The following is a 57,671-nucleotide window of genomic DNA, read 5'->3' on the forward strand; positions in this document are numbered from 1 at the left end:
CACCAATCCCAGCTTCAAGGAAGCCCTGATTATCGGCCTGTTCCAGTGTCTGGCCGTGGTGCCGGGCACCAGTCGCTCGGCAGCCACCATCATCGGCGGCCTCACCCAGAAGCTCACGCGCAAGGCGGCCGCCGAGTTTGCCTTTTTCCTAGCCATGCCCACCATGGCGGCGGCAGCGGTAAAAGACATTTACGATTATTACAAGGATGCCAAAGCGCAGGGCGTGGACGTGGCACAACTGTTTTCGGGTACCGAACTAAAGATGCTGGCGCTGGGCAACGTGGTGGCATTTGTGGTGGCGCTGCTGGCCATCCGGCTGTTCGTGGGCTTTGTGGCCCGGTATGGCTTTCGGGCCTTTGGTGTCTACCGCATCATTGCGGGCGGTATTTTGTTGATTATGTTGGCGTTGAAGCTGCCCTTAAATCTGGTATAATGACGAAAAATCTGGCCGATTTCGACTTTGAAACCGGGGAAGTCCTGCTCCTCGACAAACCCCTGACGTGGACTTCCTTCGATGTGGTGCGCAAGGTGAAGAACACGCTGCGCATCAAGAAAATCGGTCACGCCGGCACCCTCGACCCCTTGGCTACCGGCCTGCTCATCCTCTGCACCGGCAAGAAAACCAAGGAAATCGACCAGATTCAGGCCCAGGAAAAGGAATATACCGGCACCTTCCGCCTCGGCGAAACCACGCCCAGCTTCGACCTGGAAACGGCCGTGGACATGGCCCGCCCCTACGCTCACCTCACCAACGAGCAGATAACGGCCGCCACCGCCCAGTTCACTGGCGTTATCCAGCAGACGCCGCCCATTTTCTCGGCTGTGAAAATCGACGGCAAGCGCGCCTACGAACTGGCCCGCACCGGCCAGGAGGCTGAGATAAAGGCCAAAACGGTTGAAATCAAGACCTTCGAAATCACGCGCATTGCGCTGCCCGAAGTTGATTTCCGGGTGGTGTGCTCCAAAGGCACCTACATCCGCAGCCTGGCCCGCGACCTGGGCGTGGCCCTGGGCTGCGGCGCCCACCTCACGCGCCTGGTGCGTACCCGCATCGGCGAGTTTCGGGTGGAAGATGCTTTTACGCTTGATGCCATTCAGGCGCTTCGCCCGCCCCGGCCCGAGGGCGAAGCCCCCGCCCGCCCGCGCCACGAACGGCCCAATACGGCCCCCAACCGCGCTGGCCTGCAGTATTTTGCCGCGCTCCAGGCCGATGCGCTGGCGGCCAAGCAACACCAAGCCCACGAGGGAGCTTCCGAAGCCAGCCCGGAGTAGCCCCGCTGGCTTATTGCGTAGCTGCCGCGCCTCAGGCCCGTGCCCGCTACCTTCGTAGCGGTTTTTATCCCTTCAAATACGCTTCTCCGGCGCCTTATGCACGTCATCCGCGACCCGGCCCAGTTTCCGTTTCTTGGCAATGCCGTTGTGACCAGCGGCACCTTTGATGGGGTGCACGTGGGGCACCAGCGCATTCTGGCGCGGCTGCGCGAAGTGGCGCAGGCCAGCAGTGCGCCATCGGTGGTGATTACCTACTGGCCGCACCCGCGCCTGGTGCTGGGGCCGCCTCCCTCCCACCCTGAACTGCTGGATTTGCAGCTGCTAAACACGCTGGATGAGCGCATTGCCAAGCTGGCCGAGCGGGGCGTGGACTACCTGCTCATCGTGCCCTTCACCAAGGAATTTGCGCAGTGGACTTCGGAAGAATATATTCAGAACCTGTTGCTGAAAACTGTGGGAGCCAAGCAATTGGTTATTGGCTACGACCATCGTTTTGGCAAAAACCGCGAAGGCGGCTTCGACTATCTTAGCCAGAATGCCGACCGCTACGGCCTGACCGTGGAGGAAATTCCCCGCGAGGACGTAGACGCCGTGGGCGTGAGCAGTACCCGCATCCGGCAGGCATTGCGCCAGGGCGATATCGCCACGGCTAACCGCTACCTGGGCTACCACTACCCGCTCACGGGCCTGGTGGAGCACGGCCAGAAGCTCGGCCGCACCATTGGGTATCCGACGGCTAATCTGGCCGTTCAGGAGCCGTTGAAGTTAGTGCCGGCCCGGGGCATTTACGCGGTGTGGGCCACCACAGCGGCGGGTACGTGGCACCAGGCCATGCTCAGCATTGGGGTGCGGCCCACCATTGGCACTGATTTGGCCCAGACGATTGAGGTGAACCTGCTTGATTTCAACGGCGACTTATACGACCAGCTGCTGACGCTGGAGTTTGTGGCCTGGCTACGGGCCGAAGAAAAATACGACGGCTTGGATGCGCTAACGACCCAACTGGCGTTGGATGAGCAGAACACGCGGGCAGCACTGGCTTAGCCGGCCGTTATTATTTTACCTTATTGCTTCATAATGAGATATTTGCGATTATTGCTGATTTGCTGTTTGCTGGGCATGGGAAGTGCGGCGCAGGCCCAGGGCAAGCTGACCGGCGTAGTACTGGATTCGGTGACGCACGAGCCGCTGGCGTTTTCCAGCGTGTTTCTGGCCAATACCACGCTGGGCGTGACGACGACCGAGCAAGGCAAGTTTGAGTTTCCGAAGGTGCCGGCCGGCACTTACGACGTGGTGGGCTCCTACGTAGGCTACCGCCTAGCCAAGCAGTCGGTGACTATGACTGCGGCTACGCAGCAGATTACGCTGCAGCTGGCCCCTACCGGCAACCAGTTGGGCGAAGTAGTAGTAAAACCGGAGCCCAATAAACCCGAGGAGTATCAGAAATTCGCGCAGCTGTTCCTGGGCGGCAGCACGTTTTCGGCGCAGTGCCACATCAGCAACCCCGATGATGTGCGCGTGTTCTTCGACGACTCGACTAAGACGCTGACCGCGCAGGCCAAGGAATTTGTGCAGATTGACAACGAGGCGCTGGGCTACCGCCTGAAATATTACGGGCTGTATTTCGCGGCCAACGACGAAGACGGCTCGATTTCCTACTACGGCCAGCCGGTGTTTGAGGAGCTGAAGCCGCGCGATGAGCGCCAGCGCAAGCAGTGGATGGCCAACCGCCTCACGGCCTACACGGGCTCTTTCATGCACTTCCTGCGCAGCGTGTACAACAACCGCGTGCAGGCCGAGGGCTTCCTGACCCAGCAAATCATCGTGGGTCCGAACCCACGCTTCGAGCGCGCCGACGAGAAGCGCCGCGCCCTGCTGGCCAGCCGGCCCGACAACAAATTCACGGCCGCCGAGCAGGATTCGCTTGATAAATGGGAGGACATGGCTCCGGTTATCGCCACGCTCAACCAAGCGCCGCTGCCGATTGACAGCATCCGCCGGGTAGGACCGAATGGCAAGCGCACGTTCCTGCGCTTCACGGGCGAGCTGCAGGTGGCGCACTTCGGCGAGGCCCCCGACCCGCTGTACAAGCGGCCGATGTCGCCGCTGGGCTACCCCAAAATTCCGTATCCGGCCAAGCGGCAGGTGTCGCGCCTAAAGCTGCAGGGCCGTGAGGCTGCCATTCAGGCCAACGGCTCGCTGCTGAACCCGCTCGACGTGTATAACGGCGAATACTGGGGTTTTGAGAAAATCGGGGAGTTTCTGCCGTTTGATTACATGCCACCCACGGCATCTACGGCCGCGCCTCGGCAGTAATCAATTGCCTGTTGTAGAGACGCATACTTGCGTCTCGTCGTCCGCGCCGCTTTGCTGGCCGTTCAACGACGAGCCGCAAGTATGCGTCTCTACAGCGTGCCAACTGTTTTTAAATTCTGTCTTTTGTCTGCCCGAATGCGCTTCCCGCTGATGCTTGTGCTACTGCTGGCGCTGCTGGTGCGGCCCGGCGGAGTGCAGGCGCAGGGCCGGCTGAGCGGTGTGGTGCTGGATTCGGTGACGCGCCAGCCGCTGGCATTTGCCAGTGTTTTCTTAGCCAATACCACGCTGGGCGTGACGACGACCGAGCAGGGCCAATTCAATTTCCCCAGCGTGCCTGCTGGGAATTATGACTTGGTGGGCTCTTACGTGGGCTACCGTTTGGCCAAGCAGTCCATTACCGTTGGGCCGGCGGCGCAGCAGCTCACGCTGCAACTGGCTCCCACGGCCAACCGCCTCGCCGAAGTAGTGGTGCGCCCCAATCCTAACCGCGCCAGCGACTACCAGAAATTCACGGAGCTGTTTCTGGGCCGCACCACGTTTTCGCGCCAGTGCCGCATCCGCAACCCCGATGATGTACTAGTCGATTTCGACCCCAACGCCAATGAACTAACCGCCACGGCCATTAACTTCGTGCAGGTTGATAATCAGGCCCTCGGCTACCGCATCAAATATTACGGGCTGCGCTTCAACACCAACTTTACGCAGCACGTCGTCAGCTTCTACGGCCAGCCGGTATTTGAGGAAATGACGGCCCGCAATACCCGCCAGCAGCGCCGCTGGGAGGCGAATCGGGCGGCGGCCTACCACGGCTCGCTCACCCATTTTCTGCGGAGCGTGCGGAACGGACGGGTGGCCGAGGAAGGATTTACGGCCCAGCGCCTGCGCATCGTAGTCAATCCGCGCTTTGCTCAGGCCGACAGCCTACGCCGCCAATTATTGCGGGAGCATCTGAATTCAGTTTTTACGCGCGCCGAGCAGGATTCGATTGGGCACTGGGCAAAAGTACCCCGGGCGTTTTCGCTACTCTACACAAAGCTTTTGCCCGTGGATAGCCTACGCCGCGTGGCAGCCGGGGGCAAGCCGATTTTCCTGCGCTTCCGCGACAACCTGCAGGTGAGCTACTTGCGCGAAGCACCCGACCCGCTTTACCAAATACGCACGGCGCGGCCCGCCAATGCGCCCTTGCCGCCCGCCGACCGGCAGGTGTCGCAGCTGGTGCTGATGATGCGCGAAATCGAGATTCAACCCAACGGCCAATTGACGAACCCGCTGGCCGTATTTACTGACGAATACTGGGGGTTCGAAAAAATGGGTGAATTTTTACCCGTGAATTACCTGCCGCCGGCTCCGGCCGCCTCCCCCAAAACCCACCCATGATAAACAAAACCGTTCCCAACGTGCAAGCTGCCCTGCAGGGCCTCACCGATGGCATGACCCTGATGCTCGGCGGCTTCGGCCTGTGCGGCATCCCCGAAAACTCGATTCAGGAAATTCTGCGCCTCGGCGTAAAAAACCTCACCTGCATCTCGAACAACGCGGGCGTCGATGACTTCGGCATCGGCCTGTTGCTGCAAACCAAGCAGGTGCGCAAGATGATTTCGAGCTACGTGGGCGAAAATGCCGAATTCGAACGCCAGCTGCTGAGCGGCGAGCTGGAAGTGGAGCTGATTCCGCAGGGCACGCTGGCCGAGCGCTGCCGGGCGGGCGGGGCGGGCATCCCGGCCTTTTTTACCCCCGCCGGCTACGGCACCGAGGTGGGCGAAGGCAAGGAAAGCCGCGAGTTCAACGGCAAAATGTACTTGCTGGAAACGGCTTTGCACGCCGATTTTGCCTTCGTGAAAGCCTGGAAGGGCGACACGGCTGGCAACCTCATCTACAAAGGCACTGCCCGCAACTTCAACCCGATGATGGCCACGGCCGGCAAAATCACGGTGGCCGAAGTGGAAGAGCTGGTGCCCGCCGGCGAGCTCGACCCCAACCAGATTCACACGCCGGGCATTTTTGTGCAGCGCATCTACCAGGGCGCGCAGTACGAGAAACGCATTGAGCAGCGCACGGTGCGGGCCTAACCCCTCCCCGGCCGCGCAAAACCTGTTCTTGAGATTAGCCCATGAAAAAGTCCGCCGTTGTCCTGCTGTTGTTGCTGAGCGGCCCCGGCGCGTTTGCCCAGGTAGCCGCGCCGGCTCGCCAAGCACGGCGCTCCACCCCGGCCAATCCGGCGGCGGCTCTTGCTACTGTCGACCCGGCCGGCGCCCGGCGCATCGACCAGCTGCTGACTGAGTACACGGCCGCCGTCCGCGTGCCCGGCGCCATTGCGCTGGTCCTGCGCGATGGCAAGGTGGTGTACCGCAACGCTTTCGGCGTGGCCGACCTTGCCAACCAAACGCCGCTCCGCACCGATGCCATTTTTCGCATCGCCTCCCAGACCAAGGCCCTGACCAGCGTGGGGCTGATGATGCTGTACGACGAAGGCAAATTCCAGCTCGACGCCCCCATTGCGAAGTACCTGCCGGCCTTTGCCAACGCGCAGGTGCTGGCCACTTTTAACCCGAAGGACTCTACCTACACCACGGTATCGGCTAATAGTCCGGTCACCATCCGGCAGCTGTTCACTCACACTTCGGGCATCAGCTACCCGGTGATTGGGACGCGGGAAGCCACGGCCATTTATGCCAAAGCGGGTATTCCGAGCGGCATTGGCACGCCTTCGGGCACGCTGGCTACCTGGATGGACGCGCTGGGCAAGCTGCCGCTGATGCATCAGCCGGGCGAACGGTTCACCTACGGGCTGAGCGTGGACGTGCTGGGCCGCCTGATTGAGGTGCTCTCGGGTCAGTCGCTGGACCAGTACCTGCACAAGCGGCTTTTTGAGCCGCTGGGCATGCAGGACACTTACTTCTACCTGCCCGCCGATAAGCAGGCCCGCCTCGTGGAGCTTTACTCCGAAAACGCCGCGAAACAAACCGTACCCATGCAGCCGCTGGGCCGCATGCGTCCCGATTATCCGAAGGCCAAAGGCACATACTTTTCGGGTGGCGCGGGCCTGTCTTCTACTATCGACGATTACGCCCGGTTTCTGCAAATGATGCTGAACGGCGGCACGTATCAGGGCCGCCAATTGCTCAAGCCCGCCACCATAGCCCTCATCACCCAGAACCAGATGGGTGCTGTGAGCCAGGGCGGCAACAAGTTTGGCCTGGGTTTCAGCATCACCACGCCCGAAAATGCGCGGGTACCGGGCTTGTCGGCCGGCTCCTACGAGTGGGGCGGCATTTTCGGCACCACGTACTGGGTCGACCCGCAGCAGAAGCTGGTGGGCTTGATTTACACCCAGAAATACCCCAACAGCACCGGCCGGGATTTGGCCGGCAAATTCAAAGAAGCGGTGTACGAGTCGTTTGTTCCTAATCAGCAAGCGCCGGCCAGCACGGCTGCGCCAGCCGCCTCGGGCACCCGATAATTTCAGCTTTTTCTCCTAACTCCCACCCACAAAATCCGCGAAATCCGACTAATCCGTCGAATCCGTGGTCCCGAAAACAATGTTAGACAAACACGGCATCGCCCGGCGTATCGCCCAGGAAGTGAAAGACGGCTCCTACGTCAACCTCGGCATCGGCATTCCCACGCTGGTGGCCAACTACATCCCGGCCGGCATCAACGTCGAGCTGCAATCCGAAAACGGCCTGCTCGGCATGGGCCCCTTCCCCACCGAAGACCAGGTCGACCCCGACCTCATCAACGCCGGCAAGCAGACCGTGACCACGCTGCCCGGCTCCAGCATCTTCTCCTCAGCCGATTCGTTCGGCATGATTCGCGGCGAGCACGTCGACCTCACCATCCTCGGTGCCATGGAAGTATCGGAGCGCGGCGACATTGCCAACTGGAAAATCCCCGGCAAAATGGTGAAGGGCATGGGCGGCGCGATGGATTTGGTGGCGTCGGCCAAGAATATCATCGTAGCCATGCAGCACGTAGCCCGCGACGGCTCTTCCAAATTGCTGTCTAACTGCACCTTACCCATCACCGGCCTGCGCTGCGTGAAGAAAATCGTGACCGAGTTGGCCGTCATCGACGTGACGCCCGACGGCTTCGTGCTGCGCGAGCGCGCCCCCGGCGTGACCGTGGAGCAGATTGTGGCCGCCACCGCCGGCAAGCTGGTGGTGCCCGCCGGCGAGGTGCCCGAGATGACCGGTGTGTAGACGTGCTGCGCATCCAACAAAAAGGCCCGGGACTGGATAGTCCCGGGCCTTTTTGTTGGATTGCGTATTACTCGACCACTACGCGACGGGTAAACAGCGGGCGGCCGTCAACTCCCCAAAATCGCAACAGATAAAAACCGGGCGCACAGCCGGTAGTGGAGAGCCGGACAGTGCCATCGGCTTCGGGCGCAATGGCCCGGGCGCTGCGGCCCGGCACCGGCTGGCCCAACACCGTCAGCCATTGTGCCAGTATGGCGGTGGCCGGGGCCGTAGTAGGTAGCTGCACGCTGAGCACCTGGCCCGTCGGCACTGGGTTGGGCCAAAGCACGGACGCTGAAGCGCTTGCGAGCACTGGCCTGGTAAGCAGCGCCAATGCTTCCTGGGCGCAGAGGGTGAACTCGGCCGTGGGGACCAAGTTGTAGGTGCGGGTTGATACGGCCAGGTAGTAGGGTTGTCCCGGCACCAGATTATCAAACAGCACGGTACCCAGGGGCAAGGTGGGCGAGCCCGCCTTGACCTGGCTGCCCTGGCAGCTCACCAGCTGGAGTGCACCGGAACAGCCCGCCGCCGACACCGGTCGGTAGAGCCGGGCCAGGTCCAGGGTCGAATCATCGCAGCGGAGCGTGAACGCCGCGCCAGTGGGCACCACCCGGTACCACACATCCAGCGGGCGAGTATCGCCGCTATTGCAGTTGCTTATCGGCAGCAACAGGCCGGTATTGGTGGTGCTGGTGCTGGCCCAATACGTAGTGCCGCGCACCGAGCCTTGGCACTGCCCGCTCAGGGGTGAAAGCGGTAGAGGCAAAGCCCCACAAGGCTCGTCGTTGCTAATGCGCGGGGAAAGGCACAGGCTAAACTGGCTGCTGGGCTCGGGCGTGACGAGGGTAGTAGTGCACCGCACATAATACGTTTGCCCCGGAACTAGTGTCGCCGAGGCCACACCATAATAGCCGGTCGAGCGGATTCCGGCACTCGTGCCCACACTGTTCAGGACGGTAGCCGTGGAGGCCGTGCCATCCCGCAACTCAATGCTGCCATCCAGTAACGGCTGGGAGAAATTGAACCGTACTACAGCGCTTGCATACGGGCTGGGCGCAATGGCCGGCGGCGCTACAAACGAGAACCACACGTCACGGGTAGCGGGGAAGCCCGACGCGGCCGGCAGGCTCGGCGTAGCTCCATCCAAGGTGTAAACGGTTCCGGTAGTGCAAGGCTCGGCAGTGGGCGACATCACCAATGGCTGGGCCTGCGCGGGGTTATCGTTGGCGGGCGCAGTCCAAGTATGCAGGCTGAGGTCGAAATCGGGCTGGCCGGTGGGCAAGGCCGGCGTACTGCCATAGGCACCGTACACCCGGACCCAGTATTGCAGGCCCACCACCAGATTGCTCAGCAACACCCGGCCGGGCAGGCGCTGCGTGGGGTTGGCCCAATCGGCGCCATTGGCAAAGGTGCAGCCCAGCCGGACTGGCGCGCCCGCGCCCGCAGCACAGGGCGCGAGGCCACCGCTACCACCGGCCAGCACTTCGAGTAGGGCATCGGTGCCCGCGCTTAGCGTGAGCACATGCTGGGCAGCAGTGGCCGTGAACCGGTACCATACATCCTGCGCGGTGGTGGGCGCGGCCGGCGCGGGCGGGTTGGTGCCATTCAGCCAGGTGCAGCCCGTGCCGGGGGCAATGCCCGAGCTGGTGGCTCCGGCCAAGGTGCCGCTAACGCCCACCTGGCCCACCGGCGTAACGGGCAATACCGTTGCCTGGGTGCAGTCGTCGTTGGGCGGAGCTACTTCGGGAGTGGTTATGGTGAGGCGAAAGCGGAGGTCGTCATACAGCACGTACTCGCTGTAGCGGTACACCCGCAGGACGTAGGTGCTGCCCGCCGTGAGGCCAGTCAGAGCCAGGCGGCCTGTGCGGCCCGCCTGCACCTGCACACACTGGGCAGGGTAAGGAGGCTGACTGCCGCAGGTGCTGAGCCATTCCACGCCGCCTTCAAAACCTGGCTCGAAGCGCACCACCACCGCCGGGCCGGGGCTCACAAAGCGGTACCAGACATCGCGCGACGCCAAGGGGCTGCCCGTACAACTGCCGGTGGCGTTGAGGGCATTGACAAGGCTGGCGGTAGCGGCCGCCAGCGTGCCCGCCGTAGCGGTGCCTGGCGCGGCACTTACGGGAAGTGTAATGGCCTGGGCGCAGTTGTCGTTGCCGGGCCGGGCGGGCAGTGCCCCGGTTACGCCCACCCGAAAATCCTCGTAAGCAATGTTGGAGAAAGCCGTGGTGGGGTACACGCGGATAAAGTACGCCTGCCCAACCGTGAGGTTAGTCAGGCGAATGGTGTCATTATCACCGGAGGGCGCTGGCCGCCAGCAGCTCAGCACGCTGGAGGCCGGCCCCACGCCATTGCGCACTTCCACCACGCAGGGCGCAGTGGCCTGGTAAAACCCAATGGCATGGCTGCTCAACGTGGCCCGAAACGCATACCAGACATCGCGCAGACCGCCCACGGGCGATGTCGGCGCAGTGCCGCAAGCTGCCAGCGGGGTTCTCGATGAGGCCGTGGCGTATTGGGTAGAGCCGTAGGCCAGGTTCAACACGTTCAGGTTGGTGAGTACCGGCAGCCAGCGGGCGCTGCTGCCTTCGTCGTTGCTGGGCACCGGCACGGAGCGAAACAGCAGCCGGCCCGAGCGCGACGGGCCGGCCCCCGGCCCACACTCAAGCTCGGTAAGCACTTCGTATTCAATGCCCGGAATCAGGTTGGACAAGTGAGCAGTATCGACGGCGGCCACCGGGGCCACCTGGTCATCGGCGCTGCCAAGCACGAAGCCACGGGGCCCGTAATGCACCCGGTAGATGCCCCCCGAGCTGCTGCTGGTGTTTATGCGGGCATTGTCGCGCCGCAGAATGCCGAGCCGGGGCGTAACCGGCACCGGGCATAGCGGCAGCGTATTGGGTGTGGGCGTAAAGCTATACAGCTGCCCGGTAGCCGGCCGGGCCAGAATTGGGGCTTGCGTGGGGGCATTGAGCGTGGGGGCCGAACCGGCATCACTGAGCAGAATTCGGGTTCCGGCCGTATTGGCCATTCCCAGTAGCCCAATAACGGCCCGGGCATCATTGGAAGCCTGGCTGATGGTGCCTGGGCCAGCATCGTAAGCAAACTCTATCCGGTTGCTGCCCTCGTACAGGCGCACCTGAAACGAAACCACGGCCTGCGACGCCAACCGGTCCCAACGCCAGTCGCGCCACTCAAACACGAACACACGGTTGGGCGCTACGCCCGTGGTTTGGTAGCTGGCCGTGCCACCCTGGCCACTCAAATTGGCCCACAGCGGTGCGACCGTCCACAATCCGGTAGCGTGCAGATAGGGAAAGCTAACCGGGTCTGCGTTGTAGTTAGTATAAACGCCAAAGGCCAACCAGCCATTCGACGACAAATCAACGCTTGTGAAATAGTAGCCGCTGGACGCAAAAATGAACCCCAGCGGAATGCTTCGCACCAGCGCCTCATCGGTTTCGAGCGCCGTAACGCGTTGCGCTCCTGCCCCCAGCGGCACGTAGGCACCAGCCTGCGCCTGAAACTGATAACCATTGAGCAGCTGCGCCCGGCCAGCAAAGCCGTTCAGCAACATTCCCAGCAATAGTAGAAGTATGTAGCGTTTCTGCATAAGCAATAAGTAATACCGCTCGGTCACGGTTTTCAGGAAAGTGGGTTAAAGATATAGCATCAGGTATAGCCCAAAGCGCTACCATTGCATCTGGGCCAAAAACCTTTGTATCAAGCCCTGTTTTTTCGACGAAGAGGCGGTGGAGTGTATCTTCGTGGCCATCCCTTATCTAGCTCTATGCGTCGACTCCTACCCCTTTTGCTACTCACTGCCGCACCAGCGCTAGCCCAGGTTTCGCCGATAATTGACCGGACCGATATGCCGGCCACCACGACTACCGTGGACAGCCTGCGGCTGAGCGTGGCCAGCCCGGCATTACCCAGCACCGTGCCGCCCCTGAGCCGGCGCGGGGCCAACCAAACCTGGAACTACAGCACCCTCACCCCCGCCTCGCAGCGGGTCGAATCATTCGTATCGGTGAGCAGCGTGGCGGCTACCTCGCTCACGTATTCCTTCATTTTCGGGCCTTTGGGGGGGGCCAACCGGGCCACCGTGGCTTCGCCGCAGGCATTGCCGCTGCCCGTGGCCCTGCCCATTCCCATCACCGATTCTTACCAGTTCTACGCCACTTCGCTGGCGGGAGCGGCGCAGCAGGACTTCCGTTCGGTGGGCTTTGGCGCATCGCTCAGCGGCACGGCCATTCCCGTTACGTATGCCAGCGCGGCCCAGCAGGACGTGATTTACCGCTTTCCGCTGAGCTTTGCCAGCCTGCCCGATTCCAGCAATTCCTTCTTTTCAACGCCGGCGGCCGTGGCCACGGTGGGCTACCTGAGCCAGAAGCGCAAGCGCGTGAACACACCCGATGCCTGGGGCACGCTCGTCACGCCTTTCGGCTCGTTCCAGACGGTGCGCGTGGTTACTAAGCTTATTGACCACGACAGCGTGGCTTTCGGTGGCACGGCCGGTCAGGGTTTCGATATTCCGCTGACCCGCGAGTATAAGTGGCTGGCCAAAACCCAGCACGTGCCGCTGCTCACCATCACCACGCGCACCATTGGCGGCACGGAAACCGTGACCGGCGTGGAATACCGCGACATCTACCGCCGCATCATCCGCACGGCCACCCGCGACGCGGCTACCGATGCCGTGCTGACTGCCTCCCCCAACCCTTCCACCATCGGCACGCCGCTCACCCTGACGGTGCCCGCCGGTAGCGGCCCGCTCACGGTATCGGCCACCGATGTGGTGGGCCGGCAGCTGTTTCGGCGCAGCTTCAGCAGCCATTCCGGTACCATTCGCCTTGAGGCCGATGCATTTGGCACCTTCCGGGGGGTGCTGCTCCTGACGGTGCAAACCGCCCAGGGCACCGCCACCCGCCGGCTGGTGCGCGAGTAGCATCGGCGGAACATTGCACCGTTTTGACCGTTTTTCCGTTGAAGTACCCGTTGGCGAACGCCGCCAACGGGTTTTTTTTACGGGTAATTTTGTCGGGCTGAGTCCATGACCGGCCACCGGGCCGGCTCGCGGCCCACTCTCTTTACACAGCGCTTTTCGATTTTATGGCAACTTCTTCCAACGGCAAATCTGCCGCGCCCACGGCCTCCAACGGCAAGGCCACGCCCGGCGGCGCGCACGCCAAAAAAGTGGGCAAGCCCGCCCCGGCCCTAGCGGCCGAGCGCCTCACGCCCACCGCCGTGCCGGCTCACAAGCTGGTGCTGCGCACACTGCGCCGCTCCGATTTCAAGGCCATCAAGGACATCATGGACCAGGTATATTCCAACATGGAAGGCGCGTGGTCGGCCGACGAGTTCAGCGCCCTCATCCGCAAGTTTCCGGAGGGCCAGATTGGTATTGAGGACAACGGCCGGCTGGTGGCCGCCGCCCTGGCCATCATTGTGGACTACGACAAGTACGGCGATAAGCACACCTACGCCAAGATTACGGGCAACGGCAAATTTGACACCCACGATTCGGACGGCGATACGCTCTACGGCGTCGACGTTTTCGTGGACCCCGAATACCGCAGCCTGCGCCTGGGCCGCCGCCTCTACGATGCCCGCAAAGAGCTGTGCGAAAACCTGAACCTGCGCGCCATGGTGGCCGGCGGCCGCATTCCCGGCTACGCCCAGTATGCCAACGAGATGACGCCAGCCAAATACGTGGAAAAGGTGCGCAACAAGGAGCTCACCGACCCCATCCTCACGTTCCAGCTCTCGAACGATTTCTACGTGCGTAAAATCATTCGCGGTTACCTGCCTTACGACTCGGAATCAAAGGCTTACGCCACGCTGCTGGAATGGATTAACGTGTACTACGAGGAGACGGAAAAGCTCATCGGCAACACGAAGTCCAACGTTCGCATCGGCATTGTGCAGTGGCAAATGCGCGCCACCCGCTCGCTGGAAGATTTACTGCAGCAAATCGAATTCTTCGTGGACACCGTGAGCGGCTACAAGGCTGACTGTGTGATGTTTCCGGAGTTTTTCAACGCCCCGCTCATGGCTCTCACCAACGAGGACTCTCCTGCCGTGGCCATCCGGGCCATGGCGGCCTTTACCGAGCCCATCAAGGCCAAGATGATGGAGTTGGCCGTGAGCTACAACATCAACATCGTAGCCGGCTCGATGCCGGTTTATCTGGATGAGAAGCTGCACAACGTGGCCTTCCTATGCCGCCGCGATGGCACTGTGGATGAGCAATATAAGCTACACGTGACGCCCGACGAAGCCAGCTACTGGGGCATGCGCGGCGGCGATAAGCTGAAGTGTTTCGACACGGATTTTGGCAAAATCGGCATTTTGGTGTGCTACGACGTGGAATTCCCGGAACTTTCGCGCATGCTGAGCGACGAGGGCATGAAAATTCTGTTCGTGCCTTTCTGGACCGACACCAAAAACGCCTACCAGCGCGTGCGCCTCTGCGCCCAGGCCCGCGCCATTGAGAATGAGTGCTACGTGGCCATCACCGGCTCGGTGGGCAACCTGCCGCGCGTTGAGAACATGGACATTCAGTATTCGCAGTCAGCCGTGTTCAGCCCGTCGGACTTTGCCTTCCCGCACGATGCCATCGTGGCCGAAGCCACCCCGAACACGGAGATGACGCTCATTGCCGACCTCGACCTGGACCTGCTCAAGGACCTGAATACCAGCGGGGCGGTGCGCAACCTGCGCGACCGTCGCAAGGACCTGTACTCGGTGAGCTGGGTGAAGAAAACCGAGCGCGACGACGAACTGCTGGCCCAGGGCGAGGAGCGCCTGCCTAAAACCAGCTCGCGCCGCAAGGCCATTGCGGCGGGGTAGTGCCACCGTTTCGGCAACTCGCTTCTGATGAAGGAGACAGCAGCCCCTACTGCTGTCTCCTTTTTTATTATACTCCCTGTGATGAAGGCAATTTACTTATTCATTACCCTATTAGTCATCAACTTGCATGCGCGAGGCCAGGCGAGCAAAGCCTACGCGGACAGCGTGCGGCAGGCGTATCACATCCCCGAGCTGGCCTATGCCGTGGTGTCCGCCGATTCGGTTTTGGAGATGCAGACTTTGGGGGTGCAGCGGGTGAATACGGACTTTCAGGCGCGTCCCACTGACCGGTTCCACATTGGCTCGAATACCAAGGCCATTACCGCCTTTCTGGCGGCGGTACTCGTCGAGCAGGGGAAAATAACCTGGGATACGCCCTTTCTGGACCTGTTTCCGGAGTTGAAACCGACCAGCCGAGCTTGCTACCGGCGCATCACGTTGCAGAATCTGCTCACCTTCCGGGGCAAGTTACCAGCTTACACCTACACGTTTGAGCAGCCCACCCAGGCGCAAATCACCGGCGACAATGCCAGCCAGCGGCTATTACTGGCCAAATACTTTCTTGCCCAACCGCCAATGAAGGCCCAAAACGGGCTCACCCCGTCCAATGCCGACTACATTCTGGCGGGCCTGATGCTGGAAAAAGCCTCAGGAAAATCGTACAAAGAGTTGGTAACGAGCTGTGGAAAAGCCTATGGCATCGACTTTGGCTTTGATTATCCTAACCTGGTTAACCCGTTGCAACCGTGGGGACACAACCCCGATGGCCTGCCCCTGCCGCCCGCTGACAATTACAAGCTGAACTGGCTGCTAAGCGCCGGCAATATCAACGTAGCGCTGATTGATTACTTGAAATTCATCAAGTTGCAGTTGAAAGGCCTGAAGGGCGAAGCAGCCATTTTGCCGCCGGCTACCTTTGAAAAACTGTTGTTCGGAATGCCGGTTTTTTCCTTCGGCTGGTTCAATAAAACTGATGCCGACACCCACCACCATGTGGCTTATAATGAGGGTAATGCAGGAGCATTCACCACCCAGGTGCAGCTCATCAAAGAAGCCGACCGGGCGTTCATCCTCTTCACCAATTCTGCCACCAGCGAAACGGCAGCGGGAATGGCCATTTTGCAAACCTATTTACAGGCAAAATACGGCCGCTAGCCAAAGTCCGGCCCTATATCTATCTCAATCATCATTGTTGGTCAGCAACTTATAATACACCGCCGTGGCGTGCGGCTGCCCATCAAAATTGATAAAATAAGCCGGGATAGCGCCCACAAAATGGTAGCCCATCGATTGGTAGAGCTGCTCGGCAATGTCACCCTGGCGGGTATCAAGCACTAGCGTGGTGCGGCCAAGGGTGCGGGCGTGGTCCTCTACAGCCGCCAGCAGTTGCCGGGCCAGACCCTGGCGGCGCGCCCGCCGGTGCACCAGTAGCTTCGATACTTCGGCGCGCAGCAGGGAGTTGGGGCGGGTGGCCAGGTCGAGCTGCACGGTGGCGAGGAGGCCATCGGAACCGGGCTGGCGGGCTACCAGCAGCACGCGGTGCCCGTCCTCAACGGCTTTGATAACACTCTGCCAGTAGTCCTGACTTTCGACGGCAGGCAGTGGCGGCAGGAAGCCGACGGAAGCGCCGGAGTCGACGGCATCGTGCAGCAGCTCGTGGAGTTGGGGTAGCAGCGCCCGGGCGTCGACCGGGCTGAGGGAGGTGATAAGCGGGGTCATAAGGGGCGCAAGAAAACAATTCGGACAGAAACAGGCGGCTAAACGGGCTACTCCTGTGGCGGGATGGGCTTTTGTACGTAAACTGCGCATTCGTTTGCCTTACTGCTCTTCTCACTTACTTCTGTAGAACATCATATGCGCGCTTTCATCACCGGAGCCAACCGGGGCCTGGGCCTCGAACTTACCCGCCAGTACCTGGAGCGCGGCGACCAGGTATTCGCCGCCAGCCGGCAGCCCGCCCAGGCCGCCGAGCTGCAATCGCTGAAGCAACAGTACGCCGACCGCCTCGTGCTGCTGCCCCTCGATGTGACCGATGCGGCTTCCATCGCGGCGGCCGTGCAAACCGTGCAGGCCGCCACCGACGGCCTCGATGTGCTCATCAACAACGCCGGGGTGTACCCGCACGCGGGCTCCGGCGACGCCCACCAGCGCCTGGGCCAGCTCACCCACGACGACGCCATGGAAACCATGCAGGTGAATGCCATTGGGCCGCTGCTGGTGTCGCAGGCGCTGCTGCCGCTGCTGCGCGCCGGGCGCAAGGGGCGCATTCTCAGCATCTCGTCGGGCCAGGGCTCGCTGACGTGGAAAGCCACCGGCGACCCCTACCACTACAGCGCCAGCAAGGCCGCCCTGAACATGTACATGCGCAGCCTGGCGGCCGAAATCGGCCACATGGGCCTGATTTCGGTGCTGGTAGACCCGGGCTGGATGCGCACCGACATGGGCGGCGACCACGCCACCCAGGAGCCCGCCGACTCGGCTCGTGGCATCATTCGCATGGCCGAGCAGCTGCATGCCGAGGAAAACGGCAGCTTCGTGACCTGGCAGGGCAAGCCCGTGCCGTGGTAGCCGCTAAAGGCGCAGCACTGATTCAGAGCCACAACTACGCGGCTTTGGCCTGAAGCAGAGGCCCCGTTGGTAAGACGCGGCTAATTACACCGTTGCATTTCGCCCCCTACTGCCCGCCTGCGGGTGGTGGGGGCTTTTCGTTTTGGGTGATTTGGGGAGTGCGACAGAGTGGACTTTTACGCGGTAACTACCTGAATTAAAATGCCATTAAAATCAATCTGCATTGAGTTGGCCTTCGTAACTCAATGCAGTTCATCAAATCTTCACAAAACACCTATTGTCATGCAACACCGTTCTACTTCGCAATGGCTGGCAGCAGCTACAGCCGGGCTTTTATTGCTGAATGCTGCACCAAGCCACGCCCAAACGGTTTTCGGCCTGCAAACTTCGGCCACCGCTACCAGCCTGGTTACCTTTCAGGCCACGGCCCCGGGTACGTACACGGCCACTACTGCCATCACCGGGCTGGGCACCGGCCAAACCCTGGTGGGCTTGGATAGCCGCCCCAATACCGGCCAGCTGTTTGCACTGGGCTATGCTGCGGCCACCACGCAGGTGCAGCTCTACACCGTGAACGTGACCACCGGCGCGCTCACGGCCGTGGGCTCGCTCCTCACCCTCAACCTGGGCACTAATACTGCCCGCATCGGCTTTGATTTTAACCCGACTGTGGACCGTATTCGGGTGACGGGCTCCAACAACACCAACTTCCGCCTGAACCCCACCAACGGAGCCCTGGCCGCCACCGATACCAACCTGGCCTACGCCACCACCGACCCCAACGCCGCCCAAACGCCCGGCATCGGGGCTGTGGCCTACACCAACAGCTACATCGGGACTTCGGCCACCACGCTCTACAACGTGGACGAAGCCAACTCCCGCCTGACCACCCAAAACCCGCCCAACAACGGCACCCTGAACACGGTGGGCGCACTGGGCTTCGCAAACTTTGGCAGTTCCGACCTGGATATCTACTTCAATACCAGCACAGGCACTAACGTAGCCTACCTCACGGCACTACCCAATGTGACGCCAGGCACCACCAACAGTAGCCTCTACACCGTCAATCTCGCCACGGGTGCCACTACGCTGGTGGGGGCCATAGGCGGCAACCTCACGCCGCCGGTCACAGACATTGCCCTGCAAATCACGCGCACGGTGCCGGCCACCGTGACCGGCAACCTGGCCTACGCTCTGTCGGGCACCAACCTGCTAACCTTTGATACGGCGCTACCGGGCACCATTCGCACCTCGCTGGGCATCACGGGCGTGGCCGCTACCCAAACCCTGGTGGGCCTGGACGTGCGGCCCTTCACCAATACGCTTTTCGCGCTGGGCTACGATGCGGCGCTGGCCACGCCCGGGCTGAATGCGCAGGTGTATTCGATAAGCGCGGTAACGGGTGTGGCCACACCCATTGGCTCGGCTATTCGGCTAGAGCTGGGCACGGGCAAAGTTGGTTTCGACTTCAACCCGACGGTGGACCGCATTCGCGTCACGTCGTCTAACCGCGCCAACTACCGCCTCAACCCCAACGATGGCACCATTGCCGCCACCGATACCCAGCTGGCCTACGCCACCACCGATGTCAATTCCGCTGCCACGCCCAACATCGGGGCTGTGGCCTACACCAACAGCGTGGCCGGCCCCCTTGCCACCGCCACCACCCTCTACAACTACGACCTGAGCCTGAACATCCTCACCACCCAAAACCCACCCAACAACGGCACCCTGAACACGGTGGGCACCTCGGGCATCACGGCCAACGCCACGGCTTCCAGTCTGGATATGGATATTTACTCGCCGGTGGCCGGCACCAACACAGCCTACCTGGTAGCGAACCCCGGCACCACCGCCAACACCAACCTTTACACCGTGAACCTAACCACGGGCGCCACCACGCTGGTGGGAGCCATTGGAAATGGCCTGGCAGCCCGCGACATAGCCGTGGCAGGCCCGGCTGGGGTGAATACGGCCGTGCGCGACCGCACCGACCTGGCCGCGGGGCTGAGCCTCTACCCCAACCCCACCAATGGCCGCACTGCGCTGGGCTTCAATCTGGCCCGCCCCGGCCGGGTCGAATTAAGCGTGGTTGATGCCCTGGGCCGTCGTGTGGCTACTGTGCCTGCGGTGATGCTGCCGGCCGGTCCGCAGGAGCTGCGCTGGGAAGCCGGCACTGCCAAGCCCGGCCTGTATCTGATGCGCCTCATAGTGGATGGCCAGCCCGCCGCCACCCGCCAGCTGGTTGTAGAATAGACCTGCTCAACAGCTTAGCTACTCTCACAGACTTACCTAAGAAAGCCTCGCCGGAATTATTTGGCGGGGCTTTCCTTATTTCCGGGTATCAAATCCTTCTCAAAAAGAACAAGTTTTAGACATTTAAGGACAATGGTTTGCCTGCCATCATCGGGGAACCCCTTGAATGTTGTACTTTTAGTTTTCCGAGCTTCATAACGTTTCATCACTACCTATTTCTTGCCCGTGAGTAAACCTTTTACCTTTCAAAAGCTAAGCTTGGCCCTGCTCGGCCTGCTGCCGCTGTCTGCGCTGCACGCGCAGTCCCTTGCCCCCCAACAGGCCATGGAAAAGGCCCTGGCCGTGCGCAGCCAGTGGGCTGGCCCCGGCTTCGCGCCCGCCGACCTACGCATGAGCAGCGCCTACGCCGATGCCAACGGTCTGGAGCACATGTACGTGCAGCAGCTGTACCAGGGAATTCCGGTGTTTAACAAGATTCAGTCGCTGGCCTTCGTGGGCAGCCGCTTGGCCTCGCATACCGGGGCATTTGTGTCGGCCAAGCAGTTTGCCGGTGTGTCCGCCACGCCAGCCATCACGGCTGCAGTGGCCGTGAGCCGCGCGCTGCAACACCTGGAGCGGCCATTCGCCGCTACCCCGCTCCGCCTCACGGAAGAGAATGGCCCCGAAGCCCGCCAGACCTTCGCCGCCAGCGGCGTGGCCCGGCACGACATTGTGGCCAGCCTGACCTGGGCATTTGATGAGGCCGGCAAGGCCCACCTGACCTGGAACGTGAACATCGACCTGCTCGGCTCGCCCGACTGGTGGAACGTGCGGATAGATGCTGCCTCCGGGGCCTTCGTGAGCAAGGATAACTGGACCGTGAGCGAGGCCGCCGCCCCCCACGCCCGGCCCGCTACTACGGCCGCAAAAGGCGCAGTAGCCGCAGTTGCAAAGACTGCACAGCTTCTGCCCCCGCCGCCTACTACCACCTCGTCATCCTTCCTGGTAATTCCTTTCCCTCGGGAGCGGCCTACCGCCACCAATGGCCTGCAGACCGATACCGACCCGTGGCTGAAAGCCGGGGCCACCAACAACGCCACCACCTACGGCTGGAATTTCGACGGCACTACTAACTATGCCTTCACGCGGGGCAACAACGTGGCGGCCTACGACGACGCCGCTAATACCAACGCGCCGGGCAACTACGCCAACTCGCAAACGACCGCGCCAGCTCTCAGCTTCAACTACACGCCCGACTTCACCCTCGCTCCCGGCGGCACCACCAACCGCAACGCGGCCGTGGTGAACCTGTTCTACTGGAACAACATCATCCACGACATTACCTATCAGTACGGCTTCACGGAGGCCGCCGGCAACTTCCAGGCCGATAACCTGGGCCGGGGCGGCAACGGCAACGACTACGTGAAAGCTGAAGCCCAGGACGGCCTCGGCACTAACAATGCCAACTTCAGCACGCCGGCCGACGGCAGCAGCGGCCGCATGCAGATGTACCTCTGGAGTGCCGCTACCCCGTCTTACTCGCTGATAGTAACGGCCCCCAGCACCGTGGCCGGCAGCTATCCGGCCGTTGAAGGTGGCTTCAGCACCAACAACAGCCTTGCCACGCTGGGTCCCATCTCGGGGCAGCTGGCACTGTACAACGACGCGGGTAACCAAGGCTGCGTGGCAACCACCGCCACGGCGCTTACCGGCAAAATCGCGTTGATTTACCGGGGCAACTGTAATTTCTCGGTGAAAGTGAAAAACGCCCAGCTGGCCGGTGCCACAGCTGCCATTGTGATAAACAATGTGGCCGGTGCTCCTTCGGTAATGGGTGGTAGCGACAATACGGTTACCATTCCTTCGGTGATGATTTCGCAGGCCGATGGTGCCGCTCTGGTAGCCCAGATTACCAACAACATCCAAGTAACGCTGCCCCGTGCGGCGGCTCCCGGCCCAATGCTGGATGGTGACTTCGACAACGGCGTGATGGTGCACGAGTACGGCCACGGCGTGAGCACCCGCCTCACGGGCGGCCCCGCCAACAGCAGCTGCCTCAACAACGCCGAGCAAGGCGGCGAAGGCTGGAGCGACTACCTGGCGCTGATGCTGACCACCGACTGGACCACGGCGGCCCTATCCGACGGCCCCAACGCCCGCCCCGTGGGCACCTACGCCGGTGGCCAGACGGCCACCGGCAGCGGCATCCGCCGCTACCCCTACTCCACCAACCTCACGGTAAACCCGCTGACGTACGCCAACGTGGCCACCAACCCCGAAGTACACGCCATTGGCGAAATCTGGTGCGCGACGCTGTGGGATATGACCTGGAACATCATTCAGCAGCGCGGCCGCATCGAGCCCAACCTGTATAATGGCGCCGCCAACGGCGGCAACAACATTGCCATGCAGCTGGTGTTGCAAGGCATGAAGCTCCAGCCCTGCCAGCCTGGCTTCCTCGACGCCCGCGACGCCATCCTGGCTGCCGATTCGCTGCTCTACCAGGGCCAGTACCACTGCACCATCTGGAACGCGTTTGCCCGCCGCGGCATGGGCTACAGCGCCGTGGAAGGCTCTTCGGGAAGCGCCACCGACCAAACGGCAGCTTTCGACATGCCGCCGCCCGTGACGCTGCAAAAAGTGACGCCGCTGGTTTCCGGCAACACGTTTAGCAACGAGTACAAGCTGGCCTGCAATTGCAGCGTGCCTACAGCCCCTTACACCCTCACCGACGAGCTGCCCACGGGCATGCAGTTTGTGAGCAGCACCACGGGCGGCACGCTCGTAGGCAACAAGGTCACGTTCAGCAACATTACGTTCACGGCTCCGGGCCAGACGCGCACACTGCGCTTCCTGGGCCAGGCCGCGGCCGCCAGCTCCTGCGCCCCGGTTACGCCCGTCAACGACAACCGGGAGGCCAACACGGCGGGCGGTTTCGCTGCTCAGCCCATCACCGGCACTTCCACTTGGGCTACCAGCACCGCACACGCCAACAGCGGCACCACCTCGTGGTGGGCAACGGCCCCGGCCATCCCCACCGATTTCGTGCTGACCTCGACCCCGTTCACGCCCACGGGCCTGTCGGTGCTCTCGTTCTACCACTATTTCGACTTTGAGGGCAGCTACGACGGCGGCACCGTGGAAATATCTACCAACAACGGCACCACCTGGCAGAACCCGGCTACCCTCTGGATTCAGAATGGCTACAACAGCACCTTCGATGCCAGCACCACGGCCCCCGGCCAGAAATGCTTCTCGGGCCGGAGCGTGACGGGTACCGCCGGCTTCATCCGTTCGGCGCTCGACCTGCGCTCCTTCGCGGGCATGCCGATGCTCGTGCGCTTCCGCACCCGCACCGACAACGGCAGCCCCGGCACTTTCGAGGGCTGGTTCGTTGACGATATCCAGGTTATCAATGGCTGCGGCGGCAATCAGGTTGTGGAGCTGCGCAACGGTTCCAACGCCCTGCAAAGCACGCAATCGGTGACGACCTACCTGCTGCCCAACGGGGTATCGGCCCAGAAAGCCAGTTTGGCCCAGGCCAGCGAGTTCACGGCCCAGCCCAACCCCTTTGGCGCGCAGGGCCTGCAGCTCCGCCTGAACCTGCCTTCGGCCCAGCCCAAGATGGACCTCGACCTCTATGACGTGGCCGGCCGCCTGCTGCTGCACCGCACCGTAGACCGTGTGGCCGCTGGCACCAGCACCCTCACTTGGAACGAAGCCGCCGCCCTGCGCGCCGGCCTCTACCTGGTGCGCCTGCAACTGCCCGACGGCAGCGCCACCATGCTGCGCGTAGAGCGGGAATAACCGCCGGTTAGCCCCACACAAAAAAGGCCCGCTGAAATTCAGCGGGCCTTTTTTATGGAATTTATTTCCTAGGCTTAAACGGAACCGTGCACCGCCAGGTGAGCGTGGTCGCGTAGAATGGTTTTCAAAAAAGGACCGTCCTGCAAACTGGTCTGAATGCCGGTGATGGCTTTCACCTTGTTCGCCACCTCATTCAGCAAAAGGTAATTTTCCTGCTTGCTGCCGTGGTATAGCAGCTTGCGAATGAGCGCCACGTCGTGGTCGGACAGCGCGGCGGCCTGCGTAAATACTGGCTGGTAGCCCGCGATGGCCGCCACCTCCCCGGCCAGAGGCGTGGCGTAGCTGGGCCGCTTTTTGAGGCTGATGACGGTGGTGCCAGCTGCGAGGTCGCCCAGGCGCTGCCCCCGGCCGTTGAGCAGGATGGTAATCAGGGCCACCACGCCCGAGGTGGCCACAATTTCGATGGGCCGCAGCAGCCAGCGCAGCAGGTAGTCGCCGAGGCCGGCGCGGGTGCCGTCCAGCCGCACCACGCGCAGGCCAAGGGCTTTTTTGCCCAGCGTCTGGCCGTTGAAAAACACCTCGCAGGCCAGCATGTAGAAAGTGGTGGGCAGCAGGGGTATCACCTGGCCCGCCCGGCCGCCGGGGCTGAGGTGGTACTCGCCGTTGAGTACGCTCCAGGCGATAAACCACACGAAATACAGGCCGTAGTCGATAAGCGAGGCCAGGATGCGGTCGCCAGCGCTGGCAATTTCATACTCCAGGGAAACGTTTTGGGTGGTCTGAATGCGAATGGTACTCATGAGCGGGCCGATAGTAGCAGGATAATGTGGGGGCCAGGATTCGGCCGCGAAAAGTACGGCAAACCCAGGCATATAACCAGCCAGGCAGCGCACGCCGCCGGGCCTCTTTTTTTCTGATATTCTGCTACTATCGCCGCTTTTGCTACCTTTAAGGTCCTATTCCACGCCCCATGCGCGAAGCCCTTTTCCTGCGGCAAAACCAAGCCCGCTGGCAGCAATACGAAACCACGCCCGCCACTAATCCCGACGAGCTGGCCGCCCGCTTCGTAGCCCTGACCGATGACCTGGCCTACGCCCAAACCTTCTACCCGGAGTCGCCCACCACGGCCTACCTCAACACGCTCACGGGCAAGCTGCACCAAGCCATCTACAAGAACAAAGCCGAGGCCCGGGGCCGTTTCGGCCACTTCTGGGCGCGTGAACTGCCGCTGGTGGTGAGCCGCCACCAGGGCGTGCTGGCCTGGACGCTGCTATTTTTTGTGCTGTGCACGGCCTTGGGCGCCCTCTCAGCGGCGTATGACGACACCTTCGTGCGCAGCATTCTCGGCGACGGCTACGTGAACCAGACGCTGGAAAACATTCACCGGGGCGACCCGATGGCCATTTACAAGAGCGACGAGGAAACGTCGATGTTCCTCTTCATCACCTTCAACAACATCAAGGTGGCACTCACGGCTTTTGCCATGGGCATCACAGCGGGGCTGGGCACGGGCGTGGCCCTGTTCTACAACGGACTGATGCTGGGGTCGTTCCAGTATTTTTTCTACAAGCAGCACGTTCTGGCTGCTTCGGTGCTCACCATCTGGATTCACGGCACGCTGGAGATTTCGGCCATTGTACTGGCCGGCGGCGCGGGCTTTGTCATGGCCCGGGGCATCCTGTTTCCGGGCACGCACAGCCGGGCCGAGTCGTTCCGGCACGCGGCCCGCGAGGGCGGTAAGCTGGCGCTGGGGCTGGTACCCATTTTCATGCTGGCCGGCTTTCTGGAAAGCTTTGTGACGCGCCACACCGAGATGCCGGTGGCGGCCAGCGTGGCCATTATCGGCGGCTCGGCGGCGTTCATTCTGTGGTACTTCGGCTGGTATCCGTGGCGGCTGCGGCGGCAGGGCGCGGTGCTGGCCGTACCACCAGCGGCAGTGGGCCGCTAGGCCGGTCATCCTGGGTTTTATTTCCTCCTTTTCATTCTTTTCATGATGCGCTTACCTTTTACCCAGGAATCTGATTTTCGCCAGCAGCGGGATTTTGGCCAGAAGTTCTCGGCCACGTTTGAATTCATCGGCGCCCACTGGCGGGGCCTGGGGCGGGCCTTGCTCTACATTGTGCTGCCGGCGGCGCTGCTGCGGGGCGTGGCGGCCGCCGTGCTGCAACAGCAGATGCTGCAGGAAACGCTGGGTGCGGTGCGCTCCGGCACCCGCTACTCGCCCAACACGGCCGCGCTGGAGCAACTAGCCCTGATGGGCCGCATGACGGGCACGCCCTTGTACTGGCTCAACATATCCGTCAGCTTTGCTTTTGCTACACTGCTGGTGCTCACCGTGTACAGCTACGTGAAGCTCTGCATGCACCCCGCCCCTACGGACAAGCCTATCATGCCGGGCGAGGTGTGGCAGGGAGTGAAGGAGCATTTTCTGGGCTCGTTCCTCTCCTATTTCGGACTGGCGATATTGATTATAATTGGCTTCTTCCTGCTCGCGATACCGGGCATTTACTTGTCCGTCGCGTTCAGCCTGTTTTTTGTGGTGAAGGTGATGGAAGGCAGTGGCTTCGGCGCCACGCTGAGCCGCTGCCTGCAGCTGATTAAGGGCAAGTGGTGGTCGACTTTTGGCCTGCTATTCATCATGTTGTTTATGCTCGGGATTTTGTTTGCGGTGGTGGGGGCCATGGCGGGCGGCCTCACGCTGGGCATGGCGCGCGGCGCGCTGGGCACCGACGGCGCCAACCCAAACTTCAGCGTGCTGCTCATTGTGCTTACCACGCTCGGCGGGGTGCTCAACCTGTTGATTTACCCGCCCATCCTGCTGGCCATTGCCTTCCAGTACTTTAACCTAGTGGAGCGCCGTGACGGCATCGGCCTGCGCCACATGGTGGACCAGCTTGGTCGGCCCCCCGTCCCCGTTCACAACACCGACTACCGGCCTGATGACGAAGGAGAATACTAGCTTTCATTTAGGCCACTGCCCTTACTAACTGGCTGATACCCCATCCTTCTTTCCTACTCCCTTTTTCCTTCGTGGCTGTTTTTTCTTCCTGGTTTCGGGCTTTACTGCTGCTGCTGGTGCTGGCCGCCCCGGCCCGGGCTGCCCGGCCCGATGCGCCCGAACGGCCCACCGCCACCCGGCCCCTGCCGCCCGATGCCGGTCCCGCCCCGCAGCAGCGCCGCCCCGATGCCGCCCGCCTGCGGGAGCTGCGTGGGCAGCGCGAGTTTCAGTACGTGGAGCCCGCCACCCGCGCCGAGCAAAGCGCCTGGAGCCTGTTTTGGGCGCGGGTGTGGCAGACGGTTATCGAGTGGCTGAACAGCCGCAGCTATAGCCATTTTTGGCGCTGGGTGTTCTACGCGCTGTTTCTGGGCGCGGGCGTGTTTGTGGTGCTCAAGTTGCTGCAAATCGACTTCACGGCCCTATTTGGTCGCTCGCCCCGCCGCGCGCCCCTGGCTTACGACACCGTCACCGAGAACATTCACGAAGTGGATTTTGCTACCCGCCTTGCCGAGGCTGAGGCGGCCGGCAACTGGCGGCTGGCCGTGCGCCTGGGTTACCTGCAATTGCTAAAAACGCTGTCGGACCGCGGCCTCATCAACTGGCAGCCCGACAAAACCAACCACGCCTACCTGGCCGAATTGCCGCCCACTAGCTCAATCCGCGACGATTTTCGCGAAATCACCCGGCAGTTCGAGTTTGTGTGGTACGGCGAGCTCGCCCTGTCGGGGCCGCTGTATGAGCGAGTGCGGGCCGGGCAGCGGGCTTTTCAAACACTGGTTAGCAGTGCCGCCCGGCGCGCCGCCTGAGTAATTTCCCCGCCTTATGACCTCGACTTTCCGTTGGTATCTGTTGGGTTTGCTGGCCTTGTTTGGGGCCTACGTGGCGCTGGAATACTACCGGCCCAAGCCGGTGGACTGGCGCCCCACGCTCATCAACAAGGACAAAATTCCCTACGGCACTTACGTGCTGTATGACCAGCTGCCGCGCCTGCTCGGCACCGATTCCGTCCAGACCACGCGCCTGCCCATCTACAACCAGCTTACCGGCGTCTCGCTGGAAGTGACCGACGCGCTGGCCGAATCTCAGACGCGCACCATCACCACCGAATCCCGCCCCGAGCCAGCACCCGACTCGACCGCTACCACCACGCCTAATGCTGGTTCAAAGCATTCAGAAACAAATTCTTCCAGTTCAAATCCTGAAACTGAAACTACTTCTGATTCTACGGCAGCCGCTTCAACCAATGCACCGGCTGCTTCGGAGGAAGACGCTGAGGCCAACGAAATCACGACGGACACCGCTGCCCAAACTAAGGGCGAAGATGCGGACGAGGAGGAGGAACCCGAACGCGACTGGGTAGCTGACCACCTGCGCCACGCCCGCGCCAACTACCTGTTTGTGAACACCGCGTTTGAAGCGGGCAAAGCCGATGCGCACGCCCTGCTGCGCTTCATTGCCAACGGCAACGACGTGTTCATCGTGGCCGAGAATTTTGGCGATTCCACCAGTGCGCTGCTCGACACGCTGGGCGTCCGCACCCGCACCGTGAAGCTGCCCACCCACGCCGGCCCGAGCGGCCTGCCCGTGCCCGACTCAGTGACGGTGCGCTTCACAAATCCCGCCCTGGCCGGACCGCGCTACCGCCTACCCGGCGGCGATGCCAACGTGCGCTTCGTGGTCGATTCGGGCCGCGTGGGCCGCGCCCTGGCCACTGATGCGCAGGGCCGCCCCGTGTTCGTGCGCCTCGACTATGGGCGCGGGCACGTGTACCTGTGCTCGGTGCCCATTGCCTTCACCAACCAGTTTGTGCTGCGGCCCGCCAGCAGCCAATTTTCGGCCACGGCCCTCTCCTACCTGCCCGCCCGGCCCACGTGGTGGGACGAATATCAGAAGCAGGGCCGCCTCGGCGACCAGTCGCTGCTACGCCTCGTGAGCGGCCACGAAGCGCTGAACACGGCCTGGTACCTGCTTATCATCGGCGGAATCCTGTTTGTGTTGGTGGAGGCACGGCGGCGGCAGCGCATCATTCCCACGCTCAAGCCGCTGCCCAATACCACGCTGCTGTTTACGCGCACGGTGGCCAGCCTCTACCGCCAGGGCAGTAGCCACGCGCTGATTGCGGAGAAAAAAGTGGGGCTGTTTATGGATTATCTGCGCACCCATTTCCAGGAAACGAGCCCGGATTTTGGCGATGAGGACTTCCGGGAGCGGCTCAGCCAGAAATCCGGACTCGCCCGACCGCGCGTTGATGAGTTGTTGCGGCTGGTAAATTTCGCCCGCACCGCCCCGCAGATGAACGACCAGCAATTGCTGCAATTAAGCAGGGCGCTGACCGATTTCAAACGCGAAGCCCACCGCTAACCGATGCCTGCCATGCTCACCGTCGCTAAGCTCGCCGTTCTCATCAAGTACCGCTGGGACACCCACGTATTCAAAAAACAAGGTTTACCCGAGGAAAAAGACCTGTTGGCCGACCTTGACTGGTACGCCCTGGCCGAACTCCTACAGGACCTCACGCTTTACCACAAAAATCTCGTTGCGGCCGAATACGCCAAAAAAATTCTTACCGACCTGCGGCAGGTTTGCGCCGACGACGAAACCGCTCAGACCTTACTTGGCTACGCCAGCACTTTGTAGATGGAACCCGAAAACCTCGACCCGACTCCCCACTCGCCCGCCCCGGCATCGCCCGAATCTTACGCGGCTCCGGTGCCCGCCGAAACTGCCAGTGTGACTACCGCCGCGCCCGAAGCGGCCTTCGCCCCGCGCACCGACTTCGCCCGCCTTACGGCCAAGACGGCCGCTATCCGGACGGAAATCGGTAAAATCATTGTGGGCCAGACCGATTTGCTGGAATTGCTGCTCACCGCCGTGCTGGCCGACGGCCACATGCTGCTCGAAGGTGTGCCCGGCGTGGCCAAAACCCTCATGGCCAAGCTGCTGGCCCGCACGCTGGCCGTGCCGTTCAGCCGCATCCAGTTCACCCCCGATTTGATGCCGAGCGACGTGCTGGGCACCTCCGTATTCCGGCAAAATAAGGCCGATTTCGAGTTTCGGCCCGGCCCTATTTTCGCCAGCGTGGTGCTGATTGACGAAATCAACCGCGCGCCGGCCAAGACGCAATCCGCCCTTTTTGAGGTGATGGAAGAGCGCACCGTGACCCAGGACGGCACCACCTACGCCATGCAGGAGCCCTTTCTGGTGCTGGCCACCCAGAACCCCATCGAGCAGGAAGGCACCTACCGCCTGCCCGAGGCCCAGCTCGACCGGTTCCTGTTCAAGCTGCACGTGGGCTACCCCACGCTGGCCGAGGAAGTGCAGATTCTGACCGGCCACCACGACGGCCAGGGCAGCACCAATCTGGAGGCCGTGCAGCCCATCCTGAGCGCCGCCGACCTGGCCCAGCTGCGCCAGCAGGTGCGCCAGCAGCGCGTGGAAGCCAATATTCTGGAATACATCGCCAAGCTGGTGGGCCAGACGCGGGCGCACAAGTCACTGTACCTGGGCGCGTCGCCCCGCGCCTCGCTGGCCCTGCTGAACGGTGCCAAAGCCCTGGCTGCCCTGCGCGGCCGCGACTTCGTGACGCCCGAAGACGTGCAATTCCTGGCCCCCAGCGTGCTGCGCCACCGCATCATGCTCACACCGGAGCGCGAAATGGAAGGCGGCACGCCGGATGAGGTAGTGAAGCAGATTATCCAGAGCGTGGAAGTACCGCGGTAAGCATGAAGTATTCCACCGAGTGGCTCCTTGACCAGCTGGCGCAGGATGCCCGTGTCAAGTACCTGTTCTTCTGGGGTAACCAGCCCAGCAAGGACGGCACCATCACCAAATCCTGCCTGAGCCAGTGGTGGCTGGCCGATTTTGTGGTCGAGGGCATCACCTACCGCTCAACCGAGCATTGGATGATGGCTGAAAAAGCGCGGTTATTTGATGACGATAACATCCTGGCTCAAATTCTAGCCGCCAAAAGCCCGGCCGAAGCCAAAAAGCTGGGCCGTGAAATTCAGAATTTCGAGCCCGAAATATGGGAAGCGCGCAAGGTTGAAATTGTGATAGCCGGCAACCTGCACAAGTTTGGGCAGCATCAGAATCTGGCTAAATTCCTGCTTTCTACCAACGACCGGGTGCTGGTCGAAGCCAGTCCGGTGGATACCATTTGGGGCATTGGGCTGGCCGCCGACTCAGCCGATGTAGTTAACCCGGGCCGCTGGCTGGGGCCAAATCTTCTGGGGTTTGCCCTGATGACTGTGCGCGACGAATTGCGGCGGCGATAACCGGGAACGGCCATCGCGGTTTATGCCTCATCCAGCCCGCATTTCGCCCGGCTGATTTAATCCCCCACTTGCTGCATCATGGACGTTCAACTCATTGATAAAACTGTTCTCATCACCGCTTCTACCGGCGGCATTGGCCTGGAAATGGCCCGCGCCTTCGCCCGCGAAGGGGCCAAAGTAATTATCAACGGCCGCTCCGAAACCAGCGTGACCCAGGCCATTGCCGAGCTGCAGCAGGAGTTTCCGAAAGCGCAGCTGTTGCCCTTGGCTGCTGATAACGGCACGGCGGAAGGCGCTGCCCGCACCATCGCGCAATACCCCGAAGTGGATGTGCTCATCAACAACCTGGGCATTTACGAGGCCACCGATTTCTTTGATACCACCGACGAAGCCTGGCAGCGGCTATTCGAGGTGAACATGATGAGTGGCGTGCGCCTGAGCCGCCACTACCTGCGCGGCATGCTGGCCCGCAACACCGGCCGCATCCTTTTCATCAGCAGCGAATCGGCCCTGAACCCGGCCCCCGAAATGGCCCATTACAGCGCCACCAAGCTCATGCAGCTCTCCATTTCGCGCAGCCTGGCCGAGCTCACCAAAGGCACCGCCGTAACGGTGAACACGCTCATGCCCGGCTCGACGCACACGCCCGGCGTGGAAGAATTCATCCGCCAGGTATTCCCCAATGAAGCCGATTACGCCGCCGCCGAGCGCCGTTTCATGGCCGAAAACCGGCCCACGTCGCTCATTGGCCGTCTCATCCAGCCCAAGGAAATTGCTGATTTTGCCGTGTTTGTGGCCAGTCCGCTGGCCGGGGCTATCAACGGCGCGGCCCTGCGCGTGGACGGCGGCATCGTGCGCAGCGCGGTGTAATGCAGTGTAGTGTAGCGCGGACTTTTAGTCCGCGTCCCCGAACGATTTCGACGGCGTGGGGACGTGGACTAAAAGTCCGCACTACGCTGCGCCGTGGTTTGGTGTGAAATTGCCGAATATTGCCTCTCCCTTCACACTGGCTACCCTTGACGCTCTTTCTTACCTCCCGTTTCTTCCAAATGCTGGCGGCCATTGCCACCGGCTTCGTGGTGGCCTTTTTTCTGCCGTGGCTGCTGGGGCCGATGAAAATTGTGCTTGGCCTGTTTGTGGTGCTGGCCCTGCTTGATGCGCTGCTGCTGTATGCGCCCGTGAAAGGGCAGGCCGCACCGGTATTCGGGCGGCGGGTGCTGGGCGAGAAGCTGGCCAATGGCTCGGACAATGACGTGCGGATTTACCTCGAAAACCGCTACCGGTTTCCCATCCAGACCGAAACGATTGATGAGATTCCGCACCAGTTTCAGCGGCGCGATGTGCTGTTCGAAACGGCCATCAAATCTGGCGAGACGCAGATTATTGATTACCAGCTGCGGCCCACCAAGCGCGGCGAGTACGCGTTTGGGGCGCTGAATATTTACGCCGCCTCGCCGCTGAGGCTGGTGCGGCGGCGGTTTCGCTACGAGCAGGGCAAGGTGGTACCGGTGTACCCTTCTTTCCTCCAAATGCGGCAGTACGAGCTGCTGGCCATCCACAACCGCCTCACGGACGTGGGTGTGAAGCGCATCCGGCGCGTGGGCCACAGCATGGAGTTCGAGCAAATCCGACCCTACGTGGCCGGCGACGACCCGCGCAGCATCAACTGGAAGGGCACCGCTCGCCGGGCCGGCACCGGCGCCCACGATGCGCTGGTGGTGAACCATTTCCAGGACGAACGCGCCCAGCAGGTGTACTGCCTCATCGACAAAGGCCGCGTGATGCGGATGCCGTTTGACGGGTTGAGCTTGCTCGATTACGCCATCAATGCCACGCTGGTGGTCAGCAACATTGCGCTGCTCAAGCACGACAAAGCGGGCCTGCTCACCTTCTCCAACCGCCCCGGCGCGGCGCTGGCTGCCGACCGCCGACCCGGCCACCTGCTGAAGCTCCTGGAAATTCTTTACCGCCAGAAAACCAAGTACCTCGAGACCGATTTCGAGCTGCTCTACGCCACGGTACGGGCCAAAATCAAGCAGCGCAGCTTGCTGATTTTGTTCACCAATTTTGAGACGCTGCACGGCATGCAGCGCCAGCTGCCCTACCTGCGCCGCCTGGCCAAAGACCACCTGCTGCTGGTGGTGTTCTTCGAAAACACCGAGCTGCGGGCCTTCCTCGAAGCCCCGGCCGACACGACCGAAGACGTGTACAACCAGACCATAGCCGAGAAATTCGCCCAGGAAAAGCGCCAGATTGTGCTCGAATTGCAGCGTTACGGCATTTATTCCTTGCTGACTGCGCCAAAGGACTTAACGGCCAACACCATTAATAAGTACCTGGAATTCAAAGCCCGGGGCCTGATATAAATCCCGGATTTGTCGGATAGAGCACGGATTTCACGGTCTTTAGCTCCGCTAACCTCCGGTTGTGGACGACTATTTGTAGGCGACGGAAAAATCATTCTGAACTGAACATGATGCGGAAGGCGGATAAAATGGTGAGCAAAGGGGCAATATGGCTATTAGCACTGCTGGGGTTGCTGACGCGCCCGGCTATGGCTCAAATCGCCCCGACGCTGCTGCCATTGCCTGCCGAAGCCAACTATGGTCAGGGGCGTTTATCACTAAAAACGGCGTTGAAACCGCTGTTGCCAACTCCGGTAGACCCGGCGGTGGCGGATGCGGTGGGGCGCACCATCGGCCGCTTGTCGCCGGCCACGAAAACAGGGGGCCCGGCCACCCTGCAAATCCGCTACGGGCGGGTGGGCCGGCCCGAGCTGTTTGATGAGGAACGGTATTCGCTGCGCGTGACGCCGATGGGCGTGAGCATCGACGCGCCCACCAGCCTGGGCGTGCTGCGGGCGCTGGCCACGCTGGAGCAGTTGCCGCGCACCGATAAGAAAGGCCGCTACCTGCCCGAAGTCGACATCCGCGACCAGCCGCGCTTCGCCTGGCGCGGGCTGCTGATTGACGCGGCGCGGCACTTCATGCCCGTAGCCGTCATCAAGCGCAACCTCGACGGCATGGCGGCCGTGAAGCTGAACGTGCTGCACTGGCACCTCACCGACGACCAGGGCTTCCGCATCGAAAGCAAGGTTTTTCCGCGTTTGCAGACGGTGGGCAGCACCGACGGGCTGTTTTACACTCAGGCCGAGGTACGCGAGGTGGTGGCCTACGCAGCGGCGCGCGGCATACGGGTGGTACCGGAGTTCGACATGCCCAGCCACACCACCAGCTGGATTGTGGCCTACCCACGCCTGAAATCGGCCGACTCAACCTACGCGCCTTACACAAAGTGGCGCACCACCAACGTGGCCATCGACCCCACCCGCGAAACCACCTACACCTTCCTCGATTCGCTGCTGACGGAGATGACGACGTTGTTTCCGGACCCGTATTTCCACGCCGGCGGCGATGAGAACGACGGCCGCAACTGGCGCCGCACGCCGCGCATTGTGGCCTGGATGCAGGCCCACAAAATGGTGAAGGCCGACGGCAAAACCGTGGACAAGCACCAGCTGCAAACCTATTTCAACCGCCGCGTGATGGTGCTGCTGCAACAGCGCGGCAAAACCATGATTGGCTGGGATGAAATCCTCGGCCCCGACTTACCGAAAGAAGCCGTTATCCAAAGCTGGCGCGGCAAAAAGGGCCTGAACGACGCGGCAAAGCTTGGCCATCCGGTACTGCTTTCGAGTGGCTATTATCTGGACTTGAATTTGACCGCGGCCAGTTCCTATATCATGGACCCGCTGCCACCCGACACGCCCCTTACTCCTGCCGAACAAAAGCTGGTGCTGGGCGGTGAGGCCGCCATGTGGGCCGAATACGCTGATTCGGTGGTACTCGATTCGCGCATCTGGCCCCGGGCGGCGGCCGTGGCCGAGCGGCTGTGGTCGCCCCAGGCCGCGACTCAGAGCGTGGCCGATATGTACCGTCGGCTGAACATTCTTTCCCCTCAGCTCGAAACGCTGGGCCTGCGGCACCGCCGGGTACCCGAGCTGCTGCTGAAGCAGATGGCCGGCACCAGCAACGTGGTTCCGCTGCGCACCCTGGCCGAGGTGATTGAGCCGGTGAAGGAATACAAACGCAATTTTCAAGGCTTCAACTACACTACCGACACCCCGCTGAACCGCCTGGTGGACGCCGCGCCGGCCGAGTCGGAAGTGGCGCGCCGCTTCGGCGCACTGGTAGATAGCGTGGTGGCGTTCAAGCCAGCTTCGCCTAACTGGCTACCAGCCTCATTGCGCCAAATTGCCACGTTACGGGCCCAGGCAGTGCGCTGGCAGGCCAATGATGTATTGCTCCAACCCCTGCTCGCTGCCAACCCAAGCCTGACGGAATACGGCCCGCTATCCACCCGACTCGCTGCCGTGGCGACCGTGGTGCTGGAGCGCCTCACGCAGCTGCAAACCGGCCAGGCGCCCTCCGTGGCGTGGCTGGCCGCCACGCGCGCCACGCTGGATGCCGCGCAGGCCCCTGCCGGCCAGGCCGAGCTGGCCGTGGTGAAAGCCGCCCGCAAACTGGCCGGGCTGTAGAGCCGCATCTTTGCATCTTGTCGTTAGCTTCGCTGACCTTCGCTTGAACGGCGACGCTGAACCCGTTATGACGGCACGCCCGACGAGCCGCAAGTATGCGGCTCTACACCATTCTTACTTTGCCTACTTCTTCGTTACGTCTGCTGCTCCCACGCATGGGCATCGTCCTGGCGCTGCTGCCCTTCCTGCTACTCACCGCATTCAATCAGCCGTTTTTCGACGATTTCCGCAACGCGTACTGGATGCGGGAGCACGGCACCTGGGGCGTGCAGTTGTGGCTGTTTCAAACCTGGACCGGGCGCTTCACCACCACCTTCATCATGACGATGCTGAACCCCGTGGCCTACGGCTGGCTGGGCGGCGTGAAAGTGGCCGCAGCCGCGGCGTTTGTTGCGCAGTGGGCCAGCCTGGCGCATTTGCTGCGGGCGCTGGGGCACACGGGTTTGCGAATAGTTAACTCCTGGGGGCAGGCACTGTGGGCGGCGGGGCTGCTGCTGGCGCTGTTCTGCAACGCCGCGCCGTCGCCGTTTTCCTTTCTGTACTGGTTTTGCGGCATCGTGGCCTATCAACTGCCGCTGATGGGACTGCTGAATTTCACGGCCCTGGCTCTGCGAACCGGCTGGGGGCCGGAGGCAGCGCGATGGCGCAACGCGGGCCTGGCCTGCCTGCCGCTGGTGCTGGCCCTCACCGGCAACGAGCTAACGCTGGTGCAGGCCGTGCCCGTGCTGGCGCTGCTGGGCTTTGCAATGCCCAAAGCGTCCCGACCCAAGCTATTGCTGTGGCTTGGCATCGGGGCGGCAGCCGTTGCGCTGGCGGCAGCAGCTCCCGGCAACTGGGCACGCGTGGCCGCCATGGCCCCGCCCGCCGACCCCTACCACGCCTACCGCTGGCTGGTGCTAGGGCCCCGCGCCGCTTATTCGATGGTATTGTTTTTAAGCAAACCGCTAGTTGTATTGAGCACGCTGACGGCTGGGGTGGCCGGCCTGTGGATTGGCCGCCAGCAATTGGCTGACGGCCTAGCTGGCCCGCTTTCCCGCCGGCAATGGGGTGCGGTACTACTGGCTTTTGGCGCCCTGAATTTCATCGGCTTTCTGCTGTTCCGCCATCTTGTGGTTGGGCCGCCGCTGCCCCGGGCTCAGAACGAAATTTTGCTCGTGTTCCTGCTCTCCACGGCTGGGCTGGGGTGGCTGGCGGGACAACAGCTACCGCCTGCTGCTAACGCGGGCAACGCCCGGCAGCTACCGATTCAACTGCTGCTGCTATTGCTCTTCGTCGGCGTGTTCGGAGCCGGCCATACGCCGGAAGCATGGCGAGAGCTAGCCACCAGTGCCGCCCCGTTTGATGCCCAGATGCAAGCCCGTTTTGCCACGCTGCGGGCGGCGCACCGCGCTGGCACCCCACAAGTCGTACTGCCGCCGTTGCGCCTGCGCTACGGCCGGGTACTGGCTCCGCTGCGCCAGTTCAGTTCAGACCTTGAGTTTGATATCGACCTCACACCGGGCTGTGCGGGCAACATCAACGGCGTGATGGAGCGCTACTTCGAGGTGCCCGACGTGTGCTGCGATGCGGCTGCCCCGCTGTTGCCCGCTGCCCAATAACCCCGGGGCAATAGTTCAGATTAGCCCAGTAGCGGCTAACTTGCCTATTATGCAAGCAGAAATTACCCGGGCGCTGGCCAACCTCGACTTTACGGCCATCGACTTTGAAACCGCCAACGAGCGGCGCGACAGCGCCTGCGCCGTGGGCGTGGTACGGGTGCGCGGCGGCCAGATTGTGGAAACCTATGCCACCCTGCTCCGCCCCCGCGTGCTGCGGGTAGACTGGCGCAACCAGCAGGTGCACGGCATCTCGGAAGCCGAGTTGCACCACGCCCCCAGCTTGTCCGACGTGTGGCCCCAACTCCTGCCCTACCTGCACCACCAACCCGTGGTGGCCCACAATTCCGCCTTCGACGTGAGCGTGCTTGAATACAGCTGCCGCGATTTTGGCCTGCCCATTCCCGCTTTCCACGCCCTGTGCTCGGTGAAGCTGGCCAAGGTGTGCTGGCCCCATTTCGAGCGTCATAAGCTCGACCACGTGGCCGGGCAGTTTGGCATTCCCCTCAGCCACCACGATGCGCTGAGCGACGCCCGCGCCTGCGCCGAAATCACGGTGCGCGCCTTCCGCTCCGGCACTTCGCTGCCACTGTGCTTCAAGCAGCGCGAACTCACGGCCGGGCTGGCGGCGCGGGCGGCCAAGCAGCGGATGGCACTGGCCCGCTAGGGTTTCGGCCTTAAAACAGCACCGCTACCTGCATGCGGCCGGTATGCACGGTGTTGAGGTTGCTGGCTTTGCGGCCGTCGTAGGCCAGCGTGATGTTGAGGCCGTTGCTGAGGCGCTGTTCCACGTTCAGGTTCCAGGTGAAGTTGCTGCCGGGGCGCAGGGCGTTGAGGATTTCAATGGCCACCACGGAGTTGAGCGCGGCGGGGTCCACGTCGAACTGTACGCGGGTATAGTGCGTGGCGGCCGAAATGGTGCGCTTGCTCACCTGGCTCAGGCGGGCTTCGAGGCCCAAATCATCGAAGAGGCCGGGGTGGGTTTCGGCCGGCGTGGGCGTGGGCAGCGTGGCCAGGGGCGCATCAAGCGTGTTCTGCTTGAAGGTGTGGGCGTAGGTGCCCGTCAGGCGCAGGGAGGGCGTGGGCTGGTAGCTGATTTCGGGCTGGATGGCATAAATCAGCAGGCGGTAGTTGCGGGCCAGCAGGTAGCTGCTGGTAGCTTCGCGGATGTCGCGCGAGCCCGTGAGCCGGCCCGTGAACGAGGTTGCCAGCGTGCGCCGCAGCAACAGACTCTGAGTGGTGAGGTTGCGCAAATCGGAGCCCTGTGCCAAAAGCGTCTTCTGCTGCGTCTGCTGCACTGTGAATTCGGCCCCAAAAATCGGATTCGACCGATTGAAATACAGCGTATTCCGAAACAGTTGATTGAACGCCAGCAGCTGGTTGTCCTCCTTATCGAAGCTGAAGGGGCTAAGCCGCTTGAGCACCGACGGGTCGGTGGTGCGCCGGTCCACGGTGATGCTGGTGAGCGTGGCGAAGCGCGATACCGCCGCCCGCCAGCCGCCCGCCTCGCGCCAGCCACGCGGGGCAGCCGTGGTGAGGCGGTAGGCCAGCCGGTTGGTGAAGGCGGTGATGTAGTCGGTGGTGGGCAGGTAGACTTTAATATAGGTGCGGTACTGCGCGTCCGGCGTCTGGGCCTCGAAAAACTCGTCTTTGTCTTCGCGGCCGTTGCCGTTCAAGTCGCCGGCGTAGTAGTGCGTGCCCTGCCCGGCCGGCACAGCCAGAAACGAGTAGTCGCGTTTCAATTCGCGGCCGGTGGCTACGCTGTAGTTCAGCTCGGAACGAATCTGGTTTTGCAGCAGGCCGGCGTTGTAGAACACTTGGCCCAGCACCGTGCGGTTGCGCGCCAGGCCTAGGGAGTCAAGGTCGCGGTAGGTACCCAATACCCGGATATCCTGGGTTTTGCCCAGGCGCGAGGCCAGCGTGCCCTGCCAGGTTTGGGCGGTGCCGCGCCGTTGCAGGGCGTTTTGCTCGGCGTTGGGGGTTTGGTCGCGGCGGTAGGTGTAGTCGAGGCGGAACTGGGTGCGGGCCGAGTCGCGGCTCTGAATAAACACGTCGTGCTCATCAAAATAATTGGCCGAGCGAATGGTGTCCGTGGTAGCGGAAGTCACCCGGTTTTTATCGAACCGATAGGCGTAGCCGGGTACGATGCGGCCGCCCACAAAACGCCCCGTGGCCTCGCCCCGCGCCCAGTTGGAATGGAAGCGCCCGGCATCCGAATTCAGCAGAAACAGCGAGCCGCGCATCTCCAGGTTGCCCACTTTCTGGGCTGCGTCCAGCCAGTGCTGCAGGCCGTTCACCTCGCCCGGCCGGAAGCGGCGGCTGAGGCGGTAGTTCACACCATTATTTGCATCTTTATTAATCCCTGCGCTGAAATTGAAGATGTTATCCTCCCGCGCCACCGGGGTAGTGCCGGTGGTGGCCGTGGTGCTCACGTTGCTCCAGTTTCGGTCGAACTCAATATCCCGGTAGCGGTCTATCGGCGAAAAGCGCTTGCCCGTGTACTCGTAGTCAAGCGTGGAGCGCAGGCGGTAATCCTTCAGAACCCCCGTCGCCAAAGCGGTGGGCAGGCGGCGGTCCTGCACGGCGTAGCCGATGTGCATGGCCCCGTCCTGGTCACTTTCGGGCGAGAAGCGGTTGCGGTCGAGGCGCGAGCGGGCCACGTCGGCAAACACCGTCGTACTGCTGTCCAGCTGGTAGCTCACGCCGGCCGTCACCATCTGCTTCAGCAGCGGCGTGGGGACGAGGCGCACCGGGCGGTAGCGGCCCAGGCCCGGCCCCAGGTACTCGTACACGGTGCCGTTGGTGGTGAGGAAGCGCGGATTGGTGCTGCGCTCATAGTCGCCGTTGCCCTGGCCCACATCCGTGAAGCGTACCGTGTAGGAGCCACGCAACGAGTCAATCGGCGAATCGGCCCCCACGTAGGTAAACACCGGCACGCGCTGGCTGCCCACCAGCCGCAGCTCGCGGTGGTACTGCACGATGCGGCGGTCGTAAGCTACCGAATCGCCGCCAGTGGCGGTGGCCACGGCCACGTTGCCGGCCCGGCGCAGGGCGGCGCGCAGGGTATCGTTCAGGTTGAGGTTGGGCGCGTTGTCGGGGTTGTCGGCTTCCTGGTAGAGGTTGGCGTGCACGCTCAGGCGGCCCAGCTGCTGGTAGTGGCTGGCGGCCACCAGCGAGCGGGAATAGTTGAGGTCCGAATACTCGAAATCAATCTTAATGCGCGAGTTGCGGGTGATGAGGTGGCGCGGCGTGAACGTGACTTCGGCCAGGTTATAATCAATGGTGTAATCGGCATCGAAGCCCCGGCTTTGCAGGCGGCCATCCAGATACACCTTCTCCGAATTAGCCAGCACGATGATGAACTGCTCGCCATTTGGCCCGCTCAGCCGGTACGGCCCCTGCACGTTCTCGATGGGCGGCACCTGAATGCTGGCAAACTTGCCCTTCGCCACCCCGCCCGCCACCGACGTGGACGAGCGCCACGCCAGCCCCCGGCGAACCCCGGCGCTGCTCACCGTCTTGCCCGTCACCCCGGCCTGGTCGCCCCCCAGCGGCGCGGCGGTGCCGGGCACCTGCCGGTTGGGGTCCGTGAGCTGGGGTTGGCTGATGGCCGGCGGGTTGAGCGTAGCCGGCGACGGCCCGGCCACGCCGCCGCCCGGCACCTGCCCGGCCACGCCGTTCAGAAACACGGCATTGGCCACGCCCTGCGTCGCCCCGAAGCCGCTCAGGCCCACGATGGGCGGGCCGAAATTGGCCTCCACGGCCGCGCCCTGAATGTTTTTGTAGTAGCGCAGGAAGTAGTCGGGCTTGTTGCGCAGTACCACGTCGCCGGCCGTCAGGTTCCAGTTGGGGTTGGTGAGAGTAATGTAGATTTTATCGAACTGCTGCAGCTGCTGGGTATTGCCTTCGGGCTGGAAGGGCACGTTCTGGTCCGAAATGGCGGCCGTGAGATGGATGTTCTCGGCCAGTTGGCCTTCCAATTGCAGGTTCAGGGCCGAGTTCACAAACACATTCTGGGTGTTGCCAAAGCTCAGCCCCCGGCTCAGGTTGCCCGTCTTACTCACGCCCGGCGTGTTCAGAATCTGCTCCTTCACCGAGAAATCCTCGTACCGCGAAATCACCTGCCGGAAGCCCAGGCTGTCCATCAGGCTACGGGGCCGCCGGAAGCGGGCCGCCGTGAGCCGCAGCGGCAGCACCCGGTAGCATACCAGAATGGAATCGGGCCGCGCCGCGCCGCTGCTGTCGCGTGGCGCGGGCCGCACCCAGCGGTAGCGGTCAGTACGGCCATCATAGTCGGCCCCGCGCCCGTTAATAACCACCGACGACGGCACCACCGTCAGCGAATCCAGCAGCGCGAAGCTGGTCGTGTCGCGGCCCGGCGCGAGGCGTACCCAGCGGCAGCGCCGGGTGCTGGGCGGCGGCGCTTCGCCGGTTTTGATGGGCCGCGCCTGCGCCCGCGCCTCCTGCCTGCCCATGAATAGCGCCGCGACGAGCAGGCCCACCAGGGGGAAGCACAGGCGTAAGCGACGAATCATGCGGTAAAGGTCGGGTTGGGCGGGGCTACAACGTCCGTATTCTGCGGTTTGGTGCCCCGGCGCCAGCAGGCAGGAGTTGGTTTTGCTGCAAGAAACAGCCGCTGAATTCATTTAATCAGCATTAGCCGCCAGCTATTACCTTTCGCATAAGCTTTTGTCTTTCCTTTCCGGCTATGAACTTACCGCTACTATCTTTTGCCCGCTACAGCCGGGCATGCGTCTTTGGTGCTTTGCTGAATGTGTCAGCCGCCAGTTCGGCGGCATGGGCCCAGCCCTTCGCCCCGGCAGCCACCTACCCAACAGTAGCCGGCACCCGGCCATATGGGCTGGCGCTGGGCGACATCAACGGCGATGGGGTACTGGACATTGTAGCCGGCGATAACAATGGCGGCTTGCATACGGCCAGTGTGTTGCTGGGCCAATCAGGCGGTTCTTTTAGTCCACCTACGGCATATCCGGCGGCCTCGGGCTCATTCGGACTGGCTTTAGGGGATATGAACCAGGACGGTCGGCTCGACCTGGTTACGTCGTATGCCGGGCCGTTTGCGGTCGGCGTCCAATTGGGACAAGTGGGTGGATTCGGCGCGACAACTTCCTACCCGACACTGGGAGGCATAAGCCAACAAATTGCGCTGGGCGATGTGAACAACGACGGCCGGCTCGATGCTGTGGTGGCCAACCTTGGCACGAATAACGTGAGCGTGCTGCTGGGCCAGGCGAGTGGCTTTGCCCGCGCCACGCTGTACTCGACCGGGCCAAATAGCCAGCCCTTTTCCGTAGCGCTGGGTGACCTCAATGGCGATGGACGGCTCGACATCGTCACGGGCAATTGCGAATCGGCTACCATCGGCGTCCTCCTTGGGCAGGCCGGCGGGTTTGCGCCAGCCGTGAACTACAGCGCCTTCAAGAGCCGACTTTTCAGCACAGCCATTTACCTGATTGGCATATCCCTGGCCGATGTAGATAGCGACGGTCAGCTCGACGTTGTTGCCACCACCGGCGATACGACCAATACAGCAACCGTGGGCGTGCTTCTGGGCCAGGCCGGCGGGCTGCTTCGCCCCGTCACTCACTATACCGCCCCTGGCTTCGAAGCGGACGGGCTGACCACTGGCGATGTCAATGGCGATGGCTGGGCCGATATTGTGTTGGCTACACCCTGGGGTAATGCCGCCGGAGTGCTGCTGGGCTACCCGGGCGGCTTCAGCCTTCCTTTTATTTACTCGACGGGTGCGGCCAGTTCCCCGTGGGGAGTGGCACTGGCCGATGTCAACAACGATAGTCGTTTAGACATTGTCACCACAAATTCGTCGGCGTCGGTAAGCGTATTGTTGAGTTCACCGCCGCTGGCCCAAACCGTTACCACCACCGCGCCGGGCAGTGGGGCCATCGGCAGCACCATTTCCCTCAATGGCTCCAATTTGCAAGGCGCCGTGGCCGTGGTATTTGATGGCACGAGCAACCGCACCGTCAGCAGCGGCTTTACGGTAAATGCCGCAGGCACGCAGATTACGGGTATTGTGGTACCTGCTGGGGCCATTAGTGGCCGTTTGCGCATCGTTACGCCCAACGGCACCGTCACAAGCAACACGGCATTTACCATCCAAACACCTACAGCATCGCGCCCATCAGCCGATGCTACTTCCATGATGCTCCATCCCAACCCCGCCCAGGCGAGTGCGTTGCTTTCGTTGACGGAAGCGTCTTCGGCCCGGCCGGTGTTACTGCGCGATATGCTCGGCCGCAGTGTGCGCCAGCAGGTTTTGGCGGCGCATACCGGTACGCTGCCGCTCGACCTAACGGGTCTGCCCGCAGGAGTTTACGCGGTGCAGTGCGGCACCGCCACCACGCGCCTCGTGGTAGAATAAGGCAGTCTTTTTCGACTGAGTAATCGACCTCAGCCCGCCAGCGGCAGTTCGATAAAAAACTCTGTGCCCTCCCCCACTTCGGTTTCAAACCAGATTTTGCCCCCGGCGCTCTCGATGCCGCGCTTGGCCACCGCCAGCCCGATGCCCGAACCGCTGGCTTTAGTCGTGAAGTTGGGCACGAAAACCTTCTCGCGCACCTCCTCCGGGATGCCCGCGCCGTTGTCGCGGATGGCCACCCGCACGCCTTTGCCGTCCACGGGTTCCAGGCTCACGTCGATGTGCGGGGCGCGGCCCTCGGGCACGGCCTGGCGGGCATTTATCAGCAGATTGTTGAAGGTGCGCACCAGCAGGTTTTCATCGGCAAACACCACGTAGCGGCCGGTTTCGGCATCGGGCGGCAGGTGCAAGTCCAGCGCACCGTCGTCGGTATCGGGCTGGTGCAGGCCGGCGCAGCGGCGCAGCACGGCGGCCACATCAAGCCGCTCGGGGCGCATGGTGGGCAGGTTGGTGAAGGTGCTGAAGCTGGTGGCAATGTCGCTCAGCACGTCAATCTGGGTGATGAGCGTCTGGCTGATGCGCCCGATGAGCTCCTCAGCATTGGGCCGGCGTTCGGCAATAGCCTTTTGGAGGAATTGCAAACTAAGCTTCATCGGCGTGAGCGGGTTCTTGATTTCGTGGGCCACCTGCCGGGCCATTTCGCGCCAGGCCGCCTCCTTTTCCTGGGCGGCCAGCTCGCGCTTGCTGGCTTCTAGTTTGGTGAGCATGGCGTTGTACTCGCGCACCAGCAGGCCAATTTCGTCGTCGGAACTGCGGTAGTCCAGCAGCTCGTTTTCGCCGGTAAGCGTGGTTTGGGTGAGCTTTTCGGTGATGAGCTTGAGGGGAGCCGTGAGCTGCCGCGCCGCCACATACGCCAGCCCCAGAAACAGCAGAAACATCAGCGTGAAGATGTTCAGAATCGTAGTAAACAACTCCGTCAGCTTGGTATTCAGTGCCTTCTCCGAGTCGAAGAACGGAATGCCCACGTAGCCCAGAATCGGCCCCGTCGGCATGTCCATTTCGTCAGCCGACGAACCATCATCGTCATCAAACGGCGAGTTGACCGAATATTTTACCGCCTTATCAGCGGCTGCTCCTGCCGGCCCATGCCCCAGGGCGTGGCCCGCCAGGTCGGCCACCACTTTTTCGCCCGCACCCGCCCGCACCGGCAGGTATAAGGAATTGAACGACAACGACCCCGCCCGCTCCGTGAGCAGAGCGCGGGGCCGGTTGCGCTCGCGCAGCGCCACCATGGCCTGCGGGTTCACCAACGGCCCCAGCAGGCCGGCGTCGAAAATCAGGGGCTGACTGCTGGCCAGCAGCTCGCCGTGGGCATCATAGAGGTTGAGGTCGGTTTCGGTGAGGGCGGCCACGTTCTTGACCAGCGCGGCCAGTGTGGGCCGGGCCGTGCTGTCGGATAGTAAGTGACGCTGGCGGCGCAGGCTTTCCAATGCCAGTTGCCCGCGCCGCTCGTAGGTGCGGGCCAGGTCGCGCTTATAGGAATCGATAAGCTGGCTGGCTGTGGCCACGCTCACCACCAGCAGCGGCACCACAATGCCCACATTCAGCAGCAGCTGAATGCGCGTGCTGAAGTTGAGCCGGGGCAGCGCCCGGCCGCGCACCAGCAAGCCTACCCCGCCCAGCAACAGCCAGAAAAACATCGAGAGCAAAAACTGAAACGAAAAGTTGGCCAGCCAATCGCCAAGCGAGTACGTGGCCGTGGTCACGACTACCGTCCGGTCTAGCGACCCGCGCACGGCAAAATGGTGAAAGGTTTTGCGCGTGAGGCCCGTAGTATAGAGGCGGGGCTCGGCTAGCAGGGCCGTGGGCAAGCGGTTGGCGTAGTCGAAATCGCCTTCGCTGTACACCAGCCGGCCGTGGTTGTAGCCGGCGTAGCTCAGCTCGGTGGCCAGGCCGGGCTCGAAGAACTTCTGGTCGACCAGTAGCTCCGGCAGCACACTGTAGGAGGTGAGTTTTTTGAGCGTTAACTCCACCCGCACCGACCCAATGGGCAAGCCAATGCCGCTCACGCGCTGCCCCGGCACGGTGATGTGCGCCACGTAGCGCCGCGAGCCAAACGGGTTATCGGACTGCACCAGAAACACGCCGGCCTGCCCGGTGGGCGTGGCCTGGCGCGCCGTGGCCGCGCGGGCTTCGCGCAGGCTGGGCGTGCCTTTGGGGGCGCCCACAGGGTCGCCGGCCGCGTCATACAGCGTGATGGTGCTTTCGTACTTGTCGAAATAGTCGCTCAGGTATTGCCGGGCGATGCGCTCACGTATCGCCTCGGGCCGCCCGAAGGCGGCGGTAAGCGCCCGCCGCACAAATGGGTCACGCGCGATTTTGTGCATCTGCTCACTCAGCAGATATTCCCCCTGAAAATCATTATCAACCAGAAGATTTCCAGCCAGTCGCTGCTTATCAACCAGCACCTGCTTTTCGAAACCCGAATACAGCGCCAACGCTCCGGTGGCCGACGTGAGGGCCAGCAACAGCACCAGCAGCACCGAGGACTGGTAGTTGCTGGTAGTCGGTACTGCCCGCAGGTTCACGGCCCGCACCAGCGCGGCGAATAACAGCAAAACGCCTAGGAGCAGCAGCCACGGCTGTCCCAGGGCTAGCCCTGCCCCCAGCACCGGCAGTGTAGCCAGCGCGGGGGCCAGCAGCAGCACTCGGCGCGGCACGTGCTGCAACAAGGCACCCGCCAGCTGCGTCAGGCCGAATAATCCCACCAGCCACGCCGCCGTGTGCAGCAGCACCGCCAGCGCCAGCACCACCCAGAATCCCGTAATCTGTACGCTCCGGCTTACATCCAGGCTCAGCTGAGAACTGCCAAAAGCCGAGGTGTAATAACTGAATAACAGCCCCAGCCAACCACAAAAAGCGCCCCCTATCACTACTGCGGCCACCACCTGCCGGCCAAGCGTCTGCGGTGCCCGCAGCCGTAGCGGCACCTGAAAATGCCGCCACAAGGCCACGCTTCCCACAGCTACCAGCAAAGCCAGCAGGGAGTCGAGCAGCAAATCGCCCAGCGAGGGTGCCCACCACGCCGCCGCGTACACGCGCGGGTCGAATAACGGCAATTCAATGAACGAATACGGCAGCCCCAGGTACAGCAGCAGCGCCCGCAGCAGCACCAGCGGCACCACCAAGGCCGCCACGGCAGCCATTGGCCGGCCCGCCCGCCACCAGTGCCACGCCAGCAGCAGCCACCCCGCGGCATACAGTAGGCTACCAAGTGCCAGCAACCCCAGCGGCACATATTGCCCCGTGAGCGGGTTCGGCTGCAAGCGCCTGATGGAAAACAGGTAATGTCCATCGGGCGCTTCAAACCGGGCCGGCCCATCGGCGGCGCTATCGGCCACCACCTTCAGCTCCATGCCCCTGAACAGCGCCTGCTCGCCCCCCTCCCGCAGATACCGATTGCTGATGTCGTAGCGCCGCTCCAGCGGTAGATACACCAGAATAAGATACCGGCCGGCCAGGCGCCGCAGTTGCAGAAAGCTCCCCAAGGATGTTTCCACCAGTCGCTCGGAAGCTGTGCCAGCGGCCTCCGCTTCGGGCCGCAGGGTAGCATCGGACCAATAGCGTAGGGTTCCGTTTTCCAGTACGCAGGTGGGGTACGTGGTCTGCGCAATCAGCTTTTGAAAGCTGTAGCCACCGCGAGTCAGCTCGGCGGCTACAGTATCGGCCTCACGGCGGGCCGTAGCCTCGGCGTTGCGCACCAAATGCTGCAGGCGAGCCACATCGGTGCGTTGCACCACGCCCGGGGTTTGCGCGTAGCGGCTGGTCAGGTCCCCCCCTACAAAGCACAGTACAGCCCACAGCAGCAACAGCCAGGGCAGTCGTCGCCATGAGGAAGCTTGCTTTACGGATGAGCCAAAGAAAGGAAGCGGACGCAAAAAAGAGAAGATGAAATCGTTAATCCGACGAAGCGTAGGCGGTCCCAAAGTAAACACGATACCTAGCCACAAAGGCCTATCGTCGAAGCGAGCATTATCAAAATGAAGTGCCTGATTCGAAATAGTCCCGGTTTAAGCGACCCGCAAAATCCAAGCCTAATAAAAAATGCTGCCGTCGGCAGCACTTTTGAAGCTCTTAGTTCTTTTATTTTTAGCGATTTAAGTAGCGCATATCAAAACGCGCGCCTCCAAATCCGTAGAGCATCACGGCCCGCGAGTAGCGGAACAGCACGGGTGTTATGGCCAGCACGGCGGTGGCCACCGTTGCCACATACACCCACAGCGGTGGGTCGTTGGCGAAATAATACAGCAGAAAACCAATCCCCAGCAGCACTGCTGTTGAGAAACCCGAGCTGATGTACATCGCGCCGTAATAAAAACCTGGCTCCGGCTCATATGTCTGCCGACATACCGGGCAGGCTTCGGGCATTTCCATAAACCTGGTACTCAGTGCCGGGTGCGTAAACAGCTTACCCGTATGGCAGCGCGGGCAACGCAGTTCCAGCAATGCCCGTCCCGTGGATGGAATAGCCGTAGTGGGCTGCTCCACTAGGCTTTGGCCGCTTTGGGATGTGTGCGACGGTACCAGAAATAGCCTACTGCACCCATGAGGATATAGGGCACCGTCATCATGTACACGATGCCCTTGTTGAGGCCAGCCACATCATAATCGTCGCGCTCCTGCCGGGCCGCTTCTACCTGCGACTTACACATCGTGCACTGCGCCCGGGCAGCCAGGGGGGCCAAGCTCAGCATCACGCCCAATAGCAGGGCAAAAGCGGCGGCAAAAAAGGGCTTTTTCATAGCTAAATCAACACAAAGATTAAAGCAAAGTTTCTTGGTCTCAGGTATAATACGGCGAAATCATGAAATACACGATGACGCCCGTCACCGACACATACAGCCACACCGGAAAAGTCCAGCGCGCAATAGCCTTATGCTTGGTGTACTGCCCTGTGAGCGCGAAATACAGCGTAAACAGCACCAACCCAACCGTTACCACCGCCAAGCTGATGTGCGTGAGCAGCAGGAAGAAATAAATGGTCCGAATAGCGCCAACCCCACCAAAATGCGTGCTCTCCACCTGCGAATGGTACGCGACATAAGAGAGCAGAAACAGCCCGCCCAAGGCAAAGGCGGTACCCATAGCCGTGCGGTGCGCCAACACATTCTTCTGCCGGATAAAGTAAAATCCTACCAAAAGCGCAACGGCGGTCAGCGAATTCAAGCCGGCATTCACGGCCGGTAGCATATGCAGATAAGCATCGGCGCCGTCAATCTTGAAAATGCCTTTGAAATAGAACAGCACCGCAACCAGCAGTGGTACTACTATTCCCAGGCCACCAAGGATGATTTTGTAGCGCGTATAATCGCCGGGAGCCATCACCGGCGGATGCAGTTGTTCAGTGGGGGTGTTCATAATCGTAAAGCTGCACGGTTACTTCCGTGAGTAAGCGGTCTATTTCGCGGCCGTCGGTGCCATCATAAATGCCCCGCACCCGGCGCTGATTGTCAACCAACAACAGCCGGCCAACGGGGATGTTGGCCGTGTACACGGCTCCCGGCAGGCGCTTAGGGTCGGCAGTCAGGCGAAATTCCTGTTGGGTAAGCCGCTTAAGGGTATCGGGGGCTCCGGTCAGGAAGAACCATTTGCCGGCAATGGTTCCGTACTGCTCGGCCAGTTGGGATAGCGCGGAGGGTTGGTTGGGGGCACCATTCAGCACGAAGGTGACTAGACGTACGCGGGGCTCATGCCGAAATTTCTCCTGCACGCGCAGCAGTTGTCGTGCCACGCGGGCACTAGCCTCATCGGCACCAAAGAACTGGGCGATATAAAGCCCTTTTCCTAGTTCTGCACTGCGCACTTCGCGTCCGTTGGAAGAAGGAAGCTGAAACGGTGCGACTTGGTGGAAAACAGTATCGCGCTGCCACTCCCCGCCGACCTGCGTGGAATCCACGCGGTCAGGCAGGTAAGTTGGCAGCGCGTAACGGTTGGAGCCGAAGCGGAACAGGAACAGAAAGGCCAGTACCGGCACCAATAGCAGCAGCCCCAGCAAAAGGGTTTGGCGGGGCCGCATCCGCTATTTAAACATGTTTTGCAGGACTTCGCCGATGAACGAGCCTTCGGTAATCAGGGCTACCAGCAGCCAAACCAACAGGGCCACCGGCACCAGAATGGTCCAAATCAGACCTTTGGTTTCATGCTTCAAGTGCATGAATTCGCCCACGATGAAGAAGGCTTTCATGATGGTGAGCACGATGAAAATGCTGTTGCGCAGCGTGCTCGGGTGCATCAGGAATACGAAGACGAATTCGACAGCCGTGATGCCAACCAGGATGCCAAATACCCGCCAAATCCAAGCGGTGTTCGGCTTGGCGATTTCGCCCGGCGCGAGGGTATGTTCAGTAGTTGCGTGAGAAGCCATTTGGGGAGAATTATAAATCCTGAATTATAAATCATGAGTCAGGCAGCGTGCCCTTTTCACAATTTATAATTCAAAATTCAAAATTTATAATTGTGATTAAACGAGGTAGAAGAAGGTGAATACGAATACCCACACCAAATCTACAAAGTGCCAGTAGAGGCCAATTTTTTCAATCATCTCGTAGTGGCCACGCTTTTCGAAAGTGCCGTTGGTGGTGGCAATAAAGCACCAAATCAAGAGGCAAACGCCGGAGAATACGTGCGTACCGTGGAAGCCGGTGATGAAGAAGAACAGGTCGGCAAAAAGCACCGGGCCGTATTGGTTCATCGCCAGGTTAGCCCCGTGAAATACAGTGCCGTCGGCCATTACCGTGCCTTCGCTATGGCCGTGGATGAAGTGAGTCCACTCCCACGCCTGACTGCCCAGGAAAGTGGTACCGAACAGGATGGTCCAAAGCAGCCATTTCTGCACATCAGCTTTGTCCATGCGGTGGCCAGCCTCTACGGCCAATACCATGGTAACCGAGCTCAGAATCAGAATCATGGTCATCAAGGCCACGAAACCGAGGGGAACGTTTGCCTCGCCCATGCCGGGGAAGGCGTTGAATACATGGTCAGGAATTGGCCACCAGCGCGTGCTGAACACAAAATCTTTGGCTTCGCCGGTGAAAACCTCGTGCTTATGGCGAATCATGCCATAGGTGGTGAGGAAGGCGGCGAAAGTAAATGCGTCAGAAAGCAGGAAGAACCACATCATCAGCTTGCCGTAGCTCGCTTTGAAGGGTTCGTTGCCGCCATCCCAGTTGCCGGTGCGCGGGGCGTCTTGGGTAGCGGAAGCCGCGGGGTGCGGCAAAGTGGTCGATTGGGCCATAGCAGACAGCGTAACGTCGTTTTAGTGGTTCAAAAGTAAGAACAAATACAGGTACAGCCAAAGCCCGCCCAGGAAGTGCCAGTATAAGGTAGCGTTGCCGATAGATAGCAGAGCACGCGAATGCACCTGATAATTAAGCGTCCGCTTGAGGACTACGGCCAGAAAAATAAGCCCGGTAACCAGGTGAAAAGCGTGCACACCCATCAATACGTATACGAACGAACCGGATGGATTGGCATCAGCGCCCCCGAAATAGGTGTTGCCAGCCACCAAATCGCCGAAGCTGTGGTACTGCCCCACCAGGAACGCCAAGCCCAGTACCAGCGTGATAATCAAGCCGATTTTAACGCGGCTGATTTCGTCCTTACGGGCCGAGAAATAAGCCCATTGCATGCTGGCACTGCTCAGCGCAATCAGGATTGAATTGATGAGCAACGAACCAGGCAATTCAAACTCACGCCAGTTGCCCTCATCACGGCGCACAATGTAGCCGCTGGTGAAAGCCGCAAACATCATTACAATACTGAAAATAAGCAGAATAAGCAGAACACGCTTGGGGTGCCAGCCGAGCCCAACTTCCTTTTCGGATAATGTTTCAGAAGGATTCATAAGCTAATTGTTAGGTATTGATTGTCAATTGTAATTGCTGGTAATCCGGTTCCGCAGAACCCGTTGAAACCTGACTACCGTCTGCTAAATTTTGTCCAGCACCAACGCAATTTGGACGATGGGCAAGTACAAAAACGAGGCAAACATGATGCGTAATGCTGCTTTGCGCGACTGCGTCCGCATGAGCTGCACCGTGAGCAGCAGAAACAGCACCCCGGCCACCACGGCAACCAGCGCCGAAATGCGACCTGAAATGTTGAACTCCAACGGCAACAGGCTCAGCGGAATCAGGAGCAGGGTGTAAGTCATTATCTGGAACGCGGTGCGTAGGTCGCGGTTGCCAGGCGTTGGCAGCATTTTGAATCCAGCCCGCTTATAGTCGTCATCGGCAACCCAGGCAATGGCCCAGAAGTGCGGAAACTGCCACATAAACTGAATTCCGAACAATACCCAAGCTTCCACCCCGATGTAACCAGTGGCCGCCACCCAGCCGATGAGCGGCGGCAAACCGCCCGGGATGGCACCTACAGCCACGCAGATGGGTGAAATCGTCTTCAGCGGCGTATAGATGAAGCCGTAGAGAATGAGTGACAGCAACGACAGACCCGCCGTGAGCGGGTTGAAGAAATACCACAACAGCGCAAACCCGGCCACGCCCAGCAATACGCAGAACACCCACGCCTCTGCTGGCGAAATAATGCCCAGCGGTAATGGACGTTTGGCCGTGCGGGTCATCAGCTTATCCAACTCCCGCTCGTGCACCTGATTAATTATGTTAGCTGAGCCAGTCACGAGCAGTCCACCCAGCATCACCAGCAATGCCCGGCTCCAACTCAGTTCGTGCGCGCCCAGCATATAGCCGATGGCGCTGGAAAACGCTACCGTGAGCGAAAGCCGGAATTTGAGCAGCTGAAAATAGGCGCGGGCCTTAACCATCAATCGTACTAATAATTTCGTCGCCCAGCTCAACTTGAAGGAGCTAGACCCAACGGGGCCGCAAAGTTACGCAACAACCTGCCGGGGTGCATCCGTGGGTGCAATAGTTTCCGGGCTTTTGCGGGCGCGGGTTACCGCCAGCAGCATCAGAAACTGGATGCCGAATAGTACAGTGGCCAATGTGAGATGCACCGGCTGCACCGCTGCCGGCAGCGCAAACGACGCCAGAATGATGCCCGCCAGAATTTCCAGCCCTATAAGAGTGAGCGTAGCGGTAACCAGCTTGCGCAGGCGCTGTTGCGCTAGCTGCCAAAGCTCGTAGCCGACATACACGTTCAGTAGCAATACCGCGGCCGACATTGTGCGATGCAGACTGAATACACTACCGAGCTTACTCACCCAATTTTCGCGCCCTACGTAGTCGGCCGCGGCAGATACGATATCAACCTGTTCTCGTACCTGCGTCCCAAGCACAATCTGCCAGAAGGTAAGCAGCAACGCTGCCCAGAGCCAGATGCTCAAAGCCACAGCGGGCCGTTTTGGTACGGTTGAAGCTCCAATCAGTTCCGCCGTCGGCATTTGCGAAGCAGCATTGCCCTGGCTCCATCGCGCCCGGTCAACTGCGTACAACAGCAACGCTACGATTACCAGCGCCAACGCCATGTGCACCGTCACCATCACAGGCAGCAAATTGGTTGAGACGACCAACGACCCAAGGTAACCTTGCACGCCAGTCAGAAGAAACGAGGCAAAAGCCAACCAAAAGATTGTTCGGTCGCGCCGCCAATAGGGCAACGCGAATACGACAGTGAGAAAAACAAACACACCGATTAGAGCTCCCAATAATCGGTTCACGTACTCAATCCACGTTTTCACCGGGTTGAAATCTGTCTCGATATATTGGGTAGGGTGCGCGAAAATGCTTCCGGCAACCTGGGCAAAACCCATTCGCTGCAACGTGCGGGCCAGTTTTTGATTCTTGGCCACACGTTGCGCAGTATACACCTCCTTATAATTGGCTGGTAACTGACTGGCCTTTGTGGGTGGCACCCAGCTGCCAAAGCATTTGGGCCAATCGGGACAACCCATGCCGCTGCCGGTACTGCGCACCACCCCACCTACCAAAATCAGTAGGTACACGCTCACAACTGTAAGGATACCGACAAACCGGAAACGGCGAACGGCAGCGCTCAGGTGAAAATTATCCATGACGAAAAATGGGCTGTTACTATCGCGGCATATCTGCACAAGACAGCTGGCACATAAAATTGAAGTGGTCAAGTAAAATCCGTGAAACAAAAACGGGCCGCCGATTAGGCGGCCCGCTTCGGGACTTTACCAATTGCATTGGTTAATCAAACACACTCTAACTAGTCAGCCAGTTCCTGCTCATAAGGCAGATTCGATGACTGCGTTTGCGAGTACGGTACGTTCTGAGGAATGAAGTCCACATCCGAGCCAGGCTTGCTGTAATCGTAAGGCCAGCGGTACACAGCCGGAATCTCGCCGGGCCAGTTGCCGTGGCCGGGTTCAACAGGCGTAGTCCATTCCAGCGTAGTCGAGTTCCAAGGGTTCTCGGTAGCACGACGGCCGCGGAATATGCTGTAGAAGAAGTTGAAGATGAAGATGAACTGACCCAGGAAGGCAATGATAGCCGCAATCGAGATGAACTTGTTCATATCAGCGAATTGCGAGAAGGCATCGAAGCCCGTCCAAGCGTAGTAACGACGGGGGAAACCGGCGATACCCACGTAGTGCATAGGCATAAACACCAGGTACACGCCTGCAAACGTCAACCAGAAGTGGATATAGCCAAGCTTCTCATCCATCATACGGCCAAACATCTTCGGGAACCAGTGGTACACACCGCAGAACAGGCCAAAGAATGCCGAACTGCCCATTACCAAGTGGAAGTGAGCAACCACGAAGTAAGTATTGTGCATCTGAATATCGAGGGTAGCGTTGCCGAGGATAATACCCGTCAGACCACCTGAGATAAACAGCGATACAAAACCGATGGCGAACAACATAGCAGCCGTAAAGCGAATGTTGCCGCGCCACAGCGTAGCTAGCCAGTTAAATACTTTCACGCCCGAAGGCACAGCAATAATCAGCGTCAGGAACATGAAAACCGAACCTAGGAAAGGGTTCATACCCGTCACGAACATGTGGTGAGCCCACACTACGAACGACAACAACGAGATGCCAATCAGCGAACCAATCATAGCGCGGTAGCCAAAAATGGGCTTACGAGAATTCGTTGCCAATACTTCCGACACCATACCCATAGCAGGCATGATTACGATGTACACCTCGGGGTGACCCAGGAACCAGAACAAGTGCTGGAACAATACCGGCGAACCACCCTGATTGCTCAAAGCCTGACCAGCAATGTAGATGTCAGAGAGGAAGAACGAGGTACCGAACGAACGGTCGAACACCAACAGCAGAGCTGCCGAGAACAGAACCGGGAATGACAGAATGCCGAGAATAGCCGTCAGGAAGAAAGCCCAGATGGTGAGCGGCAATTTGCTCATGCTCATGCCACGGGTACGCAGGTTGATAACCGTCGTCACGTAGTTGACACCACCCAGCAACTGCGATACGATAAAGAATACCATACTCACCAGCCACAGCGTCATGCCCGTGCCGGAGCCAGGGATTGCCTGCGGCAATGCACTCAGTGGCGGGTAAATTGTCCAGCCAGCTGCAGCCGGACCGGTTTCAATGAACAACGAAGAGAACATAATAACGCTCGACAGGAAGAAGAACCAGTACGAGAGCATGTTCATAAAGCCCGAAGCCATGTCGCGGGCTCCTACTTGCAGCGGAATAAGGAAGTTCGAGAATGTGCCACTCAAACCGGCCGTCAGCACGAAGAATACCATGATGGTACCGTGCATCGTAACCAGCGCGAGGTAGAACTCGGGGTTCAGCTTACCAGCCTGAATCCAGCCGCCGAGGACCGGTTTCAGCCACTCCATTGTGCCTTCGGGCCAGCCGAGCTGCAAACGGAACAAGCTGGACAGAGTGCCACCAAGGATGGCCCAGAACATGCCCGTAATCAGGAATTGCTTGGCAATTTGTTTGTGGTCCTGGCTGAACACGTACTTCCACAGCCAATGCTGGTCGTGGTGTTCGTGGTCGTGGTCGTCGTGGTGCAGGTGGTCGCCGTGCTCGGTTGCCGGCACCGGAGCGGAACCAATACCGCCTTGCGTTTGCACGCCCGGAGAAAGATTGGGTTTGGGTGTCATGTCTGACATAGCGGAATACCGTTAGTAGTTATTAGTAAGAAGCAGCCAAAGGCACGGGAGCCGCTTCTATTTCCTTAGGCGCGGCAGCTACGGGAGTAACCATCGTTTTGGCCTTCTGTTTGAAAGCAGCCAGCACATCCGGGTTCTTCTGAGCGAACGACTGCTGAGCGGCATACCAGTTCTGATAATCATCCGGCTCATCCACAATCACGGTTGCTTTCATAGCGAAGTGGCTACCGCCGCAAACCTGGTTGCAAGCCAGTTCATAGTTAAACTTGGGATTACCCAGTTTAGCGCGCATTTCATCCGTCGTAGTGGTCGGCGTGAACCAGAAGCGGGTCGGCATACCGGGCACAGCGTACATCTGAACGCGGAAATGCGGCATGTAAACAGCGTGCAGTACGTCGCGCGAACGAATCTTAATCAGCACCGGAACGCCCTTCGGAACGTGAATTTCGTTGGTCGTGAAATCGTCCAGCGAAGACTTGTCGCTCAGGTCGAAACCCCACTCGTTCACGGCATCAATCATGCGGTAGTTAATTACCCCAAGCTTCATGTCGCGGCCAGGGTAACGCACCAGCCAGTTGAACTGCTTGCCCATTACCTCAACTACTACCGAGTTTTTCGGAGCAGGACCAGTGATGCGGGTCCAGGCTTTCCAACCGGCGAAAATCAGCGAAGCCATTACGATGGCAGGGATAATCGTCCAGATAACTTCAATGGTATTGTTATGCGCAAAAAAGTAAGCACGACGTCCTTCCTTATGCTGGTACTTATAGGAATACCAAAACAACAGAATCTGAGTGATAGCAAATGCTACTCCGATTACAGCCATTGTAATCCAGAACATTCGTTCCATCTGGTGGCCATGTATCGAGGCAATGGGCGGATTCATTTTGTTGAAATTTTCAACAAATGAGTAGGCAAACCATGCACCACCACCAACTAGAAAAACCAGCATCAGAATAGCATTCACGCTATTGCTCATGCCAATATCGCGGGTGAAGGTGCCCGAGAAAATAGAAGTAAAAATCTGCAGGCGAAACAGTAGGCCGAACACGACCAACAGCAACACCAACACCAGCAAAATGGTAAGAGCAGTCATTGAGTTTTAGTATTGAGTACTAATTATTAAGACCTGAGCGCAAGTTTTTGAACAGCTTGCGCTCAGGTCTTCAATCTAAAGTCTAGGTAGTGTGGTGAACACTCTCGTCGAGGAACGGATGGTTGACAGCAACAAGCGAAGCCGAAGCCAGACGGCGCGTGAACAAGATGAGGAAAACACCCAGGAAAATCGCAGCAATGCCAATCTCAATCAGGAACCCGTTTTCACCACGCAAAGTTGCGGGCATGAGCATCAGATAGAAATCTGACCAGTGTCCTACAAGGATGGCAATGCAGACGATTTTCATAATAATCATCTGGCGCTTGGCATCGCGCGTCATCAAACCCAGGAACGGGAATACGAAGTTGATGACGATGTTGAAGTAGAACAGAAACGTGTAACGGCCTTCAAAGCCACCCAGACGCTGATTGAAATATACCGCTTCTTCAGGAAGGTTAGCGTACCAAATCAGCATGAACTGGGCGAACCATACGTAGGTCCAGAAGATGCTAAAACCGAACATCAGCTTACCCAAATCGTGGAGATGGTTGACGCTCAAAGCGCGGAGGTAACCAGCTTGCTTAAGGAAGATGGCAGTAAGCGCGATAGCAGCGATACCGGATACCCACCACGAAGCGAATACATACCAGCCAAACATGGTGCTGAACCAGTGGGTGTCAACCGACATTACCCAGTCCCAAGCCGACATCGAAGAACTTACAGCATACAACACCAAGAACAAAGCCGAAGCATTGATACTCTTGTGGAACCAAACAGTACCACCGTTCAGGTCTTCCTGCAAAGAGAGCTGACGCAGTTTCCAGCTGAAGTAGGCCCAGATAGCTAGGTAAACGATGGTACGGATGAGGTAGAAAGGCAAGTTCAGGAAACCGCTTTTACCGGCGATGATGGCATCGTAATTCGGGCTGTTCTTATCCATGATGCCCTCGTGGGTCCAGTGGAAGATGTCGTGACGACCAACCAGAAAAACGATTAGCATAATCACACCGCCTGGAATAACCCAAGCGCTGAGGGCTTCCGAAATGCGCTTCACCATTACCGACCAACCAGCGTAGGCTACGTAGTTGATAGCCATGAACACCGTACCGATGGTGGACACGCCGAGGAAAAACAGGTTGCTGTGCCAGAGGCTTACAATCACGCGCTTAATTAGCACAGAATGTCCTTCTTCGTGGGCAGCACCGTGTGCCGCGGCGGCATGGCCGGCAGCTTCGCTGTGCTCGGCAGCCCCCCAACCCAATACTTGGGCAAGGATACCGAGAATAAGTACTACCACACCGGTGACGATGATGGCAATAAAGGTTTTACGGGCGCCATCCGTAACGACGAGCTGTTCAGCCGTGGCGCTTTCGTGGTGCGT

44 protein-coding genes (2 of these 44 only partly in view) are annotated in these 57,671 nt (G+C 60.7%); 27 read left to right on the forward strand and 17 right to left on the reverse strand.

The window, feature by feature from the left end; all coding sequences use genetic code 11:
- From ACYVM5_RS01440 to ACYVM5_RS01475, 8 genes are all read left to right on the forward strand, one after another.
- Positions 1 to 433, forward strand: partial view of an undecaprenyl-diphosphate phosphatase gene (locus ACYVM5_RS01440; protein WP_460616399.1) — the 3' portion only. 398 nt of this gene lie to the left of the window's left edge; only the last 433 of its 831 coding nucleotides appear in the window; its start codon lies beyond the left edge, outside the window; its stop codon occupies positions 431 to 433.
- Positions 433 to 1,272, forward strand: coding sequence for a tRNA pseudouridine synthase B (gene truB, locus ACYVM5_RS01445; protein WP_460616400.1), 840 nt, complete (start codon positions 433 to 435; stop codon positions 1,270 to 1,272). Before ACYVM5_RS01440 ends, truB begins: the two co-directional genes overlap by 1 nt.
- Before the next feature lie 96 nt (positions 1,273 to 1,368).
- Positions 1,369 to 2,316, forward strand: a complete 948-nt coding sequence (locus ACYVM5_RS01450; protein WP_460616401.1) for a bifunctional riboflavin kinase/FMN adenylyltransferase — start codon at positions 1,369 to 1,371, stop codon at positions 2,314 to 2,316.
- 33 nt (positions 2,317 to 2,349) lie between these two features.
- Positions 2,350 to 3,588: a carboxypeptidase-like regulatory domain-containing protein gene (locus ACYVM5_RS01455; RefSeq protein ID WP_460616402.1), complete on the forward strand. Its 1,239-nt coding sequence runs from the start codon at positions 2,350 to 2,352 to the stop codon at positions 3,586 to 3,588.
- 135 nt (positions 3,589 to 3,723) lie between these two features.
- Positions 3,724 to 4,965 (forward strand): carboxypeptidase-like regulatory domain-containing protein, encoded by a 1,242-nt coding sequence (locus ACYVM5_RS01460; protein ID WP_460616403.1) that lies wholly within the window; start codon positions 3,724 to 3,726, stop codon positions 4,963 to 4,965.
- A complete protein-coding gene (locus tag ACYVM5_RS01465) occupies positions 4,962 to 5,657 on the forward strand; it encodes a CoA transferase subunit A (RefSeq protein WP_460616404.1) in 696 nt (231 codons plus the stop codon). Before ACYVM5_RS01460 ends, ACYVM5_RS01465 begins: the two co-directional genes overlap by 4 nt.
- Positions 5,658 to 5,698: 41 nt before the next feature.
- Positions 5,699 to 7,048, forward strand: a complete 1,350-nt coding sequence (locus tag ACYVM5_RS01470) for a serine hydrolase domain-containing protein (RefSeq protein WP_460616405.1) — start codon at positions 5,699 to 5,701, stop codon at positions 7,046 to 7,048.
- Positions 7,049 to 7,127: 79 nt separating this feature from the next.
- Positions 7,128 to 7,787, forward strand: coding sequence for a sugar phosphate isomerase family (locus tag ACYVM5_RS01475; protein ID WP_460616407.1), 660 nt, complete (start codon positions 7,128 to 7,130; stop codon positions 7,785 to 7,787).
- A gap of 67 nt (positions 7,788 to 7,854) precedes the next feature.
- Here the strand turns inward: ACYVM5_RS01475 and ACYVM5_RS01480 are convergent, their stop codons facing one another.
- Positions 7,855 to 11,439, reverse strand: coding sequence for a hypothetical protein (locus ACYVM5_RS01480; protein WP_460616408.1), 3,585 nt, complete (start codon positions 11,437 to 11,439; stop codon positions 7,855 to 7,857).
- A 177-nt stretch (positions 11,440 to 11,616) separates the two neighbouring features.
- Between ACYVM5_RS01480 and ACYVM5_RS01485 the strand changes: the two genes are divergently transcribed.
- The 3 genes from ACYVM5_RS01485 to ACYVM5_RS01495 all read left to right on the forward strand — a co-directional run bounded on the left by ACYVM5_RS01485 (position 11,617) and on the right by ACYVM5_RS01495 (position 15,833).
- Entirely contained in the window at positions 11,617 to 12,774 is a 1,158-nt protein-coding gene (locus ACYVM5_RS01485) for a hypothetical protein (protein WP_460616409.1), read from the forward strand.
- A gap of 365 nt (positions 12,775 to 13,139) precedes the next feature.
- Positions 13,140 to 14,678 carry a GNAT family N-acetyltransferase gene (locus ACYVM5_RS01490; RefSeq protein ID WP_460617431.1) on the forward strand — a complete coding sequence of 513 codons (1,539 nt, stop codon included), beginning with the start codon at positions 13,140 to 13,142 and terminating at the stop codon, positions 14,676 to 14,678.
- 27 nt (positions 14,679 to 14,705) lie between these two features.
- Complete coding sequence (locus tag ACYVM5_RS01495) at positions 14,706 to 15,833, forward strand: serine hydrolase domain-containing protein (RefSeq protein WP_460616410.1); 1,128 nt, start codon at positions 14,706 to 14,708, stop codon at positions 15,831 to 15,833.
- A gap of 24 nt (positions 15,834 to 15,857) precedes the next feature.
- Here the strand turns inward: ACYVM5_RS01495 and ACYVM5_RS01500 are convergent, their stop codons facing one another.
- Positions 15,858 to 16,397 (reverse strand): GNAT family N-acetyltransferase, encoded by a 540-nt coding sequence (locus ACYVM5_RS01500; protein ID WP_460616411.1) that lies wholly within the window; start codon positions 16,395 to 16,397, stop codon positions 15,858 to 15,860.
- Positions 16,398 to 16,532: 135 nt separating this feature from the next.
- Here ACYVM5_RS01500 and ACYVM5_RS01505 point away from each other — a divergent pair, with 135 nt between their 5' ends.
- The 3 genes from ACYVM5_RS01505 to ACYVM5_RS01515 all read left to right on the forward strand — a co-directional run bounded on the left by ACYVM5_RS01505 (position 16,533) and on the right by ACYVM5_RS01515 (position 23,288).
- Positions 16,533 to 17,246: an SDR family oxidoreductase gene (locus ACYVM5_RS01505; protein ID WP_460616412.1), complete on the forward strand. Its 714-nt coding sequence runs from the start codon at positions 16,533 to 16,535 to the stop codon at positions 17,244 to 17,246.
- A gap of 282 nt (positions 17,247 to 17,528) precedes the next feature.
- Positions 17,529 to 19,502, forward strand: coding sequence for a DUF4394 domain-containing protein (locus ACYVM5_RS01510; RefSeq protein WP_460616413.1), 1,974 nt, complete (start codon positions 17,529 to 17,531; stop codon positions 19,500 to 19,502).
- A gap of 225 nt (positions 19,503 to 19,727) precedes the next feature.
- Positions 19,728 to 23,288, forward strand: coding sequence for a M36 family metallopeptidase (locus ACYVM5_RS01515; RefSeq protein WP_460616414.1), 3,561 nt, complete (start codon positions 19,728 to 19,730; stop codon positions 23,286 to 23,288).
- A gap of 74 nt (positions 23,289 to 23,362) precedes the next feature.
- Here the strand turns inward: ACYVM5_RS01515 and ACYVM5_RS01520 are convergent, their stop codons facing one another.
- Positions 23,363 to 24,088 (reverse strand): RDD family protein, encoded by a 726-nt coding sequence (locus ACYVM5_RS01520; protein WP_460616415.1) that lies wholly within the window; start codon positions 24,086 to 24,088, stop codon positions 23,363 to 23,365.
- A gap of 170 nt (positions 24,089 to 24,258) precedes the next feature.
- Between ACYVM5_RS01520 and ACYVM5_RS01525 the strand changes: the two genes are divergently transcribed.
- The 12 genes from ACYVM5_RS01525 (at position 24,259) to ACYVM5_RS01580 (ending at position 37,359) form a co-directional block, all read left to right on the forward strand.
- A complete protein-coding gene (locus ACYVM5_RS01525) occupies positions 24,259 to 25,236 on the forward strand; it encodes a stage II sporulation protein M (protein ID WP_460616417.1) in 978 nt (325 codons plus the stop codon).
- Between the two features lie 45 nt (positions 25,237 to 25,281).
- On the forward strand, positions 25,282 to 26,247 hold the full coding sequence (locus ACYVM5_RS01530) for a hypothetical protein (RefSeq protein WP_460616418.1): 966 nt from the start codon (positions 25,282 to 25,284) through the stop codon (positions 26,245 to 26,247).
- Between the two features lie 71 nt (positions 26,248 to 26,318).
- On the forward strand, positions 26,319 to 27,092 hold the full coding sequence (locus ACYVM5_RS01535) for a DUF4129 domain-containing protein (RefSeq protein ID WP_460616420.1): 774 nt from the start codon (positions 26,319 to 26,321) through the stop codon (positions 27,090 to 27,092).
- Positions 27,093 to 27,108: 16 nt separating this feature from the next.
- Positions 27,109 to 28,647: a DUF4350 domain-containing protein gene (locus tag ACYVM5_RS01540; protein WP_460616421.1), complete on the forward strand. Its 1,539-nt coding sequence runs from the start codon at positions 27,109 to 27,111 to the stop codon at positions 28,645 to 28,647.
- A gap of 12 nt (positions 28,648 to 28,659) precedes the next feature.
- Positions 28,660 to 28,923: a hypothetical protein gene (locus ACYVM5_RS01545; RefSeq protein WP_460616422.1), complete on the forward strand. Its 264-nt coding sequence runs from the start codon at positions 28,660 to 28,662 to the stop codon at positions 28,921 to 28,923.
- Positions 28,924 to 30,006, forward strand: a complete 1,083-nt coding sequence (locus ACYVM5_RS01550) for an AAA family ATPase (RefSeq protein ID WP_460616423.1) — start codon at positions 28,924 to 28,926, stop codon at positions 30,004 to 30,006.
- A gap of 2 nt (positions 30,007 to 30,008) precedes the next feature.
- Positions 30,009 to 30,560 (forward strand): NADAR family protein, encoded by a 552-nt coding sequence (locus tag ACYVM5_RS01555; protein WP_460616424.1) that lies wholly within the window; start codon positions 30,009 to 30,011, stop codon positions 30,558 to 30,560.
- A gap of 78 nt (positions 30,561 to 30,638) precedes the next feature.
- Positions 30,639 to 31,430, forward strand: coding sequence for an SDR family NAD(P)-dependent oxidoreductase (locus ACYVM5_RS01560; RefSeq protein WP_460616425.1), 792 nt, complete (start codon positions 30,639 to 30,641; stop codon positions 31,428 to 31,430).
- Positions 31,431 to 31,609: 179 nt separating this feature from the next.
- On the forward strand, positions 31,610 to 32,926 hold the full coding sequence (locus ACYVM5_RS01565; RefSeq protein ID WP_460617432.1) for a DUF58 domain-containing protein: 1,317 nt from the start codon (positions 31,610 to 31,612) through the stop codon (positions 32,924 to 32,926).
- Between the two features lie 188 nt (positions 32,927 to 33,114).
- On the forward strand, positions 33,115 to 35,097 hold the full coding sequence (locus ACYVM5_RS01570) for a beta-N-acetylhexosaminidase (RefSeq protein WP_460616427.1): 1,983 nt from the start codon (positions 33,115 to 33,117) through the stop codon (positions 35,095 to 35,097).
- Between the two features lie 119 nt (positions 35,098 to 35,216).
- Positions 35,217 to 36,695, forward strand: coding sequence for a hypothetical protein (locus ACYVM5_RS01575; RefSeq protein ID WP_460616428.1), 1,479 nt, complete (start codon positions 35,217 to 35,219; stop codon positions 36,693 to 36,695).
- A 49-nt stretch (positions 36,696 to 36,744) separates the two neighbouring features.
- Entirely contained in the window at positions 36,745 to 37,359 is a 615-nt protein-coding gene (locus tag ACYVM5_RS01580) for a 3'-5' exonuclease (protein WP_460616430.1), read from the forward strand.
- A gap of 10 nt (positions 37,360 to 37,369) precedes the next feature.
- Here the strand turns inward: ACYVM5_RS01580 and ACYVM5_RS01585 are convergent, their stop codons facing one another.
- Positions 37,370 to 41,227: a hypothetical protein gene (locus ACYVM5_RS01585; RefSeq protein ID WP_460616431.1), complete on the reverse strand. Its 3,858-nt coding sequence runs from the start codon at positions 41,225 to 41,227 to the stop codon at positions 37,370 to 37,372.
- Between the two features lie 173 nt (positions 41,228 to 41,400).
- Between ACYVM5_RS01585 and ACYVM5_RS01590 the strand changes: the two genes are divergently transcribed.
- Complete coding sequence (locus tag ACYVM5_RS01590; protein ID WP_460616432.1) at positions 41,401 to 43,095, forward strand: T9SS type A sorting domain-containing protein; 1,695 nt, start codon at positions 41,401 to 41,403, stop codon at positions 43,093 to 43,095.
- Between the two features lie 29 nt (positions 43,096 to 43,124).
- On the opposite strand, the gene ACYVM5_RS01595 is transcribed toward ACYVM5_RS01590, so the two are convergent.
- The 13 genes from ACYVM5_RS01595 to ACYVM5_RS01655 all read right to left on the reverse strand — a co-directional run.
- Positions 43,125 to 47,030, reverse strand: a complete 3,906-nt coding sequence (locus ACYVM5_RS01595; protein WP_460616434.1) for a sensor histidine kinase — start codon at positions 47,028 to 47,030, stop codon at positions 43,125 to 43,127.
- 211 nt (positions 47,031 to 47,241) lie between these two features.
- The gene (locus tag ACYVM5_RS01600; RefSeq protein WP_460616435.1) at positions 47,242 to 47,520 is read right to left on the reverse strand and encodes a DUF983 domain-containing protein; all 279 of its coding nucleotides are present in this window, start codon (positions 47,518 to 47,520) and stop codon (positions 47,242 to 47,244) included.
- Between the two features lie 119 nt (positions 47,521 to 47,639).
- Positions 47,640 to 47,894 (reverse strand): hypothetical protein, encoded by a 255-nt coding sequence (locus ACYVM5_RS01605; protein ID WP_460616436.1) that lies wholly within the window; start codon positions 47,892 to 47,894, stop codon positions 47,640 to 47,642.
- A gap of 40 nt (positions 47,895 to 47,934) precedes the next feature.
- On the reverse strand, positions 47,935 to 48,510 hold the full coding sequence (locus ACYVM5_RS01610; RefSeq protein WP_460616437.1) for a DUF420 domain-containing protein: 576 nt from the start codon (positions 48,508 to 48,510) through the stop codon (positions 47,935 to 47,937).
- On the reverse strand, positions 48,494 to 49,168 hold the full coding sequence (locus ACYVM5_RS01615; RefSeq protein WP_460616438.1) for an SCO family protein: 675 nt from the start codon (positions 49,166 to 49,168) through the stop codon (positions 48,494 to 48,496). Before ACYVM5_RS01615 ends, ACYVM5_RS01610 begins: the two co-directional genes overlap by 17 nt.
- A gap of 3 nt (positions 49,169 to 49,171) precedes the next feature.
- Positions 49,172 to 49,516 (reverse strand): cytochrome C oxidase subunit IV family protein, encoded by a 345-nt coding sequence (locus tag ACYVM5_RS01620; RefSeq protein WP_198067885.1) that lies wholly within the window; start codon positions 49,514 to 49,516, stop codon positions 49,172 to 49,174.
- A 96-nt stretch (positions 49,517 to 49,612) separates the two neighbouring features.
- Positions 49,613 to 50,386 (reverse strand): cytochrome c oxidase subunit 3 family protein, encoded by a 774-nt coding sequence (locus ACYVM5_RS01625; RefSeq protein WP_460616439.1) that lies wholly within the window; start codon positions 50,384 to 50,386, stop codon positions 49,613 to 49,615.
- Between the two features lie 21 nt (positions 50,387 to 50,407).
- Entirely contained in the window at positions 50,408 to 50,995 is a 588-nt protein-coding gene (locus tag ACYVM5_RS01630; protein WP_460616440.1) for a cytochrome c oxidase subunit 3, read from the reverse strand.
- Positions 50,996 to 51,079: 84 nt separating this feature from the next.
- The gene (gene cyoE, locus ACYVM5_RS01635) at positions 51,080 to 51,931 is read right to left on the reverse strand and encodes a protoheme IX farnesyltransferase (protein WP_460616441.1); all 852 of its coding nucleotides are present in this window, start codon (positions 51,929 to 51,931) and stop codon (positions 51,080 to 51,082) included.
- 66 nt (positions 51,932 to 51,997) lie between these two features.
- Positions 51,998 to 53,140, reverse strand: a complete 1,143-nt coding sequence (locus tag ACYVM5_RS01640; RefSeq protein WP_460616443.1) for a COX15/CtaA family protein — start codon at positions 53,138 to 53,140, stop codon at positions 51,998 to 52,000.
- A gap of 161 nt (positions 53,141 to 53,301) precedes the next feature.
- The gene (locus ACYVM5_RS01645) at positions 53,302 to 55,122 is read right to left on the reverse strand and encodes a cytochrome c oxidase subunit I (RefSeq protein ID WP_460617433.1); all 1,821 of its coding nucleotides are present in this window, start codon (positions 55,120 to 55,122) and stop codon (positions 53,302 to 53,304) included.
- A 94-nt stretch (positions 55,123 to 55,216) separates the two neighbouring features.
- Positions 55,217 to 56,290 carry a cytochrome c oxidase subunit II gene (locus tag ACYVM5_RS01650; RefSeq protein WP_460616444.1) on the reverse strand — a complete coding sequence of 358 codons (1,074 nt, stop codon included), beginning with the start codon at positions 56,288 to 56,290 and terminating at the stop codon, positions 55,217 to 55,219.
- 82 nt (positions 56,291 to 56,372) lie between these two features.
- On the reverse strand, positions 56,373 to 57,671 hold the 3' portion of the coding sequence (locus ACYVM5_RS01655; RefSeq protein ID WP_460616445.1) for a quinol:cytochrome C oxidoreductase. Its footprint extends 12 nt past the window's final position; only the last 1,299 of its 1,311 coding nucleotides appear in the window; its start codon lies off the right edge, out of view; its stop codon occupies positions 56,373 to 56,375.

The sequence above is a fragment of the Hymenobacter ruber genome (genome assembly GCF_054783255.1).

Bases quoted from the DNA above. Each gene is read 5' to 3' on its own strand.
- truB (WP_460616400.1), top strand. From the start codon at position 433: ATGACGAAAAATCTGGCCGATTTCGACTTTGAAACCGGGGAAGTCCTG.
- ACYVM5_RS01450 (WP_460616401.1), top strand. From the start codon at position 1,369: ATGCACGTCATCCGCGACCCGGCCCAGTTTCCGTTTCTTGGCAATGCC.
- ACYVM5_RS01455 (WP_460616402.1), top strand. From the start codon at position 2,350: ATGAGATATTTGCGATTATTGCTGATTTGCTGTTTGCTGGGCATGGGA.
- ACYVM5_RS01460 (WP_460616403.1), top strand. From the start codon at position 3,724: ATGCGCTTCCCGCTGATGCTTGTGCTACTGCTGGCGCTGCTGGTGCGG.
- ACYVM5_RS01465 (WP_460616404.1), top strand. From the start codon at position 4,962: ATGATAAACAAAACCGTTCCCAACGTGCAAGCTGCCCTGCAGGGCCTC.
- ACYVM5_RS01470 (WP_460616405.1), top strand. From the start codon at position 5,699: ATGAAAAAGTCCGCCGTTGTCCTGCTGTTGTTGCTGAGCGGCCCCGGC.
- ACYVM5_RS01475 (WP_460616407.1), top strand. From the start codon at position 7,128: ATGTTAGACAAACACGGCATCGCCCGGCGTATCGCCCAGGAAGTGAAA.
- ACYVM5_RS01480 (WP_460616408.1), bottom strand. From the start codon at position 11,439: ATGCAGAAACGCTACATACTTCTACTATTGCTGGGAATGTTGCTGAAC.
- ACYVM5_RS01485 (WP_460616409.1), top strand. From the start codon at position 11,617: ATGCGTCGACTCCTACCCCTTTTGCTACTCACTGCCGCACCAGCGCTA.
- ACYVM5_RS01490 (WP_460617431.1), top strand. From the start codon at position 13,140: ATGGACCAGGTATATTCCAACATGGAAGGCGCGTGGTCGGCCGACGAG.
- ACYVM5_RS01495 (WP_460616410.1), top strand. From the start codon at position 14,706: ATGAAGGAGACAGCAGCCCCTACTGCTGTCTCCTTTTTTATTATACTC.
- ACYVM5_RS01500 (WP_460616411.1), bottom strand. From the start codon at position 16,397: ATGACCCCGCTTATCACCTCCCTCAGCCCGGTCGACGCCCGGGCGCTG.
- ACYVM5_RS01505 (WP_460616412.1), top strand. From the start codon at position 16,533: ATGCGCGCTTTCATCACCGGAGCCAACCGGGGCCTGGGCCTCGAACTT.
- ACYVM5_RS01510 (WP_460616413.1), top strand. From the start codon at position 17,529: ATGCAACACCGTTCTACTTCGCAATGGCTGGCAGCAGCTACAGCCGGG.
- ACYVM5_RS01520 (WP_460616415.1), bottom strand. From the start codon at position 24,088: ATGAGTACCATTCGCATTCAGACCACCCAAAACGTTTCCCTGGAGTAT.
- ACYVM5_RS01525 (WP_460616417.1), top strand. From the start codon at position 24,259: ATGCGCGAAGCCCTTTTCCTGCGGCAAAACCAAGCCCGCTGGCAGCAA.
- ACYVM5_RS01530 (WP_460616418.1), top strand. From the start codon at position 25,282: ATGCGCTTACCTTTTACCCAGGAATCTGATTTTCGCCAGCAGCGGGAT.
- ACYVM5_RS01540 (WP_460616421.1), top strand. From the start codon at position 27,109: ATGACCTCGACTTTCCGTTGGTATCTGTTGGGTTTGCTGGCCTTGTTT.
- ACYVM5_RS01545 (WP_460616422.1), top strand. From the start codon at position 28,660: ATGCTCACCGTCGCTAAGCTCGCCGTTCTCATCAAGTACCGCTGGGAC.
- ACYVM5_RS01550 (WP_460616423.1), top strand. From the start codon at position 28,924: ATGGAACCCGAAAACCTCGACCCGACTCCCCACTCGCCCGCCCCGGCA.
- ACYVM5_RS01555 (WP_460616424.1), top strand. From the start codon at position 30,009: ATGAAGTATTCCACCGAGTGGCTCCTTGACCAGCTGGCGCAGGATGCC.
- ACYVM5_RS01560 (WP_460616425.1), top strand. From the start codon at position 30,639: ATGGACGTTCAACTCATTGATAAAACTGTTCTCATCACCGCTTCTACC.
- ACYVM5_RS01565 (WP_460617432.1), top strand. From the start codon at position 31,610: ATGCTGGCGGCCATTGCCACCGGCTTCGTGGTGGCCTTTTTTCTGCCG.
- ACYVM5_RS01570 (WP_460616427.1), top strand. From the start codon at position 33,115: ATGGCTCAAATCGCCCCGACGCTGCTGCCATTGCCTGCCGAAGCCAAC.
- ACYVM5_RS01580 (WP_460616430.1), top strand. From the start codon at position 36,745: ATGCAAGCAGAAATTACCCGGGCGCTGGCCAACCTCGACTTTACGGCC.
- ACYVM5_RS01585 (WP_460616431.1), bottom strand. From the start codon at position 41,227: ATGATTCGTCGCTTACGCCTGTGCTTCCCCCTGGTGGGCCTGCTCGTC.
- ACYVM5_RS01590 (WP_460616432.1), top strand. From the start codon at position 41,401: ATGAACTTACCGCTACTATCTTTTGCCCGCTACAGCCGGGCATGCGTC.
- ACYVM5_RS01600 (WP_460616435.1), bottom strand. From the start codon at position 47,520: ATGCCCGAAGCCTGCCCGGTATGTCGGCAGACATATGAGCCGGAGCCA.
- ACYVM5_RS01605 (WP_460616436.1), bottom strand. From the start codon at position 47,894: ATGAAAAAGCCCTTTTTTGCCGCCGCTTTTGCCCTGCTATTGGGCGTG.
- ACYVM5_RS01610 (WP_460616437.1), bottom strand. From the start codon at position 48,510: ATGAACACCCCCACTGAACAACTGCATCCGCCGGTGATGGCTCCCGGC.
- ACYVM5_RS01615 (WP_460616438.1), bottom strand. From the start codon at position 49,168: ATGCGGCCCCGCCAAACCCTTTTGCTGGGGCTGCTGCTATTGGTGCCG.
- ACYVM5_RS01620 (WP_198067885.1), bottom strand. From the start codon at position 49,516: ATGGCTTCTCACGCAACTACTGAACATACCCTCGCGCCGGGCGAAATC.
- ACYVM5_RS01625 (WP_460616439.1), bottom strand. From the start codon at position 50,386: ATGGCCCAATCGACCACTTTGCCGCACCCCGCGGCTTCCGCTACCCAA.
- ACYVM5_RS01630 (WP_460616440.1), bottom strand. From the start codon at position 50,995: ATGAATCCTTCTGAAACATTATCCGAAAAGGAAGTTGGGCTCGGCTGG.
- cyoE (WP_460616441.1), bottom strand. From the start codon at position 51,931: ATGGTTAAGGCCCGCGCCTATTTTCAGCTGCTCAAATTCCGGCTTTCG.
- ACYVM5_RS01640 (WP_460616443.1), bottom strand. From the start codon at position 53,140: ATGGATAATTTTCACCTGAGCGCTGCCGTTCGCCGTTTCCGGTTTGTC.
- ACYVM5_RS01650 (WP_460616444.1), bottom strand. From the start codon at position 56,290: ATGACTGCTCTTACCATTTTGCTGGTGTTGGTGTTGCTGTTGGTCGTG.